Origin of the sequence: Kitasatospora sp. NPDC096077, assembly GCF_040303245.1 — a bacterium.
In the GTDB taxonomy this organism is placed as follows: Bacteria; Actinomycetota; Actinomycetes; order Streptomycetales; family Streptomycetaceae; genus Kitasatospora.
Genome location: NZ_JBEOSV010000014.1, coordinates 114217 through 157448, shown reverse-complemented (window position 1 = coordinate 157448; position 43232 = coordinate 114217). Strand labels below are relative to the sequence as shown.

General features: G+C 74.9%; 37 protein-coding genes, 1 tRNA gene, 1 pseudogene and 1 riboswitch (1 of these 40 running past the window's edge). Of the genes and pseudogenes, 26 read left to right on the top strand and 13 right to left on the bottom strand.

The features are described from left to right. Positions 1-444: 444 nt before the first annotated feature. Together ABTZ03_RS16140 and ABTZ03_RS16135 are read right to left on the bottom strand one after the other, a co-directional pair. Positions 445-1737 (bottom strand): annotated as a pseudogene (locus ABTZ03_RS16140) (PP2C family protein-serine/threonine phosphatase); the annotation flags it as partial. 194 nt (positions 1738-1931) lie between these two features. Further along, entirely contained in the window at positions 1932-3377 is a 1446-nt protein-coding gene (locus tag ABTZ03_RS16135; protein ID WP_350513583.1) for an NAD(P)/FAD-dependent oxidoreductase, read from the bottom strand. A gap of 489 nt (positions 3378-3866) precedes the next feature. On the opposite strand from ABTZ03_RS16135, the gene ABTZ03_RS16130 reads away from it, so the two are divergent. Both ABTZ03_RS16130 and ABTZ03_RS16125 read left to right on the top strand, forming a co-directional pair. Beyond that, entirely contained in the window at positions 3867-4736 is an 870-nt protein-coding gene (locus ABTZ03_RS16130) for a TetR/AcrR family transcriptional regulator (protein ID WP_350513582.1), read from the top strand. A gap of 313 nt (positions 4737-5049) precedes the next feature. Continuing rightward, a complete protein-coding gene (locus ABTZ03_RS16125; RefSeq protein WP_350513581.1) occupies positions 5050-7359 on the top strand; it encodes a sigma-70 family RNA polymerase sigma factor in 2310 nt (769 codons plus the stop codon). A gap of 90 nt (positions 7360-7449) precedes the next feature. Here the strand turns inward: ABTZ03_RS16125 and ABTZ03_RS16120 are convergent, their stop codons facing one another. From ABTZ03_RS16120 to ABTZ03_RS16105, 4 genes are all read right to left on the bottom strand, one after another. Further along, on the bottom strand, positions 7450-8154 hold the full coding sequence (locus ABTZ03_RS16120) for a DsbA family oxidoreductase (protein WP_350513580.1): 705 nt from the start codon (positions 8152-8154) through the stop codon (positions 7450-7452). Positions 8155-8289: 135 nt separating this feature from the next. Next, positions 8290-8811, bottom strand: coding sequence for a universal stress protein (locus tag ABTZ03_RS16115; protein ID WP_350513579.1), 522 nt, complete (start codon positions 8809-8811; stop codon positions 8290-8292). A 140-nt stretch (positions 8812-8951) separates the two neighbouring features. Further along, positions 8952-9299 (bottom strand): hypothetical protein, encoded by a 348-nt coding sequence (locus ABTZ03_RS16110; protein WP_350513578.1) that lies wholly within the window; start codon positions 9297-9299, stop codon positions 8952-8954. 210 nt (positions 9300-9509) lie between these two features. Then, positions 9510-11666, bottom strand: a complete 2157-nt coding sequence (locus ABTZ03_RS16105) for an asparagine synthase-related protein (RefSeq protein ID WP_350513577.1) — start codon at positions 11664-11666, stop codon at positions 9510-9512. Positions 11667-12438: 772 nt separating this feature from the next. On the opposite strand from ABTZ03_RS16105, the gene ABTZ03_RS16100 reads away from it, so the two are divergent. The 8 genes from ABTZ03_RS16100 (at position 12439) to ABTZ03_RS16065 (ending at position 22707) form a co-directional block, all read left to right on the top strand. Continuing rightward, complete coding sequence (locus ABTZ03_RS16100) at positions 12439-13866, top strand: NsdA family TPR-like regulatory protein (protein WP_350513576.1); 1428 nt, start codon at positions 12439-12441, stop codon at positions 13864-13866. A 652-nt stretch (positions 13867-14518) separates the two neighbouring features. Continuing rightward, on the top strand, positions 14519-16099 hold the full coding sequence (locus ABTZ03_RS16095) for a TROVE domain-containing protein (protein WP_350513575.1): 1581 nt from the start codon (positions 14519-14521) through the stop codon (positions 16097-16099). Positions 16100-16390: 291 nt separating this feature from the next. Next, positions 16391-17629: an L-2-hydroxyglutarate dehydrogenase gene (gene lhgD, locus ABTZ03_RS16090; protein WP_350513574.1), complete on the top strand. Its 1239-nt coding sequence runs from the start codon at positions 16391-16393 to the stop codon at positions 17627-17629. Between the two features lie 84 nt (positions 17630-17713). Beyond that, a complete protein-coding gene (gene trmB / locus ABTZ03_RS16085) occupies positions 17714-18544 on the top strand; it encodes a tRNA (guanosine(46)-N7)-methyltransferase TrmB (protein WP_350513573.1) in 831 nt (276 codons plus the stop codon). A gap of 115 nt (positions 18545-18659) precedes the next feature. Then, positions 18660-19973 (top strand): PrsW family intramembrane metalloprotease, encoded by a 1314-nt coding sequence (locus ABTZ03_RS16080; RefSeq protein ID WP_350513572.1) that lies wholly within the window; start codon positions 18660-18662, stop codon positions 19971-19973. Positions 19974-20050: 77 nt separating this feature from the next. Further along, positions 20051-20124, top strand: a tRNA-Met gene (locus ABTZ03_RS16075). 195 nt (positions 20125-20319) lie between these two features. After that, positions 20320-21150, top strand: a complete 831-nt coding sequence (locus ABTZ03_RS16070; protein WP_350513571.1) for a hypothetical protein — start codon at positions 20320-20322, stop codon at positions 21148-21150. Between the two features lie 441 nt (positions 21151-21591). Next, the gene (locus ABTZ03_RS16065; RefSeq protein WP_350513570.1) at positions 21592-22707 is read left to right on the top strand and encodes a hypothetical protein; all 1116 of its coding nucleotides are present in this window, start codon (positions 21592-21594) and stop codon (positions 22705-22707) included. Here the strand turns inward: ABTZ03_RS16065 and ABTZ03_RS16060 are convergent. From ABTZ03_RS16060 to ABTZ03_RS16045, 4 genes are all read right to left on the bottom strand, one after another. Next, a complete protein-coding gene (locus tag ABTZ03_RS16060; protein WP_350513569.1) occupies positions 22704-23150 on the bottom strand; it encodes a GNAT family N-acetyltransferase in 447 nt (148 codons plus the stop codon). The genes ABTZ03_RS16065 and ABTZ03_RS16060 overlap by 4 nt on opposite strands. Before the next feature lie 26 nt (positions 23151-23176). Further along, the gene (locus ABTZ03_RS16055) at positions 23177-23929 is read right to left on the bottom strand and encodes a hypothetical protein (protein ID WP_350513568.1); all 753 of its coding nucleotides are present in this window, start codon (positions 23927-23929) and stop codon (positions 23177-23179) included. An 83-nt stretch (positions 23930-24012) separates the two neighbouring features. After that, positions 24013-24756: a sensor domain-containing protein gene (locus ABTZ03_RS16050; RefSeq protein ID WP_350513567.1), complete on the bottom strand. Its 744-nt coding sequence runs from the start codon at positions 24754-24756 to the stop codon at positions 24013-24015. 113 nt (positions 24757-24869) lie between these two features. Continuing rightward, the gene (locus ABTZ03_RS16045) at positions 24870-25463 is read right to left on the bottom strand and encodes a GNAT family N-acetyltransferase (RefSeq protein WP_350513566.1); all 594 of its coding nucleotides are present in this window, start codon (positions 25461-25463) and stop codon (positions 24870-24872) included. Positions 25464-25505: 42 nt separating this feature from the next. Between ABTZ03_RS16045 and ABTZ03_RS16040 the strand changes: the two genes are divergently transcribed. Further along, positions 25506-26381: a hypothetical protein gene (locus ABTZ03_RS16040; protein ID WP_350513565.1), complete on the top strand. Its 876-nt coding sequence runs from the start codon at positions 25506-25508 to the stop codon at positions 26379-26381. Between the two features lie 168 nt (positions 26382-26549). On the opposite strand, the gene ABTZ03_RS16035 is transcribed toward ABTZ03_RS16040, so the two are convergent. Continuing rightward, the gene (locus tag ABTZ03_RS16035; protein ID WP_350513564.1) at positions 26550-27383 is read right to left on the bottom strand and encodes a M23 family metallopeptidase; all 834 of its coding nucleotides are present in this window, start codon (positions 27381-27383) and stop codon (positions 26550-26552) included. 12 nt (positions 27384-27395) lie between these two features. Continuing rightward, a riboswitch (cyclic di-AMP (ydaO/yuaA leader) is annotated at positions 27396-27554 on the bottom strand. A 197-nt stretch (positions 27555-27751) separates the two neighbouring features. On the opposite strand from ABTZ03_RS16035, the gene ABTZ03_RS16030 reads away from it, so the two are divergent. From ABTZ03_RS16030 to ABTZ03_RS15975, 12 genes are all read left to right on the top strand, one after another. Then, entirely contained in the window at positions 27752-28042 is a 291-nt protein-coding gene (locus ABTZ03_RS16030; RefSeq protein WP_350513563.1) for a YiaA/YiaB family inner membrane protein, read from the top strand. 110 nt (positions 28043-28152) lie between these two features. Next, complete coding sequence (locus ABTZ03_RS16025; protein WP_350513562.1) at positions 28153-28977, top strand: alpha/beta fold hydrolase; 825 nt, start codon at positions 28153-28155, stop codon at positions 28975-28977. Between the two features lie 28 nt (positions 28978-29005). Continuing rightward, positions 29006-29584: a TetR/AcrR family transcriptional regulator gene (locus ABTZ03_RS16020; RefSeq protein ID WP_350513561.1), complete on the top strand. Its 579-nt coding sequence runs from the start codon at positions 29006-29008 to the stop codon at positions 29582-29584. A gap of 580 nt (positions 29585-30164) precedes the next feature. Then, entirely contained in the window at positions 30165-31289 is a 1125-nt protein-coding gene (locus tag ABTZ03_RS16015; protein ID WP_350513560.1) for a PP2C family protein-serine/threonine phosphatase, read from the top strand. A gap of 31 nt (positions 31290-31320) precedes the next feature. Next, entirely contained in the window at positions 31321-33519 is a 2199-nt protein-coding gene (locus ABTZ03_RS16010; protein WP_350513559.1) for a SpoIIE family protein phosphatase, read from the top strand. 329 nt (positions 33520-33848) lie between these two features. After that, positions 33849-35147, top strand: coding sequence for a sensor histidine kinase (locus ABTZ03_RS16005; RefSeq protein ID WP_350513587.1), 1299 nt, complete (start codon positions 33849-33851; stop codon positions 35145-35147). 61 nt (positions 35148-35208) lie between these two features. Next, positions 35209-35622, top strand: a complete 414-nt coding sequence (locus tag ABTZ03_RS16000) for a roadblock/LC7 domain-containing protein (RefSeq protein ID WP_030289775.1) — start codon at positions 35209-35211, stop codon at positions 35620-35622. Beyond that, positions 35619-35966 (top strand): DUF742 domain-containing protein, encoded by a 348-nt coding sequence (locus tag ABTZ03_RS15995; RefSeq protein WP_350513558.1) that lies wholly within the window; start codon positions 35619-35621, stop codon positions 35964-35966. The genes ABTZ03_RS16000 and ABTZ03_RS15995 overlap by 4 nt, the downstream gene beginning before the upstream one ends. Then, the gene (locus tag ABTZ03_RS15990) at positions 35944-36570 is read left to right on the top strand and encodes a GTP-binding protein (RefSeq protein ID WP_350513557.1); all 627 of its coding nucleotides are present in this window, start codon (positions 35944-35946) and stop codon (positions 36568-36570) included. The genes ABTZ03_RS15995 and ABTZ03_RS15990 overlap by 23 nt, the downstream gene beginning before the upstream one ends. Next, on the top strand, positions 36567-38189 hold the full coding sequence (locus ABTZ03_RS15985; protein ID WP_350513556.1) for a cytochrome P450: 1623 nt from the start codon (positions 36567-36569) through the stop codon (positions 38187-38189). Before ABTZ03_RS15990 ends, ABTZ03_RS15985 begins: the two co-directional genes overlap by 4 nt. Next, the gene (locus ABTZ03_RS15980; RefSeq protein WP_350513555.1) at positions 38153-39325 is read left to right on the top strand and encodes a cytochrome P450 family protein; all 1173 of its coding nucleotides are present in this window, start codon (positions 38153-38155) and stop codon (positions 39323-39325) included. The genes ABTZ03_RS15985 and ABTZ03_RS15980 overlap by 37 nt, the downstream gene beginning before the upstream one ends. Before the next feature lie 51 nt (positions 39326-39376). Beyond that, positions 39377-39634, top strand: a complete 258-nt coding sequence (locus ABTZ03_RS15975; protein WP_350513554.1) for a hypothetical protein — start codon at positions 39377-39379, stop codon at positions 39632-39634. Between the two features lie 114 nt (positions 39635-39748). On the opposite strand, the gene ABTZ03_RS15970 is transcribed toward ABTZ03_RS15975, so the two are convergent. Together ABTZ03_RS15970 and ABTZ03_RS15965 are read right to left on the bottom strand one after the other, a co-directional pair. Next, on the bottom strand, positions 39749-40567 hold the full coding sequence (locus ABTZ03_RS15970; RefSeq protein ID WP_350513553.1) for an isocitrate lyase/PEP mutase family protein: 819 nt from the start codon (positions 40565-40567) through the stop codon (positions 39749-39751). A gap of 8 nt (positions 40568-40575) precedes the next feature. Then, positions 40576-41067, bottom strand: a complete 492-nt coding sequence (locus ABTZ03_RS15965; RefSeq protein WP_350513552.1) for a carboxymuconolactone decarboxylase family protein — start codon at positions 41065-41067, stop codon at positions 40576-40578. Between the two features lie 144 nt (positions 41068-41211). On the opposite strand from ABTZ03_RS15965, the gene ABTZ03_RS15960 reads away from it, so the two are divergent. The 3 genes from ABTZ03_RS15960 to ABTZ03_RS15950 all read left to right on the top strand — a co-directional run. After that, positions 41212-41991: an NRDE family protein gene (locus tag ABTZ03_RS15960; RefSeq protein WP_350513551.1), complete on the top strand. Its 780-nt coding sequence runs from the start codon at positions 41212-41214 to the stop codon at positions 41989-41991. A 22-nt stretch (positions 41992-42013) separates the two neighbouring features. Continuing rightward, positions 42014-42361 (top strand): hypothetical protein, encoded by a 348-nt coding sequence (locus ABTZ03_RS15955; RefSeq protein ID WP_350513550.1) that lies wholly within the window; start codon positions 42014-42016, stop codon positions 42359-42361. A gap of 110 nt (positions 42362-42471) precedes the next feature. Further along, a protein-coding gene (locus tag ABTZ03_RS15950) for an undecaprenyl-diphosphate phosphatase (RefSeq protein WP_350513549.1) crosses the window boundary here: on the top strand, positions 42472-43232 show its 5' portion. The gene runs 160 nt beyond the window's last position; the window shows 761 of its 921 coding nt (coding positions 1-761); it begins with the start codon at positions 42472-42474; its stop codon lies off the right edge, out of view.

Below are 43232 nucleotides of genomic sequence, written 5' to 3'. Positions count from 1 at the left end.
TGGCACGCTGTTGAGTTCTCAAGGAACGGACGCTTCCTTCGGACCGCCTTCCAGCGGGCCCTCCGGGCGCTTCGTTCTTTCGTGTTTCCAGCTTACCAGATGTTTTCCGCTCCGTTTTCCGGGGCTTCGTCATCCAACTCGCTGGTGTCTTCTGCGGCTTGACGCCCCGTCCGACGTTTCAAACTCTAGCCGATCCCCGCTCCGAAAAGCGAATCCGGCCGCAATCCGATAAAACGCACATGACAAATAAGCCCCAGGCCGGAACGCGAAAAACGCGAACACGACCCGGCGCGAACCGAGAAGTGGTGTTTCAAAGGATTGGCTACCCCGGGACCGTCCGCGCTGTGATGCGTGTCCGGTGCTCCCTGCCAGGCAGCTCGAAGAACACTAGACCTCCGGAGCGACCGAGTCAAGCGTCGCAAGTGGTTTCTCGGTCTCGTCCGCCGCGGGCAGCTGGAAGGCCAGGACGGCGACGTCGTCGTCGTGCTCCGAGGTCACGCCCATCGCCCGCAGCAGCCGGGCGCAGATCACCTCGGGGGCGCCGATCGCGCCGGTGAGGGTGCGGGCCAGCAGGTCGAGTCCCTGGTCGATGTCCTCGTCCCGGCGCTCGACCAGGCCGTCCGTATAGAGGACGCCGGTGGTGCCGGGGAGCAGGCGCAGGGTGTGGGAGACGTGCAGGCCGCCGCCGGTGCCGAGGGGCGGGCCGTTCTGTTCCTCGCTGCGCAGGATGGTTCCGTCGGGGCAGCGCAGCAGGAGGGGCAGGTGGCCGGCCGAGGCGTAGGAGAGGGTCCGGCGCTCCGGGTCCCAGACCGCGTAGGTGCAGGTGGCGATCTGGTTGGCGTCGATCTCCATGGCGAGGCCGTCGAGCAGGCACATCACCTCGTGCGGGGGCAGGTCGAGGCGGGCGTAGGCGCGGACGGCGGTGCGCAGCTGGCCCATCACCGCGGCGGCGCGCAGGCCCCGGCCCATCACGTCGCCGATGACCAGGGCGGTGCGGCCGCCCGCGATGGCGATGACGTCGTACCAGTCGCCGCCGACCGCGGCCTCGGCGCCGCCCGGTTGGTAGGTGGCGGCGACCCGCAGGCCGGCCGGCTGGTCGAGCTTCTGCGGGAGCAGGCTGCGCTGGAGGGTGACGGCGGCCTCGCGCTGGCGGCGTTCGGCTTCGCGCAGGCGGGCGGCGGCGAGGACCTGGTCGGTGACCTCGGCGGCGAAGACCAGGACTCCGGCGGGCGGGCCCTCGGCGGCCGGCGGCTTGTCGGCCGACTCGCCGGTGTCGCCGGGGCCGAGCGGCACGCAGGAGACGTTGTAGTAGCGGTTGCCGGTGAGGCCGAGGATGCAGCGGGCCTTGACGCTGCGGGGGCGGCCGCCGCGGATGACCTGGTCCATCAGGGGCAGGACGCCCATGGTGCCGAGTTCGGGGAGCGCCTCGCCCGCCGGCAGTCCGGTGGGGCGTTCGCCGAAGAGTTCGCGGTAGGCGCGGTTGGCGTAGCCGAGCTGGTGGAGCGGGCCGTAGGTGACGGCGACCGGGGCGGGGATGCGGTTGAGGACCTCGCGCAGGTGCTGGGGCTTGAGCGGGTCGAGGAGCTCGGCGGTGGCGGCGGGGCTGCTGGGGTCGCGGGGGCTGGGCACGACGACGCCGTCGGTGGCGGGCATGCCTTCGTCGGTGCCGGTCCCGTTGGGCGGGGCGGCACGCCAGGGGACTCCGGTGAGCCGGGCGCTCCAGCGCATGAGGTTCAAACGACGGCCGCTTCCTCGGTTTCCAGACATATCATCACTTTTTGTGTGCGGATCAGCACACGGGGTAATGACCAGTTCGGGCTGATCCTGTCAGGCGGAGGGCCCGTTCCGGAAGTCGCGCGCCCGGCGTGGCCGTCGGATCGCTCCCCGGTTCGGTCTCCGGACCGTTCATCGGCCCGGGGTGCCGGTGTCGTTCACCGGGGGGCTTCCGGCCCGGCGCCCGGCGGTCGGCCGGGCCCGGAATCGAAACCGCCCTCGAAGGCCGAACGCGGGTGCTCCATCGCCCCCAGTGAGACCACCTCCCGGGAGAACACCCCGCCGAGCACCCAGTCCATCAGCACCCGCACCCGGCGCTCCGCGCTCGGCAGCCGCCGCAGGTGCCGCGCCCGGTGCAGCCACCACGCCCGCCGTCCGGTGAGCCGGCCGCCGCGCCGGGTGTGGGCGACCGCCCGGTGCAGGCCCAGCGAGGTGGAGCAGACGGCGGGACCGGGCCGGTACCCGGCGAGCCCCGGCGCGTGCGGCCCGCCGGCCAGGGCCACCGCGAGGTTGCGGGCCAGCAGCTCGGCCTGCGCGAAGGCGTGCTGGGCGTTGGGCGCGCACGGGGCGCCGCCCGCCGCCGGGTCGGGTACGGCCGCGCCGTCGCCGGCCGCCCAGACGCCGGGCAGGGCCCGCCCGTCCGGTCCGACGGCCTGCAGGGTCGCCAGACAGCGGACCCGGCCCTCGGTGTCCAGCGGCAGATCGGTGTCGCGCAGCAGCGGGGAGGGCCGGACACCCGCCGTCCAGACCAGGGTGCGGGCGCCGAAGCGGCTGCCGTCGGAGAGCGCGGCGACGCCGCCGACGGCGGACTCCAGGGTGGTCCGCAGCCGGATGTCCACGCCGCGCTCGCGCAGTTGGCCGAGGGTGTGCTCGGCCAGCTCGGGCGACTCCTCGGCGAGGATCCGGTCGGTCGCCTCCACCAGCACCCAGCGCAGGTCCTCGGCGCGGACGTTGTGGTAGCTCCGGACCGCGGTGCGGGCCATGTCCTCCAGTTCGGCGAGCGCGCCGACGCCGGCGTACCCGGCGCCGACGAAGACGAAGGTGAGCGCGGACTGCCGCAGGGCCGGGTCTCGGGTGGCGGAGGCCAGGTCGAGCTGCTCCAGCACGTGGTTGCGCAGGTGCACCGCCTCGGCGACGGTGGAGAAGCCGAGCCCGTGCTCGGCCAGGCCGGGCACCGGGGCGGTGCGGGAGACCGAGCCGGGGGCCACCACCAGGACGTCGTAAGGGAGTTCGAGCGGTGCCGGGCGCTCGCCGGGGCCCGCCGCGTCGGCCAGGGCGCGCCGCGCGGCGTGTTCGATCCGGGTGACCCGGGCGGTGAGCACCCGGCAGTCCGGCAGCGCCCGGCGCAGCGGGACGACCACGTGCCGGGGGTCGATCGAGCCGGCCGCGACCTCGGCGAGCAGCGGGTGGTAGGTGAAGTGGGCCCGGGGCTCGACGACGGTGATCTCGACCTCCCCGCGCCGCAGCTGCTCCCGCAGGCCGCGCTGGAGGTTGAGCGCGGTGGCGGTCCCGGCGCAGCCGCCGCCGACGATCAGGATCCTGATGGTGCACCTCCTGCCGATGCGGCCTTCCCTCCCGGCCCCGCGGCCGGGGGTGTCCCCCATCACGCCCCCCTATGAAGGACCGGCGGAGGTGGTCTTGTCCACAGTCCGTACGGGGCTGGTTGCCACGGAAGGGGCAGGCGTGGCCAGTTGTGCTTCCCGGGCGACTTTCTGACGCACTTTCGGCCGCGAAGAGCCGTGAACTATGGTCGGATTGTGTGCCGGAGCGGCCATCGCCATGACAATCGGCGGCGACGCACCGTGGAGCGGCCACTACGGCCAGTTCCAGCGTTGGCGCGAGATCCCGACTGGGGCACAGTCATCCGGGGAAGGTAGTTCCCGGACGAGGCCCCGGACGGTGCCGACGCGCCGAGCCGGACGTGAACGCGGCCCGGCGGCACGACCGTGGTCAACCGTGGTCACCGGAACGGGACGGGCGGCACGAGCAATGGGTCATCTGGTCATTTCTGACGCGCTGAGCTGCACCGGGGGGTGCAGGGGCGGGCGACGACAGGGTCCGGTTTCGGACGCCTGCGGGGGAGAGTTGGGATGATGGAGCAGAAGCAGGTGTTGGGGCGGGCGGGTGCACCGCACGCCGGACAGGGCATGGTGCCGGAGCAGCGCAGCCCGGTGGACCTGCCACAGGCGGGGATGTCGTACGCGGCCGTCCCGTACCGGGCGGAGCCCCCGCAGACCAGCGCGCCGGTGCCCGGGGCCCGGCTGCGGGTGGACGCGCGGCGGAACCTGGAGAGCGTGCTGCGCGCGGCCCGGGAGGTGTTCGGCGAGTTCGGCTACGGCGCTCCGATGGAGGAGGTCGCACGCCGGGCCGGGGTCGGGGTCGGCACGGTCTACCGGCGCTTCCCGAGCAAGGAGGTGCTGGTCCAGCGGATCGCCGCCGAGGAGGTGGCCTGGCTGACCGCGCAGGCGCGGGAGTCGCTGTACGGCGGCGACGGCGCCTGGGACGCCCTGGCCGGGTACCTGGCCCGGGCGGTCGGCACCGGGGCCGGGCGGCTGCTGCCGCCGGAGGCGTTCCGGTACGCGGAGGAACTGGGCCGGGTGCCCGAGCAGCGCGGGTCGGAGGCGCCGGCGGCGGTCCGCTTCGACCTGCGCGGCGAGGAGGCGCGGTCCGGGGCGGTGGTCGAACCCTCGACGGCGGACGCCGATCCGCGGCTGCTGCTGCAGCTGTTGGCCGCCCTGGTGGCGCGGGCGGGCGCGGCGGGCGAGTTGCGGCCGGGCGTCACGGTGTCGGACGTGGTGCTGGTGCTGACCGCCTCGGTGCCGGTGCACGCGGGCCGGCCCTCGGTCTCGGCGCCCACGGCGGCCGGATTCACCGCGACCGGTCCGCAGCCGGACGGACAGCCGACTTCCGGGCCGTCGGACCGGCTGTTGCAGATACTCCTGGACGGCCTGCGGGCGCGCTGACGCCCATTCGGTACCGGAGTTGGACGGGAGACCGGCGCGCGGGCAGGGCGCGCGCGCCGGGTGCGGGCGTCGCACGACCCACCGCCGCACGCTGGGCGAACACCTTCGTGACGCCCCCTCGGAAGGGTGGGTACCGGCCGGTCCGGCTACCGCCCGTCCCTGCGCTATGCCATCCTTTGCCCGTGGTTGGAGCCAATGTCCCGATGCGCGCCCTTCGCGCGCCGTCGGCGCCGTACGCCGGGGAACCGTGCGCCTACGCACTCCCGCGCGCCCTGCCACACTACGGGGGCTGTCGTGGAATCTGGGGTCCGTTGTGAGCGCCGAGGAACAGAACGACTACGGGTACGGGCGCGACTTCGGAGGCTTCTCCGGTAGTACCGCCGAAGGGTCCACCGAGGGCCCCGGCGGTACCGGTGGCGGCACCGGCAACGGCGCTGCGGGCGGCACCGGACCGTCCCAAGTCCCGGGCACCGCAGGCGGTTCGCACGCCGGACAGGTCCCGGACCAGGCCGGCATGCCCAGCCGCGAGTCGCTCTCCGCCTCCGCCGCCGCACTCCCCTCCGGCCGGGTGCCCGGCCAGGCCCCCGCCGGCCGCGGCGGCGTCGCCCCCGAGGCGTTCGTCGGCGAGTCCTTCCCTGGCGACCACCGCCGGGCCCGGACCACCGTGCCCGCCCCCGCGGACCCGGTCGACGGCGACCGCCCGGCCTCCGACGCCGAGTTGACCGCCCGGGTGCGGGCCGGCGACGACACCGCGTACGAGGAGATCTACCTCCGGCACGTCGACTCGGTGCGGCGCTACGCCCGCACCTGCTGCCGGGACAGCTTCACCGCCGAGGACCTCGCGGGCGAGGTCTTCGCCCGCACCCTCCAGGCGCTCAAGGCCGGCAAGGGGCCCGAGTTCGCCGTCCGCGCCTACCTGCTGACCGCCGTGCGCAACGTCGCGGCCGCCTGGACCCGCAGCGAGCGGCGCGAACAACTCGTCGACGACTTCGGGGTGTTCGCCCAGAGCTCGGCCGCCGTGGTCGACCTCGACCTGGCCGACCCGGGCGCCGACGCCTGGGCGATGGCGATGGCCGACCAGCGCATGGTCATGCAGGCCTACGCCGAACTGCCCGAGGACGACCGGGTGGTGCTCTGGCACACCGAGGTCGAACAGGAGTCGCCGAAGACCGTCGCGGTGATGCTCGGCAAGACCGCCAACGCCACCGCCGTGCAGGCCCACCGGGCCCGCGACCGGCTCGCCGCCGCCTTCCTCCAGGCGCACGTCTCCGGCAGCCAGGACCGCACCTGCGAGGCCTACGCCAACCGGCTCGGGGCGTACGCGCGCGGCTCGCTGCGCAAGCGCGCCTCGGCCGAGGTCGGGCGGCACCTCAAGGAGTGCGACCGCTGCACGGCGGCCTGCCTGGAACTCACCGAGATCAACACCGGCCTGCGCGCGCTGCTGCCCGGCGGCGTGCTGGTCTGGGTCGGGGTCGGCGGGTTCAGCGCCGCCGCGGCCGTGGGCGGGGTCGCCGCCGTCGGCGGTGCGGCCGCGGCGGGTACGGCGGCGGCCGCGGCCGGGTCCTCGGGGACCGCGGCGGGCACCGCCGGGGCCGCCGGAGCCTCGGGCGGCACGGCGGGCGGTGCCGGTGCCGGTGCCGCCGGTGCCGGCGGCGCGGCGGGCGGTTCGAGCGGGAGCGCCGCCACGGCGGCGGCCGGCGAGGGCCTGGGCACCGCCGCCAAGGCGGGGATCGCCGCCGCCGTGGCCGTCGCGGCCGCCGCCGTGGCGGCCTACGCGCTCACCGGCTCGCCCGAGCCGATGCCCCCGGTGGCCGCTCCCCCGGCCACCAGCGCTCCCGTCTCCCCCGCCCCGGTCGTTCCCGCGCCCGCACCACCCGCCGCTCCGGCCCCGGCACCCAGCAGCGCCGCCCCGCAGCCGGCCGCCAGCCCGAGCGCCGCCCCGACCTCGAAGCCCACCACCGAGCCCAGCCGGGCCCCGGTGGCCACCCGGGCCCCGCGGAGCGAGCCGCCCACCAGCCAGGCCCCGACCAGCCAGGCCCCGACCGTCCCGACCCCGACCCAGCCGACCGTGCCGCCGGTGCCCACGCCGGAGGTGCCGGTGCCCGAGGTGCCGACCCCGACCGTGCCGCCGGTGCCGACCCCGACCGTCGCCCCGCCCACCCCGACCGCGCCCGCCGACTACTGGGGCGACTCGCTGCCGGTGACCAAGCCCGGCCACAACCGGGTGCCGCCGGAGGGGCCGAGCATCCGGCAGAAGGGCAGCGACCGGTTCTGGCAGCACGACGGCGGCTGGATCGCCGGCGCGTACCACCCGCACGCCATCACCGTGCACGCGCCGGCCACCACCCTGATCGACCTCAACCGCAGCTGCACGTCCTTCGACGCGGTCGCCGGGGTCGACGACGCCACGCTCACCCCCGGCGGGGTGGTCTTCACCGTCCAGGGCGGCGACGGCAGCACCCTGTGGCGCTCCCGGGCCGTCGGCCCCGGGGACGACGCGGTGCCGGTGCACGTGTCGCTGGCCGGGCAGAAGTCGATCCGGCTGGTGGTCACGCCGGCGAACGGGGTCTGGTCGGCGCTGAACGTCGCGGACTGGGCGCAGGCGCGGTTCAGGTGCTCGTGACGACCGGCCGGTAGTACGGCTTCGGACGCGCGCTGGGGCCCGTTCCTCCCGGAACGGGCCCCAGCCGCGTCCTGCGTCCTGGGTCCTGCGTCAGATCGCGCAGGAACCGTCCGCGCAGGCCTCGCCGGCCGGCGCGACCGGGACCGGAGCCGGTCGGCGCTCGCCGATCTCGGCGGCCACCTGCTCCAGCACCTTGCCGAAGGTCTCGGCGTCCTGCCCGCCCTGGACCGCCCACTTGCCCTCGAACACGAAGGTCGGCACGGCGGAGATGCCCAGCTCACGGGCCTCGGCCAGCTGGGCGCGGACCTCGGCGGTGCCCTCGTCGCCCGCCAGGTAGGCGGTCACCCGGTCGCGGTCCAGCCCCGCCGCCACGGCGACATCGGCCAGCGCGGCCCGGTCGCCGACGTCCACGCCGTCGGTGAAGTGCGCCTTCAGCAGCGCCTCCTTGAGCCGGCCCTGCGCCTCGGCGCCGTACTCGGTCTCGGCGAGGTGCAGCAGGCGGTGGCCCAGGAAGGTGTTGGCGTGCAGGGCGGCGTCGAAGTCGTAGGTGATGCCCTCGGCGAGGCCCAGCTCGGCCACCCGGGCGTCCATCGCGACCGACTGCGGGCCGTACCGCTCGGCCAGCCAGGCGCGGTGCGGGCTCGCCGTCGCGGGCGCGTCCGGCACCAGCTGGTACGGGCGGTAGACGACCTCGACGGCCTCCTTGCCCGGGAACTCCGCCAGGGCCTGCTCGAAGCGGCGCTTGCCGATGTAGCACCAGGGGCAGGCGATGTCGGACCAGATCTCGACCTTCATGATCGGGGGCTCCAGGGCGTGTCGTGGGACGGGTACGAGATGGGTGAACGATGAACCATCTCGGTACATTCCCGACACCGAGCCGAAACCCTGGATCAGGGCCGGGTGCCTCGGATCGAGGCCGCGGGCCCCGGCTCAGACGTCCGCGGGCGCCGGGACCACCAGGACCGGACACGCCGCGTGGTGCACCGCCGCCGAACTCACCGACCCCAGCAGCAGCCGGGCGAAGCCCCCGTTGCCCCGGGTGCCGACCACCAGCGTGTGCTGCCGGGTCGACGCCTCCAGCAGCACCTCGATCACGTTCCCCAGCACCACGTGCAGCGACAGCTCCCCGGCGTACGGACGCACCCGCTGCCGCAGCACCGTCGCCACCGCCCGGCGCAGCCCGTCCGCCGTGCTCTCGACCAGCGTCTCCACGCTCTCCTGCACCAGCTCCGCCATCCCCGGCGGATAGCCGGCCGGCGCCGGGTTCACCACGGCCAGCACGTACAGCGGCAGGCCGAACAGCTCCGCCTCCGTCATCGCCCGGTCCAGCGCCCACAGCGAGCCGTCCGACCCGTCACAGGCCGCCAGCACCCCGGGCGCCCGCCCCGTCGGCGGCCGCCCCAGCACCGACAGCACCACGGGAACCTCCTGCCCCGGGCTCACACCGGCCACCGCACACGCTCCTCACCCCGGACTCACAGCCCCGTCATCATCACCCGCCCGGCGGGATCCCCCCACCGAGCCGCGCCGGACGGCGGCGGGGCAGGACGGCGGAGCAGGACGGCGGAGCAGGACGGCGGGGCCCGGACCGCTCAGGGGGCGGAGTCGATGCGGACCGAACCGATCGTCGCGGGCGGAACGAAGAACATCGGGCTCTGGCCCCGCCTGACGATGTCGCCGGTGCAGTTGCGGAACCGGAAGACGGTCATGCTGCCGTTACCCGCACGGCTCCCCACGGCGATGCTGTGGATGTGGGTGGTCAGGGACGGGTTGACGCACTGCCCGACGGCGACCTGCCGGGAACTCACGGTGGTGCCGTCGTCGATCTGCAGCGAGGGGGTGGCGGCGACGGCCGTGGTGGCCGTCGCGACGACGGCCGCGAGCGCGGCCAGCCCGACGGCGGTACGGGTCCGGGCGGATCGAGGACTGGGGATGCGCATGGGGGTGTCGTCCCTCCGAGTCGGCGCGCGGGCCCGAGGACCGGGCCCGGGCCACTCTGGCCGACGGCGACCGGAGCCGCTCGCGAACGGCCGGGAATCCCCGGAAGAACGCACCGCGGGCGCCGGATCGCGAGGCGCGCGTCCGGTGCGCGCGGGGCCGGTGCGCGCGGGGCCGGTGCGCGCGGGGCCCGGTTCACGTTCCCGGTGGGCTCAGGGGGTGAGGGCCGGGAGGTGGGGGTGGGGGAGGCCGGTCCAGCAGGCGCCGTAGCGGCGGGCGCGGAGGCGGCGCAGCCAGAGTTCGGTGGAGACCAGGTCGGCGAGGCCGGCCAGCGCGGTCGGGGAGAGCGGGGCCCGGAGGTCGGCGCGGACGGCGAGGAGGTCGATGAGGCCGGCCTCGGCGAGGAGGGGGGCGTCGAAGAGTTCGGCCAGGCCGTCGGCGGCGAGGCGCAGGCCGGCCCGGGCGGGGGCGGAGCGGTCGGGGCGGAGGCCGCGGCCCCAGTCGGGGGGCAGGTCGGTGCGGCCGGCACCGGTGAGGACGGCGTGCAGCAGGGCGTGCCGGGCGCCGGGCTGGAGCCGGACGTCGTCGGGGAGCAGCCGGGCGGCGCGGACGACCTGGTTGTCGAGGAAGGGCGCGTGCAGCCGCTGGCCGGGCCGTTCGGCGGCGTGGACGAGCGTGCGGTAGGAGCGCGCGTGCCGGTGGAGGGCGTGGCGGGCACGGTACGCGCCGGGGTGTTCCTCGGGCGCCGGTCTGCGCGCCGCCAGCCGCAGCCGCAGGGCCACCGAGGAGAGCGCCTCGTCGGAGAGCCAGCGGGCGGCCGGACCGGGAACGCACCAGACGAGGTCGACGGCCGAGCGGTCGCCCGCCGTGCCCGCGCCGTCCGGGACGTGCCGGGCGGTCAGCTTGGCGGCGGCCTCGTCCAGTGCCTCGGCGTAGCGGACCCGGGAGAGCCGGTGGGCGGCCCGGACCACGGTGAGCGGGGTGCGCAGCGCGCCGGCCAGCACGCCCGCCGCGGCCCGGTCGGCGCCCGCCAACGCCGCCACCGGGGGCAGCAGTTCGCGCGGCCGTCCGGCCCGGATGAGGTCGGCGAGCCGGGCCGGGTGGCCGTCCAGGACCTGGCGGGCGCCGTAGCCGGTGAGGTGGTCGGTGCCGCCGGCGTCGAAGCGGGCCCCGGCGCGGGCGGCGGCGACGAGTTCGGGGCCGGGCTCGTCGGTGAGCGGGCCGGACTGCGGGTCGGCGCGCAGGACCGCGTACGGGAGGGTGTCGGGGCCCGGGGTGAGCACGGTGTGCCGCAGCCGCGGGGTGTCGGGGGCGAGCGCGAGGGTGGTGGGCGGTTCGGTCTCGCCGAGCGTGACGGCGGCCAACTGCTCGGGTGCGGCGGGCCCTTGGGCGGCGTCCCGGACCCAGGAGCCCTTGACCGCCCCGGTCCTGGCCCCGGCCCCATCGGTGACTCCGGCCCCGGTCCCGGCCTCGATCGCGAGCGCCGCCGGCCCGGCGGCGGCCGGTGCGGGCGCCGCCGGCAGCGGCACGGCGGCGGCGAGCAGGGCGACGGTCGCGGAGGCGGTGCCGTACGAGAGGTCGACGCCGAGCCGGGCCCGCCCGGTGGGGTCGCCGGCCGGCGTGGGGGTGCGGACCCGGGAGCGGACGGACTCCAGCAGGGCGCGGGTGAGTTCGCGGACGGCGGGCGCCTCGTCGCGCGGCTGTTCGGCGCCGGGCGGTTCGTCGTAGGCGTCGAGGTAGGGGCGGCCGCCGCGGACCGCGAGCACGTGGCCGGGCGGCACCCGCTGGACGCCCAGGTACGGCGTGCCGGTGCCGAGCGCCTCCGGGGACTCCGGGCAGGCGAGCCGGGCGGCCAGGTGGCCGGTGTCCAGCGCGGCGCCGATCAGGTCGGCGAGCGGCAGGGCGGCGGTGGCGTACGCGGTGCCGCCCGCCCAAGGGGTGTGGAAGACCGGCTGGGCGCCGGCGAGGTCGGTGAGCAGCAGGGTGGAGCGGGTGCCGGTGCGCAGGACGACGGTGTAGCTGCCGGGCCAGACGGTGAGGTGGCGGACGGCGCCGCCGCGGGCGGCGGCCAGCCCGGCGGCGAGTTCGGCGTCGGTGGCCCCGCAGTGGCCGAGGACGGCGAGCCGGGTGGTGGCGGGGGTGTCCTCGACCGGGTCGGGGGTGGTCGGGCCGGTGCTGACGGTGGCGCGGGCGCCGGGGCGGAGAGTGACCAGGCGGATCTCCTCGGGCCGCCAGTCGCCCACCGCCCAGAGCGGGTTGGGGCCGGTCCAGAGGGGGCGCGCGGCGATCGGCGCGACGGTGGCGAGGGCCTCGTGCACCGGTGTGCCCGCCCGGGGCGCGCCCGTGCTCCAGCCCGTCAGCCACCGCATCGCGCCTCCACCGGACGAGGACCTGCACGCGCGCGGCGGGTCCGGCGCCGGGCGGGCGGCCGGGTGGGGTGCCGGGGCGGCCTCGGGGTGCCGGGGCGGTGCGCACGCGCGTCCGGGCGCGCCCTCGTTCCGGCGCGCCGTCAGGAGACATCGTGCCACCACCGCGCTTCGCCGGGGCCGGTGTTGTCGGTTCCGGTTCCGTTCCGGTTCCGTTCCGACGGTCCGGGCGGAGCGGGTCGGGGTCCACGCGCAACGGGGCGGGAGCCGGGCGGAGCGGGTCGGGGTTCGGGCGGGCCGGGCCTCCCCCTCCCTGGCCCGGACCGCCCGGGCGGCACCCTTGGCATGGGCATCGCGAGATGGCCGAAAGGCGTCGCCCAGCCCGGGAGGGCATCCGCATGCCCTCCCGGACTTCACCGCCGCCCGCGGGGATTGAGGCGGCGGCATCCCCCGGCCCGCCGGGTCCTCGACGGCGGGCCGACCCACGACCACCAGCGAATCGCCGAGCAGCCGGTCGGGCCAGGGGGCACGGCCGGGCGCACGTGAACACGGGACCGGAGCACGACGCTCCGGCGCGCGGCGCGGCCGAACCGCTCCGAGTGGTCCGGACCAACCGCCGCGACGGGTCGGCACGGCACCGCCGGGTGCGCGATCCCGCCATCCGGAATGCGGCCTCTTAACCGTCGGAACGCGTCCGACTACTCTAGGTACAGCAGCTACGGCCCGGTGCCGCCCGGGCCCCGCGCACAAGGCCGCAGGAGGTGCCGCCGCCACCATGACCGTCAGCCCACGAGGACCGAACGAACGGCTCGGCACGCTCCTGACCCTGGCCCAGATCAGCAACGCCGGGCTGGCCCGCAGAGTCAACGACCTGGGCGCCCAGCGCGGGTTGACGCTGCGGTACGACAAGACCTCGGTGGCCCGCTGGGTCAGCAAGGGCATGGTCCCGCAGGGTCCCGTCCCGCACCTGATCGCCACCGCGATCGGCGGCAAGCTCGGCCGGCCCGTCCCGCTGGAGGAGATCGGCCTGGGCGACACCGACCCGGCGCCCGAACTCGGCCTGGCCTTCCCGCGCGAGGTCGAGGACGCGGTGCGCTCCGCCACCGACCTGTTCCGGGTCGACCTCGACCTGCGCCGCGGGCCGGGCGGCGGCCGCTGGAGCGACAGCCTGGCCGGCACCTTCTCGGTCGCCGCGTACGCCACGCCCGTCTCCCGCTGGCTGATCAACCCGGCGGACGGCTCGGTGGCCCGCGAGGTGCCCCGCTCCCCCAGCGAGAACTCCTCGTACCGGGTCGGCCACTCGGACGCCGTCAAGCTCCGCGAGGCCGCCCAGGAGGCCCGCCGCTGGGACTCCAAGTACGGTGGCGGGGACTGGCGTTCGTCGATGGTGCCGGAGTGCCTGCGGGTGGAGGCGGCGCCGCTGCTGCTGGCCTCGTACAGCGACGCGGTGGGCCGGGCGCTGTTCGGTGCGACCGCCGAACTGACCAGACTGGCCGGCTGGATGGCCTTCGACACCGGACAGCACGAGGCGGCCCAGCGGTACTACATCCAGGCCCTGCGGCTCGCCCGGGCCGCCGCCGACGTGCCGCTCGGCGGCTACGTGCTGGCCTCGATGAGCCTGCAGGCCGGCTACCGGGGCTTCGCCGAGGAGGCCGTCGACCTCGCCCAGGCCGCACTGGAGCGCAACCGCAGCCTGGCCACCGCCCGGACCATGAGCTTCTTCCACCTGGTGGAGGCACGGGCCCAGGCCAAGGCCCGCAACGCGGCGGCGTGCGCGACGGCGCTCGGCGCGGCGGAGAGCGCACTGGAACGGGCACGTGCCGGAGATCCCGATCCGGCGTGGATCGACTTCTACGCCTACGACCGGCTGGCCGCCGACGCCGCCGAGTGCTTCCGCGACCTCGGAGTGCCCGCCAAGGTCCGGCAGTTCACCCGCGAGGCGCTGGCCAAGCCCACCGAGGGCTTCGTCCGCTCGCACGGCCTGCGGCTGGTGGTCTCGGCGATGGCCGAGGCCGAGGCGGGCAACCTGGACGCGGCGGTCGCGGCCGGCGAGCGGGCCGTCGAGGTGGCCGGCCGGATCTCCTCCCAGCGCAGCCGGGAGTACGTGGTGGAGATGCTGCGGCGACTGGAGCCCTTCCAGGGTGAACGCCGGGTACGGGAGTTGACGGAACGCGCGCGAGCGGTGATCGTCGCCCCGGCGTGAATCCGGAGCGCGGGTCCCGGGACGCGGAGCGTCGGAAGGGCCTGAACGGTCTGAACGGTCTGAACGGTCTGAACGGTCTGAACGGCCTGAACGGCCTGACGATAAATCGGATGCACCTGCGAGAGGGGCCTGGATAAGGTCTCTCTCGTCCAGGTGCGCAGGCGGAGGTTACTTCCACTTCCAAATGGGCAGGTCGCGGGTTCGAATCCCGTCATCGGCTTTCAGGCCGGTGTAGCTCAGTGGCCTAGAGCAGCTTGTCACCTCAGTCGACTTCGATCTCTGGACACCCATACCTGAATAGAATTCCGCACCTCCCGGTGCGACGGCAGCGGTTACTTCTGGCAGGCGCCGGTATTCCGGCGTAGCGGTTCGAGCCCGCGCAACACCGCCGCCATTCCTGATCTCGGGAGGCAGCTGCGCCTCGGAGTGCCCGGTGCGCAGGCGGGGGTTACTTCGGATCTTGGAGTTCCGGGTTCAAATCCCGGGCGTGCCGTGCGCGAGTGCGGCCGCTAGCTCAATCCGGTAGAGCACAAGGCATATACACCTCCGCCGAGGTCGGCCGTTCGACGACGGCCGACATGATCTCGGGCACCCCCGGCCGCAGCATGCCTCCCTCCCGTAGACGACCAAGCACGCCGAGGGGGGCTGCAGCATGTCCAGGTTCAACATCCGCAAGGCCACGGCGACTCCGACGTCACCGGTGTCCACGACCGGGCAGCGCGTCGCCAACCACAACGGCGGCACCGGCTTCGTCCGCGACGCCAAGTCCGAGCTGTTCCTCTTGTCGATCGCCAACATGGTCGGCCAGGACACCTTCTACGAGCGCGGCGGCGCCCGCGACGACCGCTACACCGCGCTGGTCCGCGAACTCGCCGTCGCCGACCCGGAGTGGACCCTCGGGCTGCTGCGCTGGCTGCGGTACGGCGCCCAGATGCGCACCGCCGCGCTGGTCGGCGCCGCCGAGTTCACCCGGGCCCGGCTGGACGCCGGCGCCCACGGGCACTCCCGGCAGGTGGTGGACGCCGTGCTGCGGCGCGCCGACGAGCCCGGCGAGCTGCTCGCGTACTGGACCTCGCGCTACGGCCGGGCGCTGCCCAAGCCGCTGAAGCGCGGCGTCGCGGACGCGGTGCGGCGGCTGTACGACGCCCGCGCGCTGCTCAAGTACGACACCGCGAGCAAGGGCTACCGCTTCGGTGACGTCCTGGAGTTGACCCACCCGGCGCCGGACCCGGCCAAGCCCGGGCAGGGCGCGCTGTTCGCCTACGCGCTGGACCGCCGGCACCGCCCGGAGGAGGCCGTCCCGCCCGCCGTCGACCGGATGCTGACCGCCAACCGCGAGCTGCTCGCACTGCCGGTCGAGCAGCGCCGGGCGGCCGTGACGGCGCCGGACGGCGCGGAGCGGCTGGCCGCGGCCGGGCTGACCTGGGAGGCGCTGGCGGGCTGGCTGCAGGGGCCGATGGACGCGGCGGCCTGGGCGGCGGTCATCCCCTCGATGGGTTCGATGGCGCTGGTCCGGAACCTGCGCAACTTCGACCAGGTCGGGGTGTCGGACGAGGTCGCGGCCGAGGTGGCCCGGCGGATCTCCGACCGGGGCGAGGTGCGGCGTTCGCGCCAGTTCCCGTTCCGCTACCTGGCCGCGTACCGGCACGCGCCCTCGCTGCGGTGGGGGCACGCGCTGGAGACCGCGCTCGGCCACTCGCTCGGCAACGTGCCCGAGCTGCCCGGCCGGACGCTGATCCTGGTCGACCGCTCCGGCTCGATGTTCGACCGGCCGGGCGCGCAGACCCAGCTCAACCGGGCGGACTCGGCGGCGATCTTCGGCACCGCGCTGAAGGTCCGGGCGGCCGAGGCGGACCTGGTGGAGTTCGGCTCCGGCAGCCAGGTGGTCGAGGTCGGCCGCGGGGAGTCGGTGCTGCGGGTGCTGGAGCGGTTCTCCGACCTCGGCGGCACCAACACCGCCCAGGCCGTCCGCACCCACTACCGGGGCCACGACCGGGTGGTGATCATCACCGACGAGCAGCCCGGCTTCGGCTACCGGAACGACGGCGACGCCCTCGCCGCCGTCCCGGCCCACATACCCGTCTACACCTGGAACCTGGCCGGCTACGCCACCGGCCACGGCCCCAGCGGTGTCGCCCACCGGCACACCTTCGGCGGCCTCAGCGACGCGGCCTTCCGGCTGATCCCGCTCCTGGAGGCCGGGTCGGACGCCGGCTGGCCCTGGGAGGTCTAGCCACGGGGGAACTGCGGTGCGCCCGGCGGGCGGCGGGTCACACTGCCGCCCGCTTCGGCGTGCCCCCGCGACCGCCGGGCGGCCGAGGAACACCCACCCGCGCGACGGAGCCTTGACGGGCCGACCGGCGCACGGAACAGCGGCGAACCGGCACCCGGAACCGCAGCGGACCCGCACCCGGAACGACCGCGACGGACGGCAACCGGCAGAACGTGTGCGAAACCGGCGCCGACCGCCAACTCCCGTGGCACCATCGGCCCCAGGGGGCGGGCGACGGACGAGGAGCGCAGGGTGGCGGGCGACGGGTTCGATGTCGTGGTGGTCGGTGGCGGGATCGTCGGTCTGGCCACGGCCCATGCCCTGACCGGGGCGCAGGCCGGGCTGCGAGTGGCGGTGCTGGAGAAGGAGAACGGCTTCGCGGCGCACCAGACCGGGCGCAACAGCGGGGTGATCCACAGCGGCGTGTACTACCGCCCCGGCTCGTACAAGGCCCGCTTCGCCGTCGAGGGCGCCGCCGAGATGGTGGCGTTCTGCCGGGAGCACGGCATCCCGCACGAGGTCACCGGCAAGCTGATCGTGGCCACCGACGACACCGAACTGCCCCGGCTGGCGGCGCTGGCCGAGCGCGGGCGGGCGAACGGCATCCCGGTCACCGAGCTGGACCGGGCCGGGATCGCCCGCTACGAGCCGGAGGTGGTCGGACGGGCCGGGCTGCACGTCGGCACGACCGGCATCTGCGACTTCCCGGCGGTCGCCACCACGTACGCCCGGCTGGCCCGGGAGGCGGGCGCCGAACTGCGGACCGGCACCGAGGTGCGGACGGTCGCCCGGCGCCGGGACGGCCTGACGGTCGGCACCACCGGCGGGGAGCTGCGCTGCCGGGTGCTGGTGAACTGCGCCGGGCTGCACAGCGACCGGATCGCCCGGCTGGCCGGGGACGACCCGGGCGTGCGGATCGTGCCGTTCCGCGGCGAGTACTACGAACTGACCGAGAAGCGGCGGGACTTGGTGCGCGGACTGGTCTACCCGGTGCCCGATCCGGCCTTCCCCTTCCTCGGCGTGCACCTCACCCGGGGCATCCACGGGGACGTCCACGTCGGCCCGAACGCGGTGCCCGCACTGGCCCGCGAGGGGTACGACTGGCGCACCGTCCACCCGCGCGACCTGGCCGGGACGCTGGCCTTCCCCGGCACCTGGCGGATCCTGCGCCGGCACTGGCGGTACGAGGTCGGCGAGCTGCACCGCTCGCTGTCCAAGCGGGCGTTCACCACCGCCGTCCAGCGGCTGCTGCCCGCGGTGACCGCCGCCGACCTGGTGCCGGCCACCGCCGGGGTACGGGCCCAGGCGGTGGCCCGGGACGGCTCGCTGCTGGACGACTTCGCCTTCGCCGGCTTCGACCCTGCGGACCCGCGCTCCCCGCGCCGCACCGTGCACGTGCTGAACGCCCCCTCCCCCGCCGCGACGGCCTCGCTGCCGATCGGCCGCGAGGTGGCCCGCCGGGCCCTGGCCGCGCTGGAGGCCGGCGGGTGAGCCCGACCCGCCGGGACCGGGGCGGATGAGCCCCGTCACACACCCCTGCGGGCGCCCCGGGCGGCCCCGTAGACTCGGGTGATTGTGACTGCCACCGCCCCGATCCCCCAGCAATCGCCGTCCGCCCGGCTGTCCGCGGCGCCGGCCGCCTACCCCGCGCCGATGTACCCGCACAAGGCCACCGAGGAACAGCACCGGGAGCAGCGCATCCGCAGCTTCCAGCCGCGCCGGGGCCGGATGACCAACGCCCAGGCGGGCGCCCTGGACCGGAGCTGGGAGACGTACGGCGTGCCGATCGACGGCACCCCGCTCGACCTGGGGGAGCTGTTCGGCGGCCGGCCGGTCACCCTGGAGATCGGCTTCGGCATGGGCGAGACCACCGCCACGATGGCCGCCGCCGACCCGTCGATGGGCATCCTGGCCGCCGACGTGCACACCCCCGGCCACGGCAACCTGCTCGGCATGCTGGAGCGCGACGGTTCGCAGAACGTCCGGCTGGCCGCCGGCGACGCCGTCATCCTGCTGCGCGACATGCTGCCGGACGCCTCGCTGGCCGGCCTGCGGGTCTACTTCGCCGACCCGTGGCCCAAGCCCAAGCACCACAAGCGCCGGCTGATCCAGCCGTCCTTCCTCGACCTGGTGCTGCCCCGGCTCGCCCCGGGCGCCCTGGTGCACTGCGCGACCGACTGGGAGCACTACGCCGAGCAGATGCTGACCGTGCTGTCCGCCTCGCCGGAGCTGGAGAACCTGCACCCGGAGGGTGACGGGACCGGCTGGCTGGAGCCCGCGGACCACCCGGACGGCAGCATCCCCGGCTACGCGCCGCGCCCGGACTGGCGTCCGGTCACCAAGTTCGAGCGGGCCGGCCTCGCCAAGGGCCACGTGGTGCACGACCTGCTGTTCCGCCGCCGCTGACCCCTGACGGCCGTTCGAACGGGCCGCGCCGGCCCGACCGCGCGGCCGTACCCCGCACGAACGGTTCGCCCCGAGTCCTCCCGACGGGCCGCCCCCGTGGCCTACCCTGAGCCGCATGGGCAGCCCGTCCGGCGGCGGCCGGGGAGCCTGGCTGGGACGGGCCACCGTCCACCGTGCCGCCGACGCACCGGGGACGGTCCCGCGCACCGGAGACACCCGGACCATCCCGGGGCCCCGGAGGCGCCGGGCCGACCGGCTGCTGCTCCGGCCGCACGACGCGCCGCCGCCCTCCACCCCCACCACCCGCACCGCGCCGGGCACCCCGGACCGCGGCCGCTCGACGGCGCTCTCCTCCGTCACCACGACCGCCGTGCTGACCCTGGTCGGCTGCGGGGCGCTGATCCTGCACCTGGTCCAGCGGCAGACCGGCACCGTCGGGCTGCTGGTCGGGCTGGGCCTGGCGATGGTGCCGCTGCCCTTCGTGCTGGGCGGTCTGGCCTGGCTCAACCTGACCGCCCGGGTGCCGTTGCGGCACACCGTGTTCTGCCTCGGCTGGGGCGCCTGCGCGGCCACCACGGTCGCGATCCTCGCCAACAACTGGACCGCCGACTACCTGACCACCCACCAGGGCGCGCTCGGCGGGCTGCTCGGCACCGGGATCGCCACCCCGGTGATCGAGGAGAGCGCCAAGGCCACCGCCCTGCTGGTGCTGCTGCTGCCGCTCGGCCGACGGCTGCGCTGCCACGGCCGCCGCTCCGGCCGCCCCTGCGCGCCGCTGCTGCACCGGTCGCCCGCGCCCCGGCGCGCCCGCCTCTACCCGCGCCGCCCGGCCGGACCGCACGCCCGCGGCCGGCTGCGGCTGCGCCCCTACCTGCGGCCGCTGCCGTACCTGTGCCCGGCCCCGCCCGGCCCGGGCGCCCCGCACCGCCGCTCCCGGCCGCGCACCCTGGCCGCCGGGATGGTGCTCGGCGGGATGACCGCCTGCGGCTTCGCCTTCACCGAGAACGCCCTCTACCTGGGGCGGGCCTTCACCACCGACCAGCGCAACCGGCTGGACAGCATCGGCCTGGGCGACCCGCCCAGCCTGCGCGACTTCGACGGCACCGTGCAGACCTTCGTGCTGCGCGCCCTGCTCTCCCCCTTCGCCCACCCGCTGTTCACCGCGCTCACCGGGATCGGCCTGGCCGTCGCCCTGACCACCGGGCGGCGCTGGCTGGCCCGGCTGGCCGCGCCGACCGGGCTGCTGCTCGCGATGGCGTTGCACGGCACCTGGAACGCGGCCGCCGACCTGGGGACGGACGGCTTCCTGGTGGTGTACGGGGTGCTGATGGTGCCCTGCTTCGTGGCGCTGGTCGGCTTCGCGCTCTGGGCCGGGTCCCGGGCCGCGGGGCACGCCGGACGGCGCGGACGGAGTCCCGCGCGGGGGTAGCCCGGGGAGAGCGCCGGGGCGGTCCGGAGAACGGATTTCCCATCTCGGCGACTTCCACGTATTGTTGTGTTCACCGACGCGGGGTGGAGCAGCTCGGTAGCTCGCTGGGCTCATAACCCAGAGGTCGCAGGTTCAAATCCTGTCCCCGCTACTCAGTAGCCGAAAGACCCGGAGGATCCGTCCTCCGGGTCTTTCGCGTTCCCGGGCACGGGCGGAGCACGGTCCCGCCACGAAGCGGTAACGGCTCCCCATTCCAAGATCTCTTGTCCTAGCGCTCCCCCATACTGAGGAAAAATTCATCCAAGTGGGGGACGGCCGGGCCGTGCCCTGGACAAGGAATGACCTGATGCTGTCGAAGCGCCTGGCGAGCACCGCCGCGATCTGCCTCCTGCTGGGAGCCGGCACGGCCGCCTGTGGCGACAACAAGGACTCGGACAAGGCCGCCGCGCCCGCGGCCACCTCCGCCGCCGCGGCCCCCGCGACTCCGTCCGCCACGCCGACGCCGACCCCCACCAAGGCCGTGCTGGACACCGACAAGCTGACCGCGCAGGAGATCGAGAAGAAGGCCAAGGACACGCTGGCCGGCGCCACTTCGCTCAAGATCTCCGGCAAGATGGCGTCCGACGACGGCGAGATGACCATCAACATGGTGATGGATACGAAGGGCCAGTGCCAGGGCAGCATGGCACTGCCCGGCATGGGCTCCTTCGAGATCCTCAGCGACGGCAAGCAGTACTTCCTCAAGCCGGACGCCCAGTTCTGGAAGACCTTCGGCGGGCCGAAGGGCGACGTGGTCGCCGAGCTGTTCAAGGGCCGCTACCTGACCGGCTTCCAGAACGACCCGAAGATGAAGGACCTGACCGACTTCTGCCAGCTCTCCTCGGCGAGCAAGGAGATGCTCGACGACGACTCCAGCACCCCGACCAAGGGCAGCGCCGGCACCGTCAACGGGGTGAAGACCTTCAGCCTCAAGGAGAAGGACGACAAGGGCGAGGAGTCGCTCCTCCACATCGCCACCGAGGGCAAGTTCTACCCGGTCCGGCTGGAGAAGACCACCGGCGCCGACAAGGGCCAGATCGACTTCAGCGACTTCGACAAGCCGATCACCATCCAGGCCCCGGCGGCCGACAACGTGATCGACTACACCAAGTTCCAGGACAAGGTGAAGAGCGCCTGAGCCGGACTCCCCGGCCCGCGGATTAAATCCGTTGCCCTCCCGGCAGGGGGCTGCCTACAGTGGCGGCACACTGAAGGGAGGTGATCCTGAATTGAGTTCCATCAGGATGCGTGAGGTGGCTGCTCGCTAGAGCCGCCCCTGCCTGCGCAGGGTGAGGCCCCTGGCCTCCGGCAGGCGAAATCCATAGCAGTCACCCGGCCCGCGGGCTCACCGGAACATCCCCGGTGCCTCGGCGCCAGGCCAGTGCACGGGCCGGCGTCGAGGAGCAGCCCGCGGGTCGTCTGCGTTGCCGGAGCCTTTTCCGGAGCCCTTTCCGCAGGCCTTCCCGTGAGCTTCCCGCAGGCCCTATCCCCGGGCCGTCCCGTCGTAGCGGCGGTGCCCCGGCTCGTTCCCGTGGTGGGGCCCCGGCGCTAGAGTCGGCGCGGACACAGGGGGTGGGCGATGGCGAGGACGCGTCGACGGGCCGGCACGTCGGTCCTGCTGCGCAGGGCGCAGTGGACGGCGGCCGGGGTGCTGACCGGCACCGGGCTGCTGGGGCTGCTGCTGTTCGCGCTCGGCCGGGAGCACGCCTGGCAGGCGCTCGGCGGCGGCCTGGTGATCGCCGGGGCCTCCACGGTGCTCGGCGGCGCGCTGGGCTTCCTGTTCGGGGTGCCCCGGGTGCGGAGCGGCTCCGGCGAGCCGCAGGGGTCGTACGCGCCGAACACCAATCTGGAGCAGGTCTCCGACTGGCTGACCAAGGTGCTGCTGGGCGTCGGGCTGACCCAGCTCGGCTCGCTCGGCGAGCGGCTGCACCAGCTGGGTACGGCGCTGGCGCCCGCGCTGGGCGGCGCGGACGCCTCGGTGCCGTTCGCGGCCGCGCTGGTGCTCTACTTCCTGGTGCTCGGCTTCCTGGCCGGCTGGCTGGTCACCAGGCTGGCGCTGCCGCGGGTGCTGACCGAGACCGACGAGGCGCTGGACCTCTTCCTGGCCGGGCAGGACCGCGACCGGCGGGGCGACAAGGTGGGCGCGGACGACCTGCGGATGCGCGCCATGCAGCAGCTCGGCGTGCTCGGCGGCAGTGCGGACCGGCCCGCCGCGCTGGCCGCGCAGTTGCCGCCCGCGCTGGGCACCCCGGCCGGGCCGGACGGCGTGGTGGCGGAGGTCCGCTCGACCGCGAAGCGTTCGGCGCTGACCGCCGAGCAGGTGCGCGGCCTGTTCGCGGACGGTTCCGAGGGCTGCCGGATCCAGGCGCTCGCCCTGATGCAGGGCGACTCCGCGCTGGCGGACCTGCCGAGCGTGCTGGACGCGATCGAGCACCCGCGCTCGGGCTTCGAGCAGTACCACGCGCTGCTGGCCGCCCGCGGCCTGCTCTCCCGGCTGCCCGACGCCGGAGCGCAGCAACTGCGGAACGCGGTGGCGGCGCAGCTGGTCGACCCGCAGGGGATTCCGTACGGGTCGGACCGCAGCTGGCTGGCGGAGAAGATCCTCTCCCGGCTGCCGGCGGCGGCCGTGGCCGTCCCGGCGCAGGCGGCGCCCGTCGTCCCCGCGCAGGCGAGCCCCCCGCCCTCGAACTCCTAGACCGTGAAGCGCAGTTCGGGCTGCGACCAGGGCGTCTTGGGCTGCGGGGGGCGGGTGCCGGTGCGCTCGGCGCCGACCTGGAGGTAGAAGCCCTCGGCGGGCGGGTGCGAGACGACCTTGACCGCCGCGATCCCGGCCGTCCTGGCGCGGTCGAGCATGTCCGCGATCAACGCCCGTCCGACGCCCAGCCCTTGGGCGTCGTCGGCGACGAACATCAGGTCCAGTTCGGCCGGTTCGTGGATCAGCGCGTAGAAGCCGAGCAGTCGGTCGTCGCCCTCGTCGACGGCCATCCGCACCTCGTGGCGCTCGACGTAGTCGGGCGCCACGGCGTAGCCCTCGATCATCGCGAAGTACCTGCCCCGGTAGGCGCTGGAGGCCTGGATCAGTGCGGTGAGCCGGTCGGCGTCGGCGGGCTCGGCGGGCCGGATCGTGGTCTCGCTCATGCGAGTGAGTATAGGGGCACACCCGCCTAGTGACTATTACAATTTGCTGAACGGCGGAGGCCCCGGCGGTCGGCGGCCCGCAGCACCAGGACCCGCCGGGTGCGGCCGTCCCGGTGCGGCACCCGGAGCATCTCGCTGGCGATCCGGCGCTCGCCGAGCGCGTACCGCAGCCGGTCGAGGTGGGCGCAGCGCCGGCCCCGGCCGTCGTTCAGCGGCTGGACCCGCACCTCCCCGTCCGCGGCCGTCACCCGGACCAGCTCGGCCAGGGCGGCCAACTGGCGCTCCAGGTCGAACAGTTCGGGGTAGGCGAAGATCAGGTGGCTGCTCAGGGTGAGCGCGAAGACGCCGTCCGCGAAGGGCAGTCGGGGCAGCGCGGCGGCCAGGTAGCGCTGGGGGTGGGCGGCCGCGTCGGCGGTGAACAGCCGGCGGGCGCGGTCCCAGCTGCGCAGGTAGCGCTCCGGACGGAACGGGCGGTCCGGCCGGGACGAGGGGTACAGCTGGGGGCGGGCGGCCATCGCGACGGCCATCGCCGCCCGGGCGGCCAGCGCCCGGGCCGTGACCTCGGGCGGCGGCAGCGCGTACGCCGGGTCCACCGCGATCACCCGGCAGCCCAGCTCGCGGGCCTCGGCGGCCAGGCCCGCCGCGCCGCCCGGGCAGTCCAGCAGCGGGCCGGGCAGGGCGGCGAGGCCGGCCCGGGTCAGGCCGAACAGGGCGCAGTACTCGTCCAGCGGACGGGAGGTGACCAGGACGTCCGGGTCCGCTCCGGGGGCGGTGATCACCCGGTCATCCGAACACGGGCCCGTCCCGCCCGCATCCGGAGCACGGACGGGACGGGACGGGGCTTGAAGGGACAGGAGGTCGCTCAGCCGCCGAGCAGGCCCCGGGCGGCGGCCCGGTTGACATTGGTCAGACCGCGGACCAACCACGGCGTCAGGAAGACCAGCAGCACCCCGACCGCCGAGAACGCGGCGATCTGCCCGGCGCCCTCGATGTAGTAGGCGTGCCGGACGTGGTGGCTGTCGGTGAAGTCGAACAGCTGGTAGCCGCGCCAGGAGGTGTAGCGCGGGAACACCCAGTGGTAGAGCGGGTAGAGCGCCATCGCCCAGCCCAGCAGCAGGAACACCAGCGTCATGGTGAAGCTGAAGATCGCCCAGGGGAACATCACCACCTGGTGCAGCACGGCCTTCCAGCCCGCCCCGTCCGCCAGCCGCGCGGTGATCGCGCCCCAGCCGCCCTCGCGCACCTGGCGCACCGGCGCCGGGCCGGGCACGTCCAGGGCGAGCATCCCGCGCACCCGGGCCCGCTCGGCCCGGCCCATGCCCCGGGCGGCGCTGGTCAGGCCGGCCAGCACCGGCAGGCCGAGGACCGTGACGACGGTGCCGAGGCCGAAGCAGAACAGGATGATCGCGACGGCGAAGCCGACGATGGCCAGCGGCAGCCCGGCGAGCACGTAGCCGACCTCGCGGTAGTAGTACCCGGAGAACGGCGCCCGCCAGAAGCCCGGCGGCTGCGCGGTGCGGCGGGCCCGGGCCGGACCCGTTCCCCCGTCGCCGTAACCGCCCGGGACGTCCCACTCGCGACCCAGCGTGCTTCCGCTGCTGCTCATCTCCCGGCTCACGGCCCCTCGTACTCGCGTTCCCGACCACTCGCTGACGTGTTCAAGTCTGGCCCGGGCCCGGCCCGGCAAACATCCGGCGGACCGGCGGACCGGGGGTGGGGTTAACCCCCCGGCCGTGGCTGCCTGGCCGGCGGGCCGGACCACTCGTCGGCGAGCAGCGAGTACTGGTACGAGTCGCTCCAGACGCCGCCCTTGTACAGGTCGTGCCGGACGTGCCCCTCCAACTGGAAGCCGAGCCGGGTGAGCACCTTGGCCGAGGCGGCGTTGTCCACGTCGACCCGGGCGGCCAGCCGGTGCAGGCCGAGCACGTCGAAGGAGAACCCGCAGAGCAGTCCGGCGATCTCACCCGCGTAGCCCAGGCCCCAGACCGGGCGGCTCAGCACGTAGCCGAGGCGGGCGGAGCGGTAGGTGCCGAGGGTGAGGCTGGCGTGCGCGACCGGCACCGCCTCCGCCGGGTCCTCGGCGTCCTCCCGCCGGACCACGGCGAGCCGGTAGGTGTCCCGCGACTCGGCCATCGCCTCCTCCAGGTAGAGCTCGATCTGGTCGGCGCAGGTCTCCCGGTCGCGCGGCTCGAAGGGCAGGTAGCGGGTCACCTCCGGGTCCCCGAACAGCGCGTGCAGCGCGTCCACTTCCTCCGGGGTGTGGTGGTACTCGCGGATGGCCAACCGGGGGCCGGTGAGTCGCACGGGGATCATGGCTGCCGACCCTACCCGCGCCCGGCGGTTACCGTTTCGAACATGAACGACGAAGACCTGCGGCTCGCCCCGCGCACCAGGGCCGCCGACCTGCTCGCCTGGGCGGCCGGAGAGGACCGGGCGCCGGTGGCCGAGGAGCCGCTGCGCACGGTGCTCGCGCTGCTGGAACTGGGCGACGGCAGGATGCACGACGGCTGGCCCGAACTGACCTCCGCCGCGGTGGAGCACCTGCTGTACGAGCGGCTCCACCTCTACGTCCAGCCCGCCCCGGAACAGGACCCGCTGGCCTACGGCGAGGCGGTGCGGCTGCTGGTCGACCACCAGCGGGCCGCGAAGCGGCTCAACGCCAAGCGGCAGGAGCGGCTGCACGCCGAAGCCGAGTGGCAGGGCGAGGTGGCGGTCGGGCTGCTGCACCGCGCCGACCTGGTGACCTGGCCCCGGCTGTACGCGGTGCTGCTGCACGCGCACGACGTGGACGTGACCGACCCGGCAGCCGTCCGGGACTGGCTGGCGGGCTTCGCCGGACTGACCGAGGACGAGCGCCTGGCCGGGTACCAGGCGCTGACGCCGACCGGATGGCTGGACGACCCGGACGAGCAGGGCTGGTGGGCGCCGGGCCGGGTGCTGTCGGTCGGCATGGCCACCGACGGCGCGCGGCGGCTGCTGGAGCAGGGCCTGATGCGGCGCAGCTACCGCAACCTGGCCGAGCTGAACGCGCTGGGGCGGCCGATGCCGGACGAACTGACCGGGGGCTTCGAGGAGTTCGAGGAGGCGGCGGCCGAAGCGGCGCTCGACCTGCTCGGCGAGTGGACGGTGCCCGGGCTGCCGCGGCTGCTGGTCGAGGAGTTCCCGGAGCTCGCGCCGGAGCCGGGGACGGCGGAGATCGACGCGTACCTGGCACAGCTGCCGGCGGAGTGAGGTGCCGCGAAGGCCCCGGACGCGCGTGCGTGCGCGCGTGCGTGCGCGCGTGCGTGCGCGCGTGCGTGCGCGCGTGCGTCCGGGGCCTTCGACTACGGGTTCGCCGGCAGCCGACCGCCGACTGCCGACTGCCGACTGCCGACTGCCGACCGCTACGGGTTCACCGGGTCACGGGTTGAGGCCGTGCTGCTGGAGCCAGGGCTCCGGGTCGACCGGGGCGCCGCCGCCGGGGCGGACCTCCAGGTGCAGGTGCGGGCCGGTCACGTTGCCGGTCGCGCCGACCTTGCCGATCTGCTGGCCGGCGGTCACCTTGCCGGAGCCCTTGATGATCGAGGAGAGGTGGCAGTACCAGATCTCGGTGCCGTCGGGCAGGGTCTCGACGATCCGGTAGCCGTACGCGCCGGACCAGCCGGCCGAGGTGATGGTGCCCTGGCCGACCGCGTGGACCGCGGTGCCGGTGTCGGCGGCGAAGTCCAGGCCGGTGTGCAGGTGGGCCCAGTAGCGGGCGCTCTGGCCGTAGTGGGCGGAGAGGCTGTAGTCCTTCACCGGCAGGGTGAGGGCGGCGGCCTTGACCCGCTCGGCCTCCTCGGCGGCGCGCTTGGCCTCAGCCTCCTTGGCGGCGGCCTTGGCCTCCGCCTCCTGCGCGGCCTGCACGCGGGCGGTCTCCTCGGCGGCGGTGCGCTGGCCGTCGGCCTGCTGCTGGATCCGGGCGGCGAGCGCCAGGCCGGGGTCGGCGGCCAGGGCGACCGGGATCTCGTCCTGGGCCTCGATGGCGGGCGCGGCGGCCGGGGTCGCGGAGGCGAAGCCGGTGGCGCCCAGGGTGGCGGCGACGGCGGTGACGCCGAGCAGCGGGGAGGCTCCGCGGGTCTGACGCGGCATCCGGTGGCGGTTGGCCTCGGCCTCCGGTGCGAGCGCCTCGGGGCTGTCCGGGACGGGGTGGTCGAGGAGCTGGGTACCGGCTGCGGGGCCGGCCGGGTGTGCCGGGGTGTGCGTCGACGCCACGGAGGCGCGCTCCTTTCCTTCCTTCGCGCCTACCGGGTTAGCTGACGGGTTCGGAGCAGGAAGGTCTCCTACGGCCGGGCCGGGGCCCCGCCGATTCACCCCAAGGAACGTGGTTCCCCGGCTCCCTGACCTGCCCGGAGGCCGGTCGGCGGGATTAGGCGACGGCGCACGGTGCCGTCTGGGTACGGCGTTGACGACCGCGCTGCGTTATCAAACGTTAATCCTAGGAGGCTCTGATTCCAAGCCATCCGTCCGGGACGGCTGTGGACCAGGTGATCGGACGTCAACGAACGACCCTTCAATCAACCGGCCCCATCTGAGTACTCCTACTCATGTGCGATCCGGCCGGACGCCCGCATCCTGACGCCATGAGCGCACCGATGCAGTCACGCACCACGGCCGCGTACTACGCCCAGGCCGTCCTCTCCTTCGCCATCTCGGCCGTGGCCCTCGCCGCCGGGATCGCCTACCTGCCCGTCGGCGGCTGGACCCGGGCCTTCCTCGGGATCGGCCTCCTCTACACCGTCACCTCCTCGTTCACGCTGGCCAAGGTGATCCGGGACCGGCAGGAGTCCACGGACACCGTCGCCCGGGTCGACCAGGCCCGGCTGGAGAAGCTGCTCAGCGAGCACGACCCGTTCCGGGTCGAGGGGCCCTGAGCGGGGTCGCCCGGGGTTGCCGGAGGCTTTCGCGAGGGCTTGACGGCTAAGGCTATTAGCCTTAGCTTTATGGCTATCGGCAGCAACGAGCGAGCCAGCGGAGGCCCACCATGAACGGCACCACCACCCCGAGCACCCAGTACCTCGACGTCACCGGCGGCCGGCTCGCGTACGACGACACCCGGCAGGGCGACGGCACCCCCGTCGTCCTGCTCCCCGGAATGCTCGACTCCCGCCGCGCCTACCGGCACCTGCACCCGCTGCTCACCGCGGCCGGGCACCGGGTCGTCACCATGGACGTGCGCGGCTTCGGCGAGTCCTCGATCGCCTGGGACGACTACAGCCCCGCCGCCGTCGCCACCGACGTCCTCGCCCTGCTCGACCACCTCGGCATCGAACGGGCCGTCCTGGTCGGCCAGTCCTACACCGGGGCGACCGTCGTCAAGATCGCCGGGGACGCCCCCCAGCGGGTCGCCGGGATCGCGCTGATCGACGCCTTCGTCGAGCACCGGGCCAACGCCCTGATGAAGGGCGTCATGGTCGTGATGGGCGCCGCGATGGTCCGGTGGCCCGGCATCTGGGGCTACTACCTCCGCAAGATGGCCTTCCCCGGCCCCCGCCCCGCCGACCTCGACGGCTACGTGGACGGGCTGGTCGCCGCCCTGCACACCCCCGGCCGCAGGACCGCCACCCGAGGCCACGTCACCGGCGACTCCGCGCCGATCGGCTGGTGCGCGGCCGTCCGCTGCCCCGCCCTGGTGCTGATGGGCAGCAAGGACCCCGACTTCCCGAAGCCCGAGGCCGTCGCCGACCTCCAGGCCGAGAAGCTCGGCGCGCGGAAGGTCATGATCGAGGGGTCCGGGCACTACCCGATGGCCGACAACCCGCGGGCCGTCGCCGACGCCCTGCTGCCCTTCCTCGCCGAACTCGCCTGACCCCTCGCCCCCCGGAGAGCCCACCACCATGCCCCGCGTAGGACTGACCCCCGAGCAGGTCGTCGACCACGCCCTCGCCCTCATCGACGACCAGGGCACCGAGGCCCTCACCCTCGCCTCCGTCGCCGCCCGCGCCGGGGTCGCCACCCCCTCGCTGTACAAGCACGTCAGCGGCGGGCTCGCCGAACTACGGCGGCTCATCGCCGTCCGGGTCACCGAGGAACTCGCCGACCGACTGGCCGAAGCCGCCGTCGGCCGCAGCGGGGACGACGCGGTCACCGCCGTCCTGCGCGCCTACCAGGCCTACGCCACCCGCCACCCGCACCGCTACACCGCCCTCCCCCAGGCCCCGCAGCCCGACGAGGACCTCACCCGCGCCGCCACCCGCCTGGTCGGCGTCATCATCGCCGTCCTCCGCGGCTACGGCCTCGACGGCTCCGAGGCGATCCACGCGGCCCGCACCGTCCGCTCCCTCGCCCACGGCTTCGCCTCGCTGTCCATCACCGGTGCCTTCCAACTCACCGAGGACCTCACCACCACCCACGACCGCCTCATCACCACCCTCACCACGGGCCTCCACTCCTGGCCCCGGCCGGCGAAGGACTAGCAACCCCCAGCCCGGCCACGGCAGCGGGCCCGAGCACGAGAAGTCGGCCGAGCCGACTTCCCACGGCAGGCGGCAACAGCCACCACTCGCCTGGGGAACCACTCACCACGCGGGCTGATCAACACGAGAAGTCGGGCCTGTCGACTTCTCGCGCCGCAGGCAGTCCACAGGCGATCAGAGCACCGGCGCCCGCGCAGGAAGTCGGTCTGGCCGACTTCCTGCGCAGCGTGAAGTGCGTGGCGGCTGCCGGCAGCAGGGCTCACGGGGGTGGGCGGACGCAGCCGAGGCCCGATGGAAGGAGGGGCGAGCCGCACCGGAGTGGGCGCGGCACCGGCAGCAGGGGCAGCGCCACGCAGCGGGGAGGGAGGCAGCGGGGCGGGGAAGAGGCGCGAGCCGGACCGGGGCAGGCGCGCGACCGGCGGCAGGGGGAAACGCCACGCGGTGGGGGCAGCGCCGCAGGACAGGGCGGCCCGGGGTGGTGGGGAGGGACGCCGTGGGGGGTGGGGGTGGACGGGTTAGTGTGGCCGGGCTGACTGGTGGTCATGACAGGGGACCGCCCACGCCTTCGCGGAGGTTCCGGGTGCCCGCACTGATAGCAAGGGTGCGGCGGTGGTACGGGCGGTTGCTGGACGGGGACGTCCGGGCGGGGCGGGTGGCGTTGGGGCTGCTGTTCGCGCTGACGGTGGTGCTGGGGGTGCTGCCGCTGCTGTTGCCGTACGGGTGGCCGCCGTCGGCCCTGGTGCTGCCGTTGGTGGTGGGCGGGATGGTGCTGCGGCGGGGGCAGTTGCTGGTGCTGGTGTGTGCGGCGCTGGCGGGCAGCGGGCTGGGCGCGGTGGTGCAGGACCCGCGCGGGGTGCGCTGGGGGGTGACGGTGGTGCTGGCCGCGACCGGGGCCACGGTGCTGACGGCGAACCGTTTCCGGCACCGGCTGGGGCTGCGCGGCACCCAGGGCGACTCGATGCTGCTGGAGCTGGCGGAGCACAACCGGACGCTGGCCCGGCTGCCGGAGCGGCTGCTGGACTGGCACTTCGACAGCGCGCTGGCCCCGGCCGGGGACGCCTCGTTCTCGGGGGACTTCCTGCTGTGCGCCCACCGCCCGGAGGAGGACCTGCTGGAGCTGGTGCTGGTGGACGTGTCGGGCAAGGGCAGCCGGGCGGCGGCCCGGTCGACCCATCTGTCCGGTGCCTTCGGGATGCTGCTGGGCCGGGTGCCGCCGGAGGCCTTCCTGCCGGCCGCCAACGACCACCTGGTGCGGATGGGCTGGGAGGACGACTTCGCGACCGCCGTCCACCTGGCGCTGCACCCGGCGACCGGCCGCTACCGGCTGTTCAACGCGGGTCATCCGCCGCCGGTGCGGTTCTGCCGGAGGAACGGCTGGCTGCCGTCGGAGCACGGCGGTCCGGCACTGGGGCTGGTGCCGGGGGCGCCGTACCCGGCGGTGGAGGGGCGGCTGGCGCACGGCGATTCGCTGCTGTTGTTCAGCGACGGCCTGGTGGAGGTGCCGGGCCGGGACCTGGACGAGGGCGTCACCCGGCTGCTGACGGCCGCCGAGCCGGAGGTGCGCACCCACCTGCCGCAGCAGCAGGCGGTCCGGGGCGCGGCGCACCGGCTGGTGGCCGCGGTGGCGCAGGACGTCGCGGACGACCGGACGCTGGTGCTGGTGCGCCGGCTGCGGACGGCCGCGGACCACCGAAATGGGGTATGAAGATTGGGTGTCCTCCCCCGTCCGTAGCCCGATGCGCTGTGTGCGTCTGCTGCTCGGCTGCTCCAGCGCCGCCGAGCTGCTGGGCACCGTGCTCGCCGAGGGGCCGGTCTGGATCACCGGCGAGGGTTCCGCGCTCTACCTGCTGGACTCGGCCGGGATGCTCCGGCTGACCGCCTCGCACGGACTGCCGGACTGGGCGCACGAGCGCTACGGGCTGGTCGACCCGGCCGGTGAGCTGCCCGCCGCGGTGGCGCTGCGGCTGCGCCGCCCGTATCTGCTCAGCCCCGAGCACACCAGCGTCGACTACCCGAACCGGAACGCCGGCCTGGGCACCGGGATGGTCGCCGTGGTCGCCCTGCCGCTGGTGGTGGACGAGCGGCCGATCGGCGTGCTGGCCCTCGCGCTGGCGCACCGGGGCACCGTGCCGGGGCGCGACCTGGACGTGCTGGAGACCATCGCCGGGGCCTGCGCCCACCGGCTGCACCACCTGCTGGACCACGGCCCGGCCCACGCGGAGCCCCGGCCGGCGGACGCGGGGCCCGGATCCGCCCACGCCGACGCCCGCCCGGCCCACGCGGAGCCCCGTCCGCCGCGGCGCACGGAACCGGGCCCCGCCCCGTCCCACCCGCTGCTGTCGCTGGCGGTCCGCGCCGCCGGGCACGGCGCCTTCGAACGCGACCTGGTCACCGGCGAGAGCCACTGGGACGCCGCCGCCTTCGCGCTGGCCGGCCGACCGGTCGCCCCGGACGGGGCCGCCCCGGAGCTGGAGCGGATCGTCCACCCCGAGGACCTGCCGGACGTCCGGGCCGCCCTGGCGGAGGCGCTGGCCGGCGGCGGCCGCTACCGGATCGGCTACCGGATGCTGCGCCCGGGCGGCCGGGTGGTGCGGGTCGAGGAGTCCGGCGAGGTGATGCTGGACGTGCACGGCCGTCCGGTGCGGATGGCCGGGCTGATCGCGGACGTGGACCACCGGCCGGCCCGGGAGGTCGGGTCCGGGCCCGACCCGGCCGGGGCCCGGACCGCCCTGCTGCTGTCGCTCACCCGGGCGCTGTCCCGCGCGGTGACCGTACGGGACGTCACCGCCGCGGTGACCGACGTCGCCGGGCCGGCCTTCGGCGCCGACAGCATCGTGCTCGACCTGGTGGACGAGGGCCGGCTGCTGCCGGTCTCGCACACCGTGTACGGCGGCCCGCGCCGCGCCGAGCTGACTCGGCTGGCGGACCTCTCCGCCCCGGTGATGCAGGACTCGTTGGCCCGGTCCGCCCCGCTGTTCAGCGAGCCCGGCAACCGGCCGAGGGCAACGGGGGCGCCGGCCGCCTGGGCGGTGCTGCCGCTGGTCGCCTCGGGCCGGCAGGTCGGCTCCTGCCTGATCACCTTCGCCGCCGAGCGCGCCTTCAGCCGCGAGGACCGCACCCTGTACTCGGCGTTCGCCGGGATCCTCGCGCAGTCCCTGGAACGGGCCCGGCTGTACGACACCCACCACCACCGGGCCGGTGAGCTGCAGCGCGCGATGCTGCCGCGCACGCTGCCCCGGCTGCCGGGGATCGCCAGTGCCGCCCGCTACCTGCCGAGCACCGAGGGGATGCAGATCGGCGGCGACTGGTACGACCTGTTGAAGCTGCCGGACGGCCGGATCGGGCTGGTGATCGGTGACGTGCAGGGCCACAACGCCGAGGCGACCGCCGTGATGGGTCAACTGCGCAGCGGTCTGCGGGCGTACGCCACCGACGGGCACGATCCGGCCGCCACCCTGGCCCGGACCAGTCGGCTGCTGGCCGAGCTGGACACCGAGCTGTTCGCGACCTGCCTCTACCTGACCCTGGACCCGGCGGACGGCGGTCTGACCGCGGCCCGGGCCGGGCACCCGGCGCCGGTGCGGATCGCCGCCGACGCCACCGCCGTCGAGCTGGAGCTGCCGGGCGGCCCGCCGCTGGGGGTGGACCCGGGGCAGGCGTATCCGCTGGCCACCGGGCGGCTGGGGGCCGGCGAGACGCTGCTGGCCTACACCGACGGGCTGGTCGAGGACCGCGAGGAGGACTACGACGAGTCGGTACAGCGGATGCTGGGCGGGCTGGAGCTGTGGGCCCGGCAGACCGGTCCGGGCCGGATCGGGCCGGCGCCGGCCCTGGAGCGGCTGGCCGACCTGCTCACCCTCAATGTGACCGAACGCCGCTCCCGGCCGGACGACGTGGCGCTGTTGCTGCTGCACCGGGTGGTGTCGCCGGCCTGAACCCCGGTGGCACCGTCCTGAACCCCGTTGGCACCGGCAGCACCACCAGCATCACCGGCACCGTTCACGTCCACGGAATGTCGCTCGTTCAACAACATCGTGCACACCGGCCCCACACATCCCGGGGCGCGAACCGGCCACCGCCCGGCAGGTCGACGGGGGTCGGAAGACCCTGGACAAGCGGCCGGACGGCCCGTCAGGATCCTGGAGTCGGGTCCGAACGGCTCCGGAAAGACGGTGTATTGACTCGATATTGACGAGATCCAGTCACTTGGCGAGATCCGTTCACACCTTCGTAGGATCATCGCCCTAGAATTCGCGGCGTGACGATGACTCAGTGGTGCGCAACGGCTACCGGCGTGCTCGCCGTCCTCGCCCTCGTGGCCGCCGCGCGGTACCGCGCCGTGTCCGTCACCCAGCGCGGCCGGGCCGACCGACTGGCCGGCGAACTCGCCCGGCTCCAGGACCAGCTGAGCACCGAACTCTCCCGCCGCGGCGTCGAGCTGGCCGCCGTTCAGCAGGAGCACGAACACACCGCCTCCACCCAGCGGGCCTTCCTCAGCGTCGCCCGCCGGATCCTGGTGATGGCCCACGACCAGCAGGCCCTGCTCGACGAGATGGAGCGCACCCACGACGACCCGGCGCTGCTGGAGGGCCTGCTCAAGGCCGACCACGCCGCCGCCCAACAGGCCCGGCTGGCCCAGACCCTGGCCGTGCTGTGCGGCGCCCGGGCCGGCCGGCACTGGCCGGAGCCGGTCTCGCTGGAGGACGTGGTACGCGGCGCCCAGTCCCGCATCCTGCCGTTCCAGCGGGTGGTGGTGCGCAGCCGGATCGAGACCGCGGTGGTGGGCGCGGCCGCCGAGGCGCTGATCCACGCCATCGCCGAGCTGCTGGACAACGCCACCCGCTACTCCCCGCCCAGCACCCAGGTGTTCGTCACCCTGATGCCGGTGCACAACGGCGCGGTGATCGAGATCGACGACGGCGGCGTCGGCATGCCGGAGCAGGCCGTGGCCAAGGCCGCCGCCGCGCTCGCCGGGGGCAGCAGCCTGGAGGTCTCCCGACTCGGCGAGGTACCGCAGTTGGGCCTGGCCGCGGTCGGCCGGCTCGCCGAGAGCTACGGCTTCCGGGTCACCCTCAGCTCGGCGCCCTCGCCGTACGGCGGGGTACGGGTCGTGCTGCTGCTGCCGAACGCCCTGCTCACCGAGCCGCTGCCGCCCACCGTCCCCGGACTCGGGCCGGACGACCGGGCGTTCACCGGCGGCCGGGCGTTCACGGACGACCCGGCGTTCTCCGACGGCCGGGCGTTCACGGACGACCCGGCGTTCCCCGACGACCCGGCGTTCCACCCCGACCCGCGCGCCGCCGCGGCCGCCGGACACCCCTTGGTGGAGCCCCCGCCCACCGGCCGGCCCGCCGCGGCCGACGACACCCCGCCACCGCTGCCCCGCCGGAGCCACCGGCGCGACCGCGCCAAGCGCCCCGCCCACGCCGCCCCGCCGCCGCCCGAGCCGCCGTACCGCTCGGCCCTGGACGCCCAGGCCTTCATGGCGATGTTCCAGGCCGGGACGGCCAGCGGCCGCAGCGCCGCCCGTGCCCAGGCCCAGCCCCCGGCCGGCCCGCACTGACCGTTCCCAGCCCCGTTCTCCCCAGACTTCCCCCGACTTCCCCAGCGCTCCGGAGAGTTCCATGACCACCACCCCCGATCTCGGCTGGCTGCTCGCCGACATCATCGCCGTCCCCCAGGTCCAGCACGCCGTGGTCGTCTCCAACGACGGTCTGGAGATCGGCCGCAGCGCCGACATCGCCCGGGAGGACGCCGAACGGCTCGCCGCCGCCTGCTCCGGGCTGCAGTCGCTGGCCCGCGGCGTCGCGGCCGGCTTCGGCGGCCCGGGCAGCGCCACCCGCCAGATCATCATCGAGTACGGCGGCGGCTACCTGTTCATCGTCGCCGCCGGGGCCGGCGCCCATCTGGCCGTGGTGACCAGCGAGGCGGTCGACGCCGGGCTGGTCGCCTACCAGATGCAGGTCCTGGTCGAGCGGATCGGCACCCACCTGACCAGCCCGCCACGCGTCGACCACGCGGCTGGGGGGCACCGGTGAACGGGCCGGTCCGGCCCTACGTCATCACCGGCGGGCGCAGCCGCCCGACCCGCGCCGACCTGGCCGTCGAGAGCCTGGTCAACGCGTTATCGGACCCCCCGCCCCTGCCCGAGCACGTCCTGCTCAACCGCGAGCACCGGCGCATCCTCGGGCTCTGTCACAGCCTGCTGTCCGTCGCCGAGGTGGCGGCCCACCTGGGGCTGCCGCTCGGCGTCGTCAAGGTGCTGGTCGGTGACCTCTGGGACCTCGGTGCCGTGCAGGTGCTCCCGCCCGCCCCGCAGGCCGAACGCCTGCCCACAACCCTCCTGGAAGAGGTGCTCGTTGGCCTCCGCCAACTCCGCTGAAGCCCCCGCCTCACGGCCGGCCGAACCGCAGTACCTGCCGTCCTCGGTGCAGGGCGCGGTGAAGATCCTGGTCACCGGCCCGTTCGGGGTCGGCAAGACCACGCTGGTCGGCTCGCTCAGCGAGATCACCCCGCTGCGCACCGAGGAGACCATGACCGCCGCCAGCACCGGCGTGGACGACCTCACCGGGCACAGCGGCAAGACCACCACCACGGTCGCGCTGGACTTCGGCCGGATCACGCTCAACTCCCGGCTCGCGCTGTACCTGTTCGGCACGCCCGGACAGCAGCGGTTCTGGCCGCTCTGGGAGGACCTGTCGCGCGGCGCGCTCGGCGCCATCGCGATGGTCGACCTGCGACGGCCGGACGAGAGCTTCGACGTGCTCGGCCGGCTGGAGGAGCAGGGCATCCCGTTCGCGGTCGCGGTCAACAGCTTCCCCGACACCCCGAGTTACCCGGAGGAGGAGCTGCGCTCGGCGCTGGACCTGCTGCCGGAGGTGCCGATCCTCTACTGCGACGCCCGGGACCGGCGGCAGTCCTACGACCTGCTGATCGACTTCGTGGACCACCTGCACCGCAGCTCGCTGCTGGAGCTCCAGCCGTGACCGCCCCTGAGCCCCCGCCGGCGCCCGGCTGCCCGATCGCCCACGGCGGCGCTCCGTACGGCGCCCCCGGTCCGTACGGCGGCGGGCCGGGTCCGTACGGCGGCGCACCCGGCCAGTACGGCGGCGGCGGGCAGACCCCGCACGGCGGCGGGCTGCCGACCGGCGTCCCGCTCACCCCGCTGTACGGGCCGGCGGTGGCCGAGGACCCGCACGGCCTGTACGCCCGGCTGCGCGAGCGCTACGGGCCGGTCGCGCCGATCGAGCTGGAGCCCGGGGTGGAGGCCTGGCTCGTCATCGGCTACCCCGAGCTGCTCGAACTCACCCGCAACGAGGCGCTGTTCTCCAAGGACTCGCGGCACTGGCGGGTGCCCGTCGAGGGCCGGCTGGCCGCCGACTCCCGGCTGAAGCCGATGACCGCCTGGCGGCCCACCCTGCTCAACCTGGACGGCGCCGAGCACCAGCGGCTGCGCACCGCGGTCTCGGACACCCTGGCCCAGATCGACCACCGGCAGCTGCGCGAGACCACCGAGGCCGCCGCCAACGGCCTGATCGACAGCTGGGGCCCGGACGGCACCGCCGACCTGATCGGCCAGTACGCCCGCGCGCTGCCGCTGCTGGTCTCCACCCAACTGGTCGGCCTGCCGATCGGCAGCGGGCCCCGGGTCATCGAGCTGATCAGCGCCTTCGTCGACAGCGGTCCCGAATCGGTGCGCGCCGCCGGGGAGTTCCAGACCACCCTGGCCGACCTGGTCCGCCGCCGCCGCACCGGGCCCGACGCCGACCTCACCTCCTGGCTGCTCGCCCACCCGGCCGGGCTGACCGACGAGGAGGCGGCGCACCACCTGGTGGTGATGATGGTCGCGGGCAACGAGACCTGCATCAACTGGATCGGCAACACCCTGCGGCTGCTGCTCACCGACCGGCGCTTCCGGGCCACCCTGACCGGCGGACGGCTGACCGTCTCCGACGCGCTGGAGGAGGTGCTCTGGCGCGACCCGCCGACCCAGAACTTCCCCGGCCGCTGGGCCACCGGCGACACCGTGCTCGGCGGCCAGTACATCAACGCCGGCGACATGCTGGTGCTCGGCCTCGCCGCGGCCAACGCCGACCCGGCCGCCCAGGGCGCCGCCGCGGCCGCGCACGGCTCGCTCGGCGGCAACCGGGCCCACCTCGCCTGGGGCGCCGGCAAGCACGTCTGCCCGGCCCAGCACCCGGCCCGGATCATCGTCGAAACCGCCGTCGAGACCCTGCTGCACCGTCTGCCGGACCTCCAACTCGCCGTTCCGCCGAGCGAGTTGAACTGGCGCCCGTCGCCGTGGTCGCGGGCGCTGGTCGCCCTGCCGGTGCTCTACAGCGCCTTCACCCCGCCCCGTCCGCCCGCTCCCGAGAGGCCCGCATGGACACCGCCGACGACGACCGCGGCCACCGATCCGAGCCCGTACACCTCGGGTCCGTCGACTCCGGGCCCGTCGAGCCCGTCCGGCCCGAACCCGTCCGGCCCGAGCCCGTCCGGCTCGACCCCTTCGGGCGCGACCAGCACGGGGAGAACGCCCGACTCCGGGCAGCCGGTCCCGCGGTCCTGGTGGAACTCCCTGGCGGGGTGGTGGTCTGGGCGATAACCCACCACGACACCCTCCAGGCGCTGCTGGCCGACCCCCGGGTCGGCAAGAACCCCCAGCTGTGGACCACCTTCCGGGAGGGCCGGCTGCCGCACGGCTGGCCACTGCTCAACTTCGTCGCGGTGCCCGGCATGGTCACCGCCGACGGCGAGGACCACAAGCGGCTGCGCGGACTGCTCAGCCAGGCCTTCACCCCGCGCCGGATCGCCGCGCTGACGCCCACCGTCGAGGCCCGGACCCTCGCCCTGCTCGACGCGGTCGCCGAAGTGGCCGAGCGGAAGGGCGAGTTCGACCTGCGCGAGCACTTCGCCTACCCGCTGCCGATCCAGGTCATCGGCGAACTGTTCGGCCTCGCCCCGGACCAGCACGACGAACTGCACGCGCTCTCCGAGACCTTGGTCTCCAGCGCGGCCACCCCGGAGGCGGCGATCGCCGCCCAGCGGGACCTCAACGCGCTGCTGGCCTCGGTGGTGGCGGCCAAGCGGGCCGAACCGGGCGACGACCTGACCACCGACCTGATCGCCGCCCGTGAGGCCGGCCTCGGCCTCGACCGGCAGCGACTGAGCGAGGCCGAACTCGTCGGCACCCTGCTGCTGATGCTGATCGCCGGACACGAGACCACGCTCAACCTGATCACCAACGCCGTCCGGGCCCTGTTCGCCCACCCCGACCAGCTGCGGCTGGTACTGGACGGCGCGCAGCCCTGGTCGGCGGTGGTGGAGGAGACGCTGCGCCACGACTCGCCGGTCGGCCAGTTCCCGCTGCGCTACGCGACCGAGGACCTTGAGGTCGGCGACGTGGTGATCCGGCGCGGCGAGGCGCTGCTCGCCTCGTACGCGGCGGCCGGACGCGACGCCGGGCACTACCCGGACGCCGACCGCTTCGACCTGGCCCGGCAGCCCGCCCGGCACCTGTCCTTCGGCCACGGCCCGCACTTCTGCCTCGGCTCGGGGCTGGCCCGGCTGGAGGCGGAGACGGCGCTGCGGCACCTGTTCGAGCGGTTCCCGGGACTCGCCCCGGCGGCGGGCGAACGGCCGGAACCGATCCGCTCGTTCGTGAGCAACAGCGTGCGGACGCTGCGGGTGACGGTCCGCGGGGCGACCGGGAACGACGGGGGCACCGGCGTGCGGGGGTGACGGTTCGGGTCACCCGGTTACCTGAGGGCGGCCCGGGTCGTTCGGCAGGGCATGAAGAAACTCGCCACCCTCGCCGCCCTCACCATGGCGGGCCTCGCCCTCGCCGCCCCGGCGGCCTCCGCCGCCAGCCAGGTCGCCAGTTCGCCGGACGCCACCGGCGGCCTCACCGACGGCCTCGAACTCTCCCCCGCCGACCTCGCCCTGAAGACCGCCGGCAAGCTCCCGGTCGTCGGGCACACCGCCGACGAGGTGGAGGCCATCGGCACCAACCAGATGTCCCACCCGGGGCTCAGCGGCCAGATCGGCTGACCCGCGCACCCGGACGGACCGGCGGCTGACCGACCCCCGTTCGGTCGGCCGCCCGGTCCGCGCCGGCTCCCGCGCCCGGCCCTAGGCCCTGCCTCAGGCCGCCGAGGCCCTGCCTCAGGCCGTGAACAGCCCGTTGAGCTCCGGGTACGTCAGCCCGCCGTCCAGGGAGGTGCACGTGCCGCTCGCGTACACCTCCTCGGCCGCGCGGCGGACCGCCGCGTAGGCCACCTCGGCCAGACCCGGGCCCAGGCTGATCCGGGCCACGCCCAGCGCCGCCAGCTCGGCGACCGTCGGAGCGCCGGGGCCGGCCAGCACGTTCAGCGGGGCCGGGACGGCCTCGACCAGCGCGGCGATGGTCTCCGTGTCGGCGACGCCGGGGACGAACACCCCGTCCGCGCCCGCCTCGACGTACGCCCGCAGCCGGCGGACCGCCTCGTCCAGGCGGCCCTCCGGCTCGCCCAGGCCGCGCAGGAAGACGTCGGTACGGCCGTTGACGAAGAGCGGGACGCCCGCCGTGTCGGCCGCCGCCCGGGCCGCCGCGATCCGCTCCGCGGCCTGCTCCGGGGTGTACGCGGCGTCCTCCAGGTTCACCCCGACCGCACCGGTGGCGAGCAGCGCGGTGACGGTCTCGCCGACCCCGGCCGGGGTGTCCGCGTAGCCGCTCTCCAGGTCCGCGGTGACCGGCAGTTCGACCGTGCGGACCACCTCGGCGGTCCGGGCCAGCACCTGCCCGCGGTCGGCGCCGCCGCCGTCCCGGCTGCCCAGCGACCAGGACACGCTGGCGCTGGCCGTCGCCACCGCCCGCGCCCCGGCGCCGGCCACCAGGCGGGCGCCCGCCGCGTCCCACACGTTCGCCAGCACCAGCGGCGCGCCCGGCCGGTGCAGCTCCTTGAGCAGCCGGGCCTTCTCCCCCTGCGTCCGCCGGTTCGTCACGGCCCCGCTCACTTCGCGGCCGGGCTCATGCGGGTGGACACGCCGATCCGGTTCCAGGCGTTGATGATGGCGATCAGTGCGATCAGCTGGGCCAGCTCGGCCTGGTCGAAGTGGGCGGCCGCCTCGGCGTACACGGCGTCCGGCACGTGGCCCTGGGTCAGCAGGGTGATCGACTCGGTCAGGGCGAGGGCGGCGCGCTCGCGGGCGGTGAACCAGGGGGTCTCGCGCCAGGCGGGGAGGGAGACCAGCCGGTGGTCCTGCTCGCCGTTCTTGCGGGCGTCGGTGGCGTGCATGTCGATGCAGAAGGCGCAGCCGTTGATCATCGAGGCGTGCACCTTGACCAGCTCGGCGAGGACCGGGTCCAGGCCCTGGCGGGAGGCCCGGTCCACGGCGGTCATCGCCTGGTAGAACTCGGGCGCGAGCTTCGGTATCACCAGGCGCTGCTCGGGGGCCGGCACGGCCTCGTTCACGGTCTCGTTCACAGTCTCGTTCGTGGTCACGTCGCCAGCCTAGGAGCCCACTGGCCCGCGTCCATGGTGCATTCGGCGCCCGGATCCTTGGGCCACTTCCGGTTGGCGAACAGGCGTGCGAGGATCACCGGGGGATCTTCGACAGGACTCCTTCCGGTCAGGGGGAACGGAACCGTGTGCACGGCGTTCATCAGCATCGAGCCGGCGGCGGCGGTCCCCGTGCTGCTGCTCTCCGTCCGGGACGAGTACCTCGGCCGCGCCTGGCTGCCGCCGGGCCACCACTGGCCCGGGCGTCCGGAACTGCTCGGCGGACTGGACCTCGCGGCCGGCGGCACCTGGCTGGCCGTCGACCCCGCCCGGCGCACCGCCGCCTGCCTGCTCAACGGCTTCGGCCCGCTCGCCCCCGCCGACACCCGGCTCAGCCGCGGCGAACTGCCGCTCACCGCCGTCCGCGAGGGCGGCATCGGACACCTCGACCTCGGCCCGTACGACCCCTTCCACCTCGTCCAGGTCCGCCCGGACGGCGCCCGGGTGACCAGCTGGGGCGGCGGGCGGCTGACCGAGCACGAACTGCCCACCGGGCTCAGCGTGGTGCTCAACGACGGACTGGAGGGGATGGCCGACAACCGCACCGCCTCCGCACGGATCCGCGACCTGATGGCCGCCCGCGCCGACCACTTCCGGGCCCGCTTCCTCGCCACGCCCCGACCGGAGCCCGACGCCACCGGGCCGACCGGACGGGCCTGGGGCGACTGGCTGCCGATCGTCACCGGCGACGGGCTGGCACTGGACGGGGACGCCGCGCTGATCCAGTGCCGCGACTTCGGCGACGGGCGGATCTGGGGGTCCTCCTCGATCTCCCTGCTGGCACTCGGCCCGGAGCTGCTGCGCTACGACTTCGCGACCGCGCCGGTGCCCGCGGACGGGTCGGGGTGGCGGCGGGTGGCGGTCTGAACCGGGGCCACCCGAAAAGGACTTGAACCTGACGCAGCGGGAGGCGGCAGGGTGGGCGTCCGTCGACCCCTCGCCGTTGGAGGCCCCGATGGACCGCCGGACCCGGCTGCGCGCCGTCCTGACCGTCGCCCTGCTGCTCGGCGGCGCCCCGCTCGCGGCGACCGCCGGGGTGCTGCTCGGCGACGCCGTGCACCGGGCGGTGCCGGGCGGGGTGCCCGGTGTCGTGCCCGGTCTCGTGAACGACCTGCTGGGCCGGCGGTTCGGGACGGAGGGCGCCCGGCCCGCCGACGCCCGCCCCGCCGACAACCGGCCTGCCGACACCCGGCCCGATGACGCGCACCCCGGTGACACCCGGACATACGCTCGATGAATTTCTGGCAGCGGGCTTGCCGGGCGTCTACATGCCCGTAGTAGCTTCGCGGGGGCCACCGAAATCGGCAGGCCGCCGACCACGGCCCCACCCCAGAGCAAAGGTGCGCGATGTCCACCCTGACCTACCCGGAGGCGATAGGCGTCGGCCTGTTGCAGGGCGTCACGGAACTCTTCCCGGTCTCCAGCCTCGGCCACAGCATCCTGCTCCCGGCCCTGATCGGCGGGAAGATCCAGCAGGACCTCGACATGACCGCCGACGGCTCGTCCTACCTCGCCGCCCTGGTCGCCCTCCACCTGGCCACCGCGCTCGCCCTGGTGGTGTTCTTCTGGCGGGACTGGGTCCGGGTGGTCAGCGGCCTGATCAGCTCGATCCGGCACCGCCGGGTGGAGACCCGGGACGAGCGGCTCACCTGGCTGCTCATCCTCTCCACCATCCCGGTCGGCGTGGCCGGCCTGGTCCTGGAGAAGGCGCTGCGGCACGCGCTCGGCAAGCCCGTACCGGCCGCGGTCTTCCTCGCCCTGAACGGCCTGGTGCTGCTCGGCGCCGAACGGCTCAAGCGCGGCGGCACCGGCCGCCGCCGGGCCGGACACGCCGCCCCGCCGGTCGACGAACCCGGTCTGGACCCGGCGATCGCCTCCGACGCCCGGCTGACCAAGCTCAGCTTCGTCCAGGGCGCCTGGATCGGCTCCGCCCAGATCCTCGCGCTGTTCCCCGGCATCAGCCGCTCCGGCGTCACCATGAGCGCCGGCATCCTGCGCGGCCTCCACCACGAGGACGCCGCCCGGTTCTCCTTCCTGCTCGCCACCCCGGTCATCCTGGCCGCCTCGGCGCTGAAGGTGCCCGAGCTGTTCAAGCCGGAGAACTCCGG

Coding starts and splice junctions, on each gene's coding strand:
- ABTZ03_RS16020 (WP_350513561.1), top strand. CDS start 29,006: ATGCCCCGCGTAGGACTGACCCCCGAGCAGGTCGTCGACCACGCCCTC.
- ABTZ03_RS16135 (WP_350513583.1), bottom strand. CDS start 3,377: ATGGGGGACACCCCCGGCCGCGGGGCCGGGAGGGAAGGCCGCATCGGC.
- ABTZ03_RS16095 (WP_350513575.1), top strand. CDS start 14,519: ATGTCCAGGTTCAACATCCGCAAGGCCACGGCGACTCCGACGTCACCG.
- ABTZ03_RS16060 (WP_350513569.1), bottom strand. CDS start 23,150: ATGAGCGAGACCACGATCCGGCCCGCCGAGCCCGCCGACGCCGACCGG.
- ABTZ03_RS16080 (WP_350513572.1), top strand. CDS start 18,660: ATGGGCAGCCCGTCCGGCGGCGGCCGGGGAGCCTGGCTGGGACGGGCC.
- ABTZ03_RS16030 (WP_350513563.1), top strand. CDS start 27,752: ATGAGCGCACCGATGCAGTCACGCACCACGGCCGCGTACTACGCCCAG.
- ABTZ03_RS16040 (WP_350513565.1), top strand. CDS start 25,506: ATGAACGACGAAGACCTGCGGCTCGCCCCGCGCACCAGGGCCGCCGAC.
- ABTZ03_RS16105 (WP_350513577.1), bottom strand. CDS start 11,666: ATGCGGTGGCTGACGGGCTGGAGCACGGGCGCGCCCCGGGCGGGCACA.
- ABTZ03_RS16005 (WP_350513587.1), top strand. CDS start 33,849: ATGACTCAGTGGTGCGCAACGGCTACCGGCGTGCTCGCCGTCCTCGCC.
- ABTZ03_RS16010 (WP_350513559.1), top strand. CDS start 31,321: ATGCGCTGTGTGCGTCTGCTGCTCGGCTGCTCCAGCGCCGCCGAGCTG.
- ABTZ03_RS16120 (WP_350513580.1), bottom strand. CDS start 8,154: ATGAAGGTCGAGATCTGGTCCGACATCGCCTGCCCCTGGTGCTACATC.
- ABTZ03_RS16065 (WP_350513570.1), top strand. CDS start 21,592: ATGGCGAGGACGCGTCGACGGGCCGGCACGTCGGTCCTGCTGCGCAGG.
- ABTZ03_RS15975 (WP_350513554.1), top strand. CDS start 39,377: ATGAAGAAACTCGCCACCCTCGCCGCCCTCACCATGGCGGGCCTCGCC.
- ABTZ03_RS16000 (WP_030289775.1), top strand. CDS start 35,209: ATGACCACCACCCCCGATCTCGGCTGGCTGCTCGCCGACATCATCGCC.
- ABTZ03_RS16100 (WP_350513576.1), top strand. CDS start 12,439: ATGACCGTCAGCCCACGAGGACCGAACGAACGGCTCGGCACGCTCCTG.
- ABTZ03_RS16025 (WP_350513562.1), top strand. CDS start 28,153: ATGAACGGCACCACCACCCCGAGCACCCAGTACCTCGACGTCACCGGC.
- ABTZ03_RS16130 (WP_350513582.1), top strand. CDS start 3,867: ATGGAGCAGAAGCAGGTGTTGGGGCGGGCGGGTGCACCGCACGCCGGA.
- ABTZ03_RS16070 (WP_350513571.1), top strand. CDS start 20,320: ATGCTGTCGAAGCGCCTGGCGAGCACCGCCGCGATCTGCCTCCTGCTG.
- ABTZ03_RS16045 (WP_350513566.1), bottom strand. CDS start 25,463: ATGATCCCCGTGCGACTCACCGGCCCCCGGTTGGCCATCCGCGAGTAC.
- ABTZ03_RS16110 (WP_350513578.1), bottom strand. CDS start 9,299: ATGCGCATCCCCAGTCCTCGATCCGCCCGGACCCGTACCGCCGTCGGG.
- ABTZ03_RS16050 (WP_350513567.1), bottom strand. CDS start 24,756: ATGAGCAGCAGCGGAAGCACGCTGGGTCGCGAGTGGGACGTCCCGGGC.